Below are 57,375 nucleotides of genomic sequence, written 5' to 3'. Positions count from 1 at the left end.
TAAAGCTTAAACGGGTCGAGCTGAATCGATAGCTCTAGTAGTGCCAGCGGAAACCGATGTTGGAGCTCCAGCCGTACTCTTCGACTTGTCCGTTACGCTCCGGCGCGCCGTTCGGCGACTTGAGGAACACGCGGAAAGGCTCGTCCGTGACGTTTAGGACTTCCGTGTAGAAGGTCCAGTTTTCCGTCGCCCGATAGCGGAAGGTCAGGTCGATCTGGCTGAAATCGTCGACGTAAAGGTCTTCGTAGATGTCGCCACCGATCGCTTCGTCTTCACGCAAGCGCTCGCTGCGCCAGTTCATAGCCACGCGGCCGAAGAACTCGCCCTGCTCGTAGGTGAAAGCCAAGTTACCCACCGTGTCGGACTGGCCGACGAAGGGTACGTTTTCGTCCTCGCGAGTCGGATAGATCGCCTCGCTGTCCAAGAAGGTCACGTTCGCCATCAAGCCAAAGGCCTCGAAGGCATCCCCAAGGAAACCGAGCTGCTGCTGGTAGGCCAACTCAAGCCCCTTGATCTCGCCCGCGCTGCCGTTGCTGAACGTAGTTATTTCCTCGATACCGTCGAAGGCGGGATTGTCGCCCAAGATCGCGCTAAACATTTCCGGATTTTCGTCACGCTCGTAGCTTTGCTCGAAAGAGAAGTTTTCGATATCCTTGTAGAAAACCGCTGCGGAAACCATGCCGAGAGATGGCAGGTAGTACTCGACCGAAGCGTCCCAATTGGTGGACTCCAAGGTCTTCAGGTTCGGATTTCCAATCTCCATTTCATCCCCGTCGTCGTTGATGAAACTGCGGTATGCCGTATCCCCAAAGCTAGGACGAGCCAAGGAGTTCGACCAAGAAGCGCGGTAGACAATATTATCAGTGGCGTCGTAGCGATACTGGAAGCTGGGGAGGAAGTTGTCGTAGTCGTTGCTAGCCGTGATTTGGGAAACGGATTCCGAGTCCTCCAGGAACTCGTAGCCACGGGTCTTGAAATCGGTTTGCTCGAAACGCGCTCCCGCGATGAAGCTGGATTTGCCGACCGACCAGCCAGCCATGCCGTATACCGCCAGCACGTCTTCTTCGGAATTCCAGTCGTCCATGGTGCTGTCCTCGATTACTCGCTCGGAATCGAAGGAGGATTGGTTGCCGAAGAAAGCGTCGTTCACCTTGGCCGGATCGATACGAGGGGCCTTCAAGAAAGGATAGTCCGTTACGCTGCCGGCAAGATTGGCGAAGGTAAAGGAATCCGGTCCGCCGTCGAACTCGATCAGCTCCGCTTCGCTGCTCTTCTCCTTCGTACGCAAACGCACGCCGAACTTAAGGTAAGACTGAGCGTCGCCGGCAAAGTCGTAGCGAGCATTGAGAGCGAGGTCCAAGGAATCCTCCTCGCCCGACTCGTTCGTGAGCTCGATCTTGTCGAACTCGTCGTAGGTGGCCGCTTCCAAGATGCTCGGACCCGCGACCTGGGTAACGGTGAAGTCGTATGGATTGGTAAAGCTGTAGCCGAAGCTCACATCGCCTTCTCCGCGCTCGAACTGAGTAGAGGTTTCGTTGGGACGCGTTTCCTCGCCCTTCGAAAGTCCGGCGAAGCCGTCAACGGTCCAGCTGTCGATCAGCTTTTCGAAGCCGACGATGGCCCCAAAAACTTCTTGGTCCTTTTCGCGTTGGCGAAGGCGGCGCGAAAGCCCTTCTACGTTTTCAACGGTACCGGAACCTTCGGCCAGCGCCGTGAGTTCCCCGTCTTCGAAAGGAATAATGGTACGGTAGCGATTTTCAGTATCCTTGAAATTGCTGTAGCTGGTTCTTAGATACACCTTCGTTTCGTCGTTCGGACGCGACTCGATCGAAGCGGTCAGCCCCTTGCGCTCGCGCTTGATTTCGTATTCGCGAAACTGAACCTCAGCAGGCGTGTAGAAACCGGTGTCCTCGTCCACGTCCCACGCGTCCGCTACTTCGTAGTTGTGGGATCCATACTCGCGCGTCTGCAAAGAGGGAGCTACCAGGAAGCCCCACTTGCCGTCCTCGGAGATCCAAGAGCTCTCGCCATTGAACTTGTGGCTCCAGTCTCCCGTGATGTCGGAATAGGTCATCTGCAGTCCGACCTGAGCCCCAAAAACGTCGCCATCGAAAGCGCTCTTCGTCTTGATGTTCACCTTGCCGGCGATGCCCTCGGCATCCATGTCCGGAGTCGGAACCTTGGTCACTTCGATCGAAGAAAGCATGTCCGAGGAAACAACGTCCAAAGCAGTCGCCCTCTCGCCTAGGTCCGCCCCCGCAAAGGCCGCCCCATCGAGCTCGACCGAAGTGAACGTGTAGTTCAATCCGCGCAGAACCACATAGCGTCCCTCGCCTTGGTCGCGATAGAGGGCAACGCCTGGGATGCGCTGCATGGACTCCGCCGCGTTCTGGTCGGGAAAGTTGCCGATCTCGTCCGAAGCTACGATGTTGCTCAAGGAGTCGGCCGCTCTCTGGCGGTTCAAAGCGCGGGCCGAACCGACCAAGGTTCCTTGCACGCGAAACGAATCCATTTCGACCACGTCGCTAGCGAACTTTACGTCCGCCCGGATCGTTCCAGTCGTCGGAACCTCGACGTACTTCTCGCTCGCATCGTATCCGAGATACGAGACGCGCAGCATCTTCTTGCCGGCAGGGACGTTCGTAAGCACGAAGTTTCCCTGGTCGTCCGTATAAGCCTTCGCGTCGGTATTCAAAACCTGGACCAAGGCGCCGCCCAAAGCGAGATCGACGAACTCGTCGGTCACGCGGCCAACGATCTTCGCGCTCTGAGAGTAAGCGACGGTAGCGCCTATAAATAGGATCGCAAAGAGACGACAGGCGCCTCCCAGAAGTGACAATGATGATATTCTCATGTTTGTAGTAGTTTGAGCTAAGACAGGAAAACTCAGGAGCTGTGAGGCCGTCACATGGCTGTCAATCGAGCTCCCGCAGCGGCGCCGTTTCTTAACCTTTCCGCCTTCGCTCCGTCACATTCCTCCCCTGTCCGTCACAAAACCGCCCTCACGCTCGCCTTCCCCCGAGGCAGCCTTCCCCAAGCCTCCACCGCTCTTAGGCGCCCGGCCCAGCGCCCATGAGCGCTTTCCGCAGAATCGCCGCCGCGGCTCCCAGCGAAGGGGAGCCTTTCCCCGAGCCAGGGGTAGCACCGTCCCCCATTCCTCCCCTATGACACCTCGATTCACTCTTTTTTAAAAACGTGAGAACGCAGATTCCGTCCTGCAAATGTCGATACAAGGAAGACCGGCCCCTTCGAAGCAACGGATCCCTCCCAAAACGGATACGCCGAAGGCAAGCTCCGCGACAAGTAGTCGCTTCCAACCCAACGAACATCCAATGATAGTCGATCTACCGAAACCAGGAGGCTTTGCCTCCCTAACCTCATCCAGCCCTAAGCTGGACTCAGTGCCGCTCGGCCGAGTCTTGCGTGGACTCGCCGATCGACTCTCAATCGAAGCCCCGGAATCCCTCGATCGGACGCTGGAGCTTTTTCTGGACGAGCACGAACGCTACGCCAACGCTACCCGAATCGCCAGCCTCGACAGCGCCCAAGCTCTCAAGTCTTGGGCTGCCGAACGTTTGCCAGCCATCGGTCTCTCCTACGGCTTCTGCAACCGCATCGACCAGAGCAGCGCCAAGGCCAACCTCGACGAAACGGCGCCGCTCAAGCTGGTCGAGTTCGCAGACGACTTGAGCCTGATCGCCAGCTACTGCCGCAAGCTCGACGAGCTCAAGATCGACGCCGCTCCCCACTCGCATGGCTTGTGTTTCCGCTTCTTCTTCCGCGGAAGTTCTTCCGGCGAATCCCGGGCCAAAGTCGAAGAGGAAAGCATCGCCCGCCTCCTATGCCAAGGAAGCCGCGACAACTCCCTCAAGAAGCGCGTCTTCGCTACCGACACCCAGATCGAAGCGGAATGCGTCGTGCTGCGAAAGAAGGTGCGGCTCGGGTTCAGCCCCCTTTTCTAGCGAACCAAATACGGCCGCCTACGAATCTCCTACGGTCCCAGCTCCAAGCGGGACCGTTTTTCTTTTCGGTTCATCACCCCAAAAAAGCCCGAGGCGCATCGCCTCGGGCTTTTCCATAAATTCAATTCTCGCGCAACTAGTCCTTCGCGATCTCCTCGTAGGCCGCAGCGTCGAGCAACGCCTCGAGGGAAGCGGCATCCTTGACCTTGATCTTCATGATCCAGCCGTCTTCGTACGGGGACGAGTTCACGCTTTCCGGCGAATCTTCCAGAGCCTCGTTCACCTCCAAAACCTCCGCATCGACCGGCATGTACAGGTCCGAAGCCGCCTTCACGGACTCCACCACCCCAAAACTTTCGCCCGCATCGAAACTGTCTCCCACTTCCGGAACTTCCACGAAGGTGATATCGCCCAAGCTGTTCTGAGCGAAATCGGTGATGCCGATAATCGCCTCATCCCCGTCGAGGAGCTTTAGCCATTCATGGTCTTTAGTATACTTCAGGTCTGCAGGGATACTCATTTTCGGATCGAAGGTCTTGCTATATTGATTAGAGGAAAAAGGGATCGGATTCGCGAATCATCGACAGCGACTTGCCCGCCGACAAGTTCCAAATCCAAGAAATCAGGCTTGCGGATTCAAAGGCAGAAACGGCGGACGGGTCCGTTCGATCGGGTAAGCCTTGCCTCGTAGGTCGACCGCCAGCTCGTCCGACTTCGCCACCGCTGCCTTGACCAGAGCGGAACCGATCGCCTCGTTCAGAATGGGCGAAAAGGTGCCGGACACCACCGTACCCACTTTCTCTCCACCCGCCACGATATCCGTGCCGGGGCGCGCGATGCGACGCCCGCCCGTCTTGAAAAAGATAACTTTCCTGTCCGGCCCCGCCGCCTTCTTGGCCAATATCGCCGCCTTGCCGATGAAGTCGCCCTCCTTCTTCAGGCTAACCGTCCACATCAAATTCGCCTCGACCGGTCCTACGGCATCGTCGATCTCGTGCCCATAAAGTGAATACCCAGCCTCTAGGCGAAGACTGTCGCGAGCTCCCAAGCCCGCCAGCATGAGCCCCTTGGGAGTCCCCACCGCGAGCAAGGCTTCCGCCAACTCAGCCGTGCGATCCGCGGGCACGAAAAGCTCCACTCCCACTTCTCCGGTATAGCCGGTGCGGCTCACGAGGCAGGGCACGCCCGCGACTTCGCCTTCCACGAAACGATAGTAACCCAAGCCCGAAAGGTCCGCCGCGCTGAGCTCGGCCAGGATTTCGAAAGCCTTGGGGCCTTGCAGGGCGATCAACCCGAAGGAATCGGAAACGTCCTCCAAGTTCACATCGAAGGCCGCCGCCTCCTTGGCAAGCCAGGCCAGGTCCTTGTCCACATTGGACGCATTCAAGCAAAGCAAGTACGAGCCCGCCGCCTTGCGATAGACCAGCAAGTCGTCCACCACTCCTCCGTCCGGACGGCACATCAAGCTGTAGAGAGCCTTGCCGTCATCCATTCCGGATACGTCGTTCGTCAGCACGTAGTTCAGGAAGGCTTCCGCTCCAGCGCCCTCCACCGTAGCTTCGCCCATATGACTCACGTCGAAGAGGCCCGCTGCGGCGCGGGTCGCCTTGTGCTCGTCCACGATACTCGTGTACTGAACCGGCATTTCCCAACCGGCGAAGTCTACCATGCGCCCACCGTGAGCGACGTTAAAATCGTAGAGAGGAGTACGCTTTGCGTCTGACATGCGCGTATCTAGTTTGGCCCTCTTTTCCAAGGCAAGGACGAAGCGCCCGACCTGTGGCCGAGGACCTCCCCTCGCGACTCGCTGCAGCTTGCACCACGCCGCAGCGCCGAGATACTGCAAAAAGAAACACGCTCCGACCCCGCCCCGCCAGTCGCCGCTCTAGACTCCCCAGCGCCCGCCGAACGAAGAGCCCACAAAAAAGCGCGACTCCTCGAGCCGCGCTTGCATCAATACTATCGAGCTTCGAAAGCTTAGCTGAAGGACTTGCCGCAACCGCAAGTGCTTTCCGCATTCGGGTTCTGGATGTCGAAGCCCTTGCCTTGCAGGCCATCGTCGAAGTCGATCTTGCTGCCTTCCATGTAAGCAAGGCTGGCCTCGTCCGTGAGGAAACGCACCCCTTCGCTCTCCAGCACCTTGTCGTCCGCTTTCTGCTCGTCGAACGACATCCCGTACTGGAAGCCCGAACAGCCTCCCGACTCCACGAAGACGCGCAACAGCTTACCTTCGCCAGCGTCCTCCTGAAGCTCCTGAACCTTTGCCGCAGCTCTTGGTGTTAATGTGATCATGCTGCGATCCTCTAGCCACAACCAGCCCGCTGTCAACCACGCGAGACGCTGAGGAAGCCTTTCACGAGAGATTCTCTAGCATAAATCGTGCTCAACCAGCTCAAGCGGCTTGCATTTGCTAAAAAAAACTCTTTCACTCCCTTCCGTTCGAGACGTTCTGGCTAAGCGAGCCATCTCGAACGAATCCGATCTAACCCTTTCTTAAAAGCACCAATCCAACACATGGCCGCGCAAGGTTTCAACCAAGAGTTAAGACAGAAACAAACTCAATCCCTCGTACTCGCGCCCCAGCTTCGCCAGTCGCTCAAGATCCTGCAGGTCGCGCAGATGGATCTGCGCACCACCATCCTGGAGGAGCTCCAGACCAATCCCTCCCTCGAGGAGATGTCCATGGACACTCCGAGCTTGGACGAGCCTTCCTCCAACGACTCCGAATCCAACGATCCCAAGGACGAGCACTCCCAGAGCGAGGAGCTGGAGTTCGGCGAAAACTTCGAGATCCTCAACAAGCTCGACGAAGACTGGCGCGACTACATGTCCCAAGTCGGCGGCGCTCAAAACTACACCAGCGAGGACGCCGAAAAGCGGGAGCACTTCTTCAACTCCCTAGTATCCGAGACTTCACTACAGGAACACCTGCTCGACCAGGCCTCCCTCGCAGACCTCGAGCCAAACCAGCGCGAAGCCATCGAATACCTGGTCGGCAGCATCGACAACAGCGGCTTCCTCTCGACCTCCCTTTCCGACCTGGCCCTGCTCTCCGGGCTCTCCCTCGGCGAAATGCAGGAGGCCCACAACATCCTGAGAACCTTCGAGCCCACCGGCATCGGCGCCTTCGACGTGCAAGACTGCCTGCTCATGCAGCTCAAGGCCAAGTTCCGCGGACGCTCCATCGCCGCCGAAATCATTCGCGACCACTTCAAGCTGCTCTCGCGCCGCCGCATCCCCGACATCGCCCGCCGCATGGGCATCGACGTCGAGGAGGTGCAGGAAGCGATCGAGGAAATCGCCCAGCTCGACCCCGCTCCGGGGCGCCGCTTCGCCGACGACACCAACCGCTCCATCATGCCGGACGTCATCGTCGAATGGGACGAGGACAAGTGGAAGGTCACCCTCAATTCCGACTACATTCCCCGCCTGCGCATCAGTCCCACCTACAAGGAGATGATCGCCAAGGGCAGCGTCTCGAAGCAGGAAAAGGAATACATCCAGGAAAAAATCCGCTCCGGCAAGTTCCTCATGAGCTCCATCGAGCAGCGCCAGCAAACCATCGAGCGCATTGCCAACGAGATCATCAAGCTGCAGAAAGACTTTTTCGACGAAGGCGTCTCCAAGCTCCGCCCCTGCACCATGACCCAAGTGGCGGAAATCGTAGGAGTTCACGAAACCACCGTCTCGCGCGCCCTCGCCAACAAGTACATGCAAACGCCGCACGGCATCTTCGAAATGAAATTCTTCTTCACTCCGGGCTACAAAGGCTCCGACGGGGAATCCATTTCGAACACCAGCGTCAAGGACATGATCCAGCAGCTCATCGCTGCCGAGGACAGCTCCAAGCCTTTGAGCGACCAGGAAATCGTAACCCGACTCCAGGAAAAGGACCTCAAGATCGCCCGTCGTACCGTGGCTAAATACCGCGAGGAGCTCGGCATCCTGCCCAGCAACCTCCGCCGCCAGTACTAGAAAGCGATGCTTGCGGAGCTCCTAGCCGCCTCCCACCTCAGCCACAGCCTGACCTACTACCTAGGCCTCATCGGCGTAGCCGTGTTCGCCATCAGCGGCGCCCTCGCCGCCGATCGCAAGGGCTCCGACTGGATCGGCGTGCTGTGCCTCGCAGCCGCGACCGGGCTCGGAGGCGGCAGCATCCGAGACGTCCTCCTGCGCCGCGAATCCGTCTTTTGGATCGCCGATACCGCTTACCTTTGGGTCGTGGTCGGCGCCACGGCCTTCACCATCATCTACGTCCGCTTCCTCAAGCCGCCGACCAATGCCTTGCTCTACGCGGACGCGATCGGGCTCGCCATGTTTTCCATCCTCGGAGCCAAGATCGCGGAAAGCGCCGAAGTGGCCCCCTCCATCGTCGTGCTCATGGGAGTCATAACCGGCGTAGCAGGGGGAATCGTACGGGACGTGCTCGCCAACGAAATCCCCCTTATCTTCCGTTCCAGCGAGCCGATCTACTCCGTCTCAGCCGCAGCCGGCATCGCGTTCTACCTTGGCTTGAAACACTTCGGCATCCCTTCCCAAACCGCTACCCTCGCCGGCGTGGCAGCGATCGCCCTGACCCGCTTCGCCGCCATCATCTGGCGCATCCGGCTGCCGGAGTTCACGATTACCAAGCGCTAGCCGATCAGCTTCAAGGCCACCTGCTGGCTCTGGTTCGCCTGGCTCAACATCGACGCCCCCGCTTGCTGCAGGATGTTGAAACGGGCCAAGGCGGTCGACTCGGTCGCCACGTCGACATCCAAGATGCGACTGTTCGCCGCCGAAAGGTTCGCCCGGTTGACCTCCAGCTGTTCCTTGGCGTACTGGAGGCGACTTTGCTGGGCGCCGTTTTGCGAACGGTAAGTGGCCACGCTTTCGATGGCTCCTTTCACGTCGCTCAAGGTGAGGGAGTCCAGATTCGAGGCATTCGCTACGTCCGAAGCGTCGCCCGCCGGAGCCGTGCTGCGCACGCTCAAGTTGCTGACCTGCTGCAAGCCCGAAACCCCGCCGATCCCCTCCAAAGACAAAGGCCCATCCAAGGTCCCGACCCCGGAAATGGTCTGGCTCGGCGTCGAAGCACCATCGACGAATACGTCGATATTGTCGCCGTCGTACTCCATCCTGACATTCTTCGATCCCGTTTCGTTCACTCGGGAATAAAACTGAGTCCCCGCAATCGAGGCGCTGAACACCGCCCCCGTCACCCCGTTCTGATTGATGTCGAAGCTAATCTCCATTGGTCCGGAGAAGCTGGTCTTGGTCTCCGCCGCCACGATCGCGCCCGTCCCTCCGTCCAGAGAAATCGTTCCGCCCGATATCGAAACCCCGCCCCCGATTCCGCCTACCTTGCTCGTATTGAAGGCATCCCCGTTAAGCAATGGATCCGAAAAGTCCGGAAAGAGGGACGCCCCGATCCCCATCAGATCCACCGCCGCCAGCTCGACCGAAGCTCCTTCGCCGTCGATCGACGTCGAAACATCCAGCGACACCGTATTAAATAGCGACAGTCCATTGAACTTCTCGACCGACAAGGCCTGCAGCTGCTCCTGCAGGGCTTGGAACTCCGTCTCGTAGTTTTCCTTGTCGGTAGCGTTTTTCGTCACGTCCTCCGACAAGACCTTCAACTCGCCGATGCGAGAAAAGATTTCGTTCACGGCTCCCAAAGCCCCGTCCTGAGTCTGCAAATACGACATCGCATTCGAAATAGTCCCGCTCGCCGCCGCCTGACGCTTGATCGCCGCCCCCATCTGCATGGAAACAGCCAAGCCGCCCGCATCGTCCGCCGGAGCCATGATACGGCTTCCGCTCGAGAGCCGACCCAGGCTCTGCTGCAGATTCGAGCTGACTGTGGATAGGTGGTCCCTAGCCAAAGTCGCCGATTGGTTGGTTAACAGCGAAATAGACATTCTCAATCCTTGAACTTCACGCGACTTCCTTGCCGCGGCTAGAGGTTGCAGCTCAGCAACCCCTAGGCACTACTTCGGATATTAGCTGAATTACTTTACGCGAAACATGAGGATTTCTCCAAAACGTTTCTAAGGTCCATTCCTAGGCATCCCTACTTTTCCCTTTGCTTCGGTACTTTCGAATTCATTTCCTCCCCCACATGTCCTCCCACTCGAGCCGACTCGCCCAGCAAATGGCCTTCATCATCGAAGCCGACAAGCTCAAGAACATCTTCCGCCAGTCCTACATCAGCGACCGATCCCGCCGCGAAAACGACGCCGAACACTCCTGGCACCTTTCGCTCATGGCCATCACCCTCTACGAGCACGCCAACGATCCCAACTTGGACCTGCTCAAGATCCTACGCATGGTCATCCTGCACGACATCGTGGAAATCGACGCCGGCGACACCTACATCTACGACGAAGCCCACAAGCAGGACCAAGCGGAACGCGAGCAGAAAGCAGCCGACCGGCTCTTTGGCCTGCTGCCGCCCGACCAGGCCACCGAATTTCGCTCCGCCTGGGACGAATTCGAAGCCGGAGCCTCCCCGGAGGCGCGCTTCGCCAAAGCCGTCGACCGCCTCCACCCCATGCTGCTCAACTACCTCGCCGGCGGCATCACCTGGTCCAAGCACGGCGTAGTTGCCAGCCAAGTACGCGCCATCAACCATAAGATCGGAGACGGCAGCGATACCCTTTGGGAATACGCCCAAGGGCTCATCGAAAAAGCCATCGCCTCCGGAACCCTGCCCGACGCCTAGCCTCCTCAAAGCCCCCCTCTCAACTCGCTGCCCGCCCATGCAAATCGGTTCCCTTCGATTCTACGCGATCGGCTTCTACTGCCTGCTCCTCCTCAGCGCCGCGCTCGGGATCAAGCTGCTCACCCTTCCCTCCGCCCCATCCCCGCAAAACCTACCCCCAACCACAGACGCAGCGCCGCGCCCCTCGCCCTCTCCGATGCCCACCTCGACGCGACCCCAAACCGGCACCTCCTTCGCAACCGCCAACAGCGACAATCCGCCGCTCAGCCTCGAAGAGAAACTCGAAGTGCTCGTCGAGCTCGAAAAACACCCATCGGTCGACGTGAACATTCGCGTCATAAATTTCTTCGACGGCACCATCAAACAGGAAACCGCCGAACTCTTCGACATCGATCCAGCTCAGAAACGTCGACTCGATCAACTCTTCGCCGATACCAAGCAAGCCCTGCTCGAAGAACGCATAAAACACTCCGAGACTTCGAGTCGAGAAGACGGCAGCCTTCTCGTCCAACTCCACCCCTTCCTCGAAACAGGCGGGAGCATTCTCGACAACTTCTATTCGGAGATGGAAACCTTATTCGGCTCGGAAAAACTCAACGCTCTCGAGCGGATCGCCGGAGAACAAATCGACAACCATTTCCACCAGTTCGGCGCCGAAGTAGCCCAGTACAAGATCTGGGCCCAGCTAGATCCCCAAGGCCGCAAACGCATCATGTACGAACGCCGCGCCGATCGAGAAAACGGATACTCGACCAACTCCGGAACCCTTGCCAGCTCCTACCCAGCCCAGTACCAAACCACCGAAAACGAAATCCTCCCGCTGCTACCGCCCGAAATCGTTGCCCGACTCCACGAGCTCCGCATTCTCGAAGAGAAGCCCGAGGACTGAACAAGCAAAACTCCCTCATTGCTCTTCCCGCCCGACTCTGCTTTTATCCTTCGCAACAAAGACCCTTTTCGATCGCAAAAATGAAATCTCCCCTCGCAGGCCTCAGCAAATTCGACTTTATCGGCGTCCTCCTTCTCCGCATCGGAGTAGGCGCCTTGCTCGCCTTCCACGGTTACCCCATCCTCACCGGAGGCGGAACCGTATGGGCTGACGTCGGAGAAGGCGCCGCAATCGCCAGCCTGCCTGCCAACTTTTTTGAATACGCCGGGCTCGCTTCCGGAATCGTCCAGTTTCTCGGCGGCATCCTTCTCATCATCGGCATGTTCACCCGCGGTACCGCCCTGCTGCTAACTGTGATCGTCGGTTTCGCCCTCGCCAACCACATCGCCGCTTCCTCCTTCCAGCTCAGCTTCCTCGCCCACCTCCAGATGACCCTAGCCCTGCTCGGCCTCGTATTCATCGGACCAGGACGCCTCAGCCTCGACCGCAAGGGGATCTAGGCTAGCCTCCACTTCTACAGGCATCACCTTTTCCACCGTGGGCTGGCAAATCGAGCAACGCAACGGGCTCTACCTTCCCGAGCTCGACTGGCACCTCGACGCGCGCAAGCCCGTCGCCCGCTCCTTCGTTTCCCACGCCCATTTCGACCACATGGGCAAGCACCAGAGCATCCTCTGCAGCCCGCCCACCGCCAAGCTCATCCAGCAACGCCTCCCCGGCGAACGGAAATGGCTCATTCGCGAGTTCGGCGAAACCTTCGAGCTGGAACCGGGCGTCAAAGCCTGCCTCTACCCCGCAGGCCACATCATCGGATCGGCCATGCTCTGGCTGGAAAAAGACGGTCGCAGCTTCCTCTACACCGGCGACTTCAAGCTCACCCCCGGAATATCCGCAGAACCCTGCCAGCCCGTTCCAGCCGACACCCTCGTAATCGAAACCACGTATGGACTTCCTCGATACACCTTTCCCCCGGAAAACGAAGTCTACGCCGACATCGTACGCTTCTGCCGCGAAACCCTAGAAAACGGGCACAGCCCCGTACTCTTCGGCTATAGCCTCGGCAAAAGCCAGGCCATCCTCAAGTCGCTCACCGACCAAGGCTTCGAAGTCATGCTGCATCCCGCAGCCCACAAGCTCACCCGCTCCTGCCAGAAGCTCGGCTGGAAGTTCCCCAACTACCTCCCCTTCGACCACCGCAACCAGAGCGGCAAGGTCATAATCTCGCCGCCCCTCCCCAAGAAATCCGAATGGATCCAGAGTATCCATAATGCCAAGACAGCGATGATCTCAGGCTGGGCCATCGACCCGTCCTCGACCTACCGCTACCAGTGCGACAAAGCCTTCCCACTCTCCGACCACGCCGACTACCTCGACCTGCAGAACTTCGTCGCCAAGGTCCAACCCAAGGAAATATTCACCGTCCACGGCTTCGCCAAGGAATTCGCCGCCACCCTCCGGGAACAGGGTTACCAAGCTTGGGCCCTCGGCCGCGAAAACCAGCTCGGACTCGCCATCGACGCCGTCGCCCCCGCTCCCGACGCCCCAGCGAGCACGCCCAGCGCTCCAGCCACGCCACTCGCCGAAACCCTTCCCAGCGACTCCTTCCAGCGGCTCGCGGAAACCGCCGAAGCGCTCGCCCAAACCGACAGCCTGCAACGGAAGCTAGAAAACCTGGACGCCCTCCTGGCCCCGCTCGACAGCGACAACGTCGCCCACGCCCTCTCCTTGCTGGATAGGCCCAGCCCCACCGTCCTCAACGAACTGCCGCCCAAACTCGTCAAGCAAAGCCTCATCTTCGCAACCGGCTCCACTGAGGCCAAGTTCAAGAGCCTGTATCACGATTTTCGCGACAACCGAAAAGTGGCTCGCGTCCTTTTCAACCAAAACCCAGCCAACCCCAGCCGTACGCTTTCGCAGCTCGTCTCCTTCCTCAAAACGCTGAGCTCCGCCCCGAATCCCATCTTCAAGCAGTCCCTGCTCAGCGAACAGTTCCGCAAGCTTTCCCCCGTCGAAGGCTGCTACTTCTTCGACTACCTCTGCGGCAATTCCCCGTGCGGGCTCGACTCGACGCTCCTCTGCCAAGCCATCGCAAACCGCTACCAGCTCGACGCCGACACCGTGGAGGCCGCCTACCTGCGCAGCGCCTGCCTTGCCTCCGTCTCCCAAGCCGCCGCGCGAAACGAGCTGGCAAGCATCCGCATCCAGCCTTTCCAGCCGATCCTGCCGATGCCCGCACAAACGGAGCCTACCCCCGAAGCGGTCATCGAAAAGCAAGGGCTCTCGCTTTGGGCCGAGCAAGAGCACGACGGCATCCGCTGCCAGATCCACAAGGACCGCGAGCACGTCGACCTCTACGACCGCAAGGGCGAACGCGTCACCCACCTCTTTCCCGAGTTCGTGGACGAAGCCCGCAAGATTCCCCAACACTTCATTTGCGACGCCGTCGTCGTGCCGTGGGGCTACGAAAAGCCGCTGCCGCGAGCCGAGCTGGACAAACGCCTCAACCGCAAAGCGGAAGAACTCTTCCTCGGCGAGGAAGTTCCCGTGATGCTCTGGCTCTTCGACCTGCTTTCCCTCGCCGGAGAAGACCTGCTGGACCGCCCCCTCGAGCAACGGCGCCAGCTTCTCGACACCTTTTCCGTCACCCCGAAGATCCGCATTACCCCCGTCCTGCCGCTGCTCGGAGCCGACCAAGTCGAAGCCGCCCTCGCCCAAGCCGCCCGCGCCGGAAACGCCGGCCTCGTATTCAAGGACTCCCAAAGCCCCTACAACCCCTTGAGCAAATCACCGTCCTGGCTAAGGCTCCCCGCCAAGCCCTGCGACTAGGCTTGCAGAAAGCGTGGAACTCCCCCACACCGCAGGCATCAAAAATCCTCGGACAATCCGTCTCTCCAACAGCCGAACCATGTTCAAGAATTTCAGCCCGCTCCTCCTAGCCGCCAGCCTGCTCCTGCTCGCAGCTCCCCCAAACCTCCACGCCGGATTCGGCAACGACGCCTTCGAGGACGATCCCAAGCTTCGCCAGGAAGACAACCTAGACTGGCCCGAGGTCGAATTCCCCTCCGCAGAAGTCCGTGGACGCGGCTTCAAGGCCGGCGAATCCTTCGAGTACCGCGCCCAATGGGGTTGGTTTCGCAAAGCCGGACGCATCGCCTTCTCCACCGAGGAAAGCGACGATCCCGACCAGCCTGCCCTCATCGTAAAAACCGAAACCGCCTCCGCCGGCATGATTCGGAAATTCTACCCGATGACCCTGGTCGCCACCACCTTCCTCGACGCCGAAAATTGGCGCATGCTCCGCAACGAGACCAAAGGCAAGGTCCGCTCCGAAGAGAGCTCCACCGTCACCCTCTTCGACTTCGAACGCGACCTCATGAACTACGAGGACATCCTCGAGCCCGAGTACAGCCACATCCGCGAGCTGCCCTACGATTGCCCCGTCGACTACTCCTCCGCCTTCCTCCAGCTCCGCGGCATGGACCTCGCCGTCGGCGGGACCTATCCCATCTTCGTCAGCACCAAGGGGAAATTCTACTACGCCGTCCTGCAAGTCATGGAAATCGAGGAACTCGACACCGATATCGGCGAGGTCGAATGCTTCCGCCTCGAACCCATCAGCTCCTTTCCCGTCAGCAAAGTTTTCCGCGAAGGCGGAAAAATGGCCGTCTGGATCACCACCGACGAACGCCGCATCCCCGTGCGCTTCGACGTGAAAACCTCCGTCGGCAACGCCTCCATCCGCCTCGAGGAATACAAGCTCGCCGACGAATAAGCAACCGTCCGACGCCCTAGGCAAATCGCGCGCCTCCGCCCCGTCGCTGCTACCCTTTCGCACCTCGCAGGCGACGGCATCTCGATCGCTCGCCCGCTTCCCACGCAGCCGAAACAGCCTTCCCTTCGTCCAAGGAAAAGGGCCTGCAAGCACGCACTATTAAGAGAGAAGCAAGGCAATTAACTTGCCATCTAAGCCCTCGAACCTAGAACCGCGCGAATCATGAGTTCCGCAGACGCGACACCAAAGCTCGCCAAGAACGAGTACCTTAAAGAGGAGAGCAACAATCTCCGCGGCAACCTAATGGAAGAGTTGGCCGACAACAGCACCGCTGGCATTACCGACGATTCCGGGCAATTGACCAAGTTCCACGGCATGTACGTGCAGGACGACCGCGACATCCGCGGCGAGCGCCGGGCCAAGAAGCTCGAAAAAGCATTTTCCTTCATGCTTCGCGTACGCCTGCCGGGCGGAGTCTGCTCCCCCGAGCAGTACCTCATGATGGACCAGCTTTCCACCGACTACGGAAACCACACCATCCGCCTCACCACCCGTCAAACCTACCAGCTGCACGGCCTTCTCAAAGGCAACTTGCGAAACGTCATCCGCAACATGGACAAGGTCCTCATGGACTCCATCGGAGCTTGCGGCGACATCAACCGCAACGTCATGTGCCAGCCCGATTTCAAGAAGACCCACGCCCACGCCAAGGTCTACGAGATCGCCAAGAACATTTCCCTCCACCTGCTGCCCAAGGGCAAGGCCTACCGCGAAATCTTCATCGACGGCGAGAAGTACTCCGGCGAAGTCGAAGAGGAACCCATCTACGGCAAGACCTACTTGCCTCGCAAGTTCAAGATCGGCGTAGCCATCCCGCCCACCAACGACATCGACGTATTCTCCCAAGACCTCGGCTACATCGCCATCTTCGAAGGCGAAAAGCTGCTCGGCTTCAACGTCACCGTCGGCGGCGGACTCGGCACCACCCACGGCAACGAAGCCACCTACCCGCGCGTCGGCGACGTCATGGGCTTCTGCACCCCCGACCAAGTCAACCAAGTCGCCGAAGCCGTCGTGCTCGCCCAACGCGACCACGGCAACCGCGTCGACCGCAAAAACGCCCGCCTCAAGTACACCATCGACCGCATGGGACTCGCCGCCTTCAAGGCCGAGGTCGAGAAGCGCACCGGTTTCGCCCTCGGCGAAGCCAAGCCCTTCGAGTTCACCACCATCGAGGACGACTACGGCTGGAACCAAGACATCAACGGCAAGTGGTACTACGTGCAGTTCGTCGCCTCCGGCCGCATCGTCGACAAGGACGGCGTCAACCTGCGCACCGCCTTCCGCGAGATCGCCAAGATCCACAAGGGCGACATCCGCCTCACTCCCACCCAGAACCTGGCCTTCTGCGGGATCGACGAAGCGGATAAGGCTGCCATCCAGAAAATTCTCGACGACAACGGCGTCGCCGGCCCCGAGAAGCTCTCCGGCCTGCGCAAGAACGCCATGTCCTGCCCAGCCCTGCCGACCTGTGGCCTCGCCCTCTCCGAGTCCGAACGCTTCATCCCGGAGCTGCTCGACGAGTTCGAGAAGGTCCTCGACGAAGCGGGCCTCACCGACGACTCCATCAGCATCCGCATGACCGGTTGCCCGAACGGCTGCGCTCGCCCCTACCTCGCCGAAATCGGACTTATCGGCAAGGCTCCCGGCAAGTACAACCTCTACCTCGGCGCCGCCTACAACGGCATGCGACTCAACACCCTCTACAAGGAAAGCATCAAGGCCGAGGAAATCGTCCCCTCCGTGGAACCGCACCTCAAGGCCTACGCCAAGGAGCGCCAGGAAGGCGAAGGCTTCGGCGACTTCTGCGTACGCACCGGCGTCGTCACGCCTCCGAGCAAGTACACCGTCGGCCAAGACTAGCAGGAGCCACAGACGTCACGATTCCCATTTCCCCAGCGGACCGCCTCACAGCGGTCCGCTTTTTTTTTGCTTCATCCCCATTTTGCGGGGAGACGCTCTCGAGTGTAGGGCTGGCGCTCGCGCCACGCCGCAATGCAGGATATTAGAGCAGGGATCTGTGGCACGTCGCAAGCGACGGACCTACAGGTAAGCGGCTATCCGACTCCTTTTGGTGATGAACCTTTTTTTTGCTTCATCCCCTTCCCAAGCCGCCAAAGGCCGACGCTAAATCGCATCCAAGCCCCGCTTCGATTCGTAAACCCTTGCATGAAACCAGCCACTTTCCCCCTCGTTAAACTAGCCGGACTCCTGAGCCTAGCCGCCGCTTTCGCCGTCTCCTCGGCCCAAGCCCAGGAATCCAAGCTCCGTCTCGAAGACTGGGAATATCCATTCCCTGAATACACCTACCAATTCGAGAGCCAGCTCGAAAACCACGAGATGGTCTACATGGACCTCTTTCCCGAGAATGCGTCCAACGGCGAAACCGTCGTCCTCCTCCACGGCAAGAACTTCTCCGGATCCTACTTCCAGGAAACCGCTACCGCCTTGAGCGAACAAGGTTTCCGCGTCATCATGCCGGACCAGATCGGCTTCGGAAAGTCCACCAAGCCGGAACACTACCACTACACCTTCCAGCAGCTCGCCATCAACACCATGGGACTGCTCCAATCGCTCGAAATCGACAGCGCCCACATCCTCGGGCACTCCATGGGCGGCATGCTGGCCACCCGCTTCGCCCTCATGTACCCGGAGTTCACCGAAACGCTCACCCTGCTCAACCCCATCGGCCTCGAAGACTGGAAAGCCCTCGGCGTGCCCTACCGACCCGTCGAAGCCTGGTACCAGCAAGAGCTCGGCAAGACCGCCGAAAAGATCAAGGCCTACCAACTCAATTCCTACTACGACGGCAAATGGAAGCCCGCCTACGACCCCTGGGTCCAGCAGCTCGCCAGCTACCTCGACAGCCCCGACTACGCCCGCATGGCCTGGAACCAAGCCCTCACCTACGACATGATCTTCACACAGCCAGTCGTCTACGAATTTCCCAAACTGCAAATGCCCACCCTGCTCGTCATCGGCCAACGCGACCGTACCGCCCTCGGCAAGGACGCCGTTACCGCCCAAGAACGAGCCAAGCTCGGCGACTACTCCAAACTCGGCCAAACCACCCAAGACGCCATTCCCAACTCCCAACTCGTGGAACTTCCCGGCATCGGCCACCTTCCCCACATAGAAGCCTTCGACCGCTTCATCACTCCCTACCTGCAGTTCCTCGTCGCCCATTCCACCCCCCAGAGCAACTAAAGGCCTAACGAGAATCTCGCCGCCTCTGCCTGCCACAGGCAGAGCTCACCACCGCCGCCCTTGCGTTCAATAGCAAGGGCGCTTTTCCGCGAACTCCCACGTTGTCCCGGGCCAGCGAAACGCCTAGAACTCCCAGCATGCACCCAGCCCCACGCATCCTCGCCCTGCTCGTTCTGCTCTTCGCCCCAAGCATCTCTCCCGCCGAAACCGGCTTCCAGTGGCCCCATGGCGCCCAAGCCGCCGTCTGCCTCACCTACGACGACTCCCTGCCCTCCCAGCTCGACATCGCCTTTCCCCAGCTTCAAGCCGCCGGCCTCAAGGGCACCTTCTTCCTGCAGGCCAAAGCCGATACCATGGAAAACCGCTTGTCCGAATGGCGAGCCGTAGCCGCCGCCGGGCACGAGCTAGCCAGCCACTCCCTCGTCCACCCCTGCCGCCAAGGCCTCCCCGGACGCGATTGGGTAAGCGACGAACGCAACCTCGACCACTACACCATCGAACGCGTCCGCAGCGAGCTCCAGCTCACCAACACCCTGCTCAACGCCATCGACGGCAAAACCACCCGCACCTTCGCCTACCCCTGCGGCGACACCGCCGTCGCCAACGGCAGCCACTCCTTCCTACCCGTCACCCAAGAGCTCTACCTCGCCTCTCGCGGCGTATCGCCCCAGCTCCAATCCATGCGGGAACTGGACTTCAACAACACCCCCGCCTTCGACCTCTCCTCCCACGACTTCGCCCAGACGATCGCGTATTTGGAAGACTGCTACGAAAACGGCACCGTCGCCATCCTCCTGAACCACGGCGTCGGCGGCGACTACCTTGTAACCGACTCCCAACTACACCAAGAAATACTCGACTACCTCGCAGCCAACCAAGACCGCTTCTGGATCGACACCTTCCAAAACGTCATGACCCACACCCACGCCGAGTTCACCCGCCTCGGCTGGCCCGTGGAATAGGTAGGCTAACTAAGAGAGAACTGATCAACCGCCAGCTCACGGCTCTATTCGCTCTCATACGAATGCACAGGCCCCGACCACTTCCAACTAGGTGTAATGATTCGCCCCGAGTTACCGTTCAACTACAGCTGCCCACATACTGCAGATAAAGGCGGGTTAGGTAGAGATGAGATGGATTAGACCCTACGCTGCAAGATCCCATCACTATCGACTGGATCAGTATTTTTACCATTGTAGTACAAGGTCAGGTTCACCATTAATTCCACCAATAGAATCAAGGAGCAGCTCCAATCTGCGAACAAAAATACTCAGTCAACATGATGTCATTTGCTCCAATGCTGAGTATTCCCTGCCATCACAAGATAATTTGAAATCTGAATACAGTAAGTAGATGAAACTATCATCGGTCAGAATCCAGAACTTCCGCTCGTATAGCGACGAAACGATTCCCCTCGATAATTATACTTGTTTCGTTGGTCCAAACGGAGCGGGTAAATCAAATGTACTCTCAGCTCTAAACCTCTTTTTCCAGAATCCAACTTCTTCACTACCCAGCGTAAAGCAACTCGATTTGGAAGACTTCCACAATAAAAACGGAGAGAATCCGATTCGCATAACTGTTACCTTCAGGGATCTTTCGAAAGAAGAGAGCGAAGAGTTAAATCATTACGTCCGCCAGAACGAGTTAATCGTCTCTACCGAAGCTGTCTGGGATACGGATAAAAACGAAGCAAAAGTGAAGCAATGTGGCAGCCGACTAGGTATGCGTGCCTTTGCCGAAAGATATTTTTCAAAGTCTTCAAGCCCTGCAAAGGAACTCAAAGAGATCTTCAAACAGCTTAGAACTGAGTTCGATGGAATAGCTACCGCAACATCGAAGGTAGATATGGAGCAAGCCCTTCGAGATTACGAGGCTACTCACCGCGGGCAATGCGAGGAGCTTCAAAGTGAAGATGAATTTTATGGGGCTAATTCGGGAAAACTAAATCGATTTGTGCAATGGGTTTACGTTCCCGCCGTCAAAGAAGCGCAGGAGGAAGGAGAGGAATCAAAGAAGTCGGCGCTTGGTCAACTACTCGCCAGAACGGTACGGCAGAAGACCAATTTTGGAGAAAAACTAGAGGAACTGAAAACCGATACCCTGATCGCCTACAGAAAACTGCTGAATGAAAATCAATCGGCACTGGATGACGTAAGTCGCAATTTGCAGAATCGTCTCGCTGCTTGGTCACATCAAAACACCACATTAAACCTGGAATGGCTAACGGACTCTGCCAAATCAGTTCAAGTACAGGACCCCAGCGCAGGAGTTTACACAGGTGAGGGCAAATTCTCCGGCAAGCTATCGAGAATGGGGCATGGGCTTCAACGATCTTACCTACTCGCTCTTCTCATCGAGGTCGCAAACGTGGAGTCAGACAATCAGCCTACACTCATCTTCGCATGCGAAGAGCCTGAGCTCTACCAGCATCCTCCACAGATTCGACGACTATCCGAGGTGTTCACTAATTTGGTCGAAACAAATTCGCAGGTCCTAGTGACCACCCATAGTCCGCATTTCGTCAAAGGAAAAGATTTTGAAAATGTCCGGCTACTTCACAAGGATCTACGCACAGGACAATCCAAGCCTTCATATTCATCCAGCAACGATATAAGCAACTACTTAAACAAGCATCGTCAGCATAGAGAGATCTACAATCCATCAGGTCTCAGGGTAAAAATCAATCAGTCGCTGCTTCCCCATCTAAATGAAATGTTCTTCTGCCGGTTTCCCGTTTTCGTCGAGGGGCTGGAGGACGTCGCTTTCATAACAACGGCGCTGCATATCTTCGATCTCTGGGACGACTTTCACGCATCCGGTTGCCATTTGATTCCAACGAATGGCAAAAATCACCTCATACATCCCGTAGCCATAGCAAACAAACTAGGTATTCCTTTCTTCTTAATCTTTGACTGCGACTCAAATCAAATAGGTAAAAATCGAGAAAAACAAAAACTGGACAACCTCATCCTGTTCAGTCTCGTCGGCCATAGCACTGTAGACGCTTTTCCTACAGACGGTTACCTATCCGCCAACTGCAAAGCATGGCCAGTAAACATGGGAAAATCAGTGGAAGCTGACTTTTCGAGACAGGACCTTTGCAAACATATGCAGGAAGCCCGACGGAGATGCGGGGGAGCAGGACAAATAGCGAAAAACTCTATGTTCATCAGCGAATGGTTAACCATCGCATCTGAATCTGGCCATCGCTCGCCCACACTCGAAAATCTCTGCAAGTCAATTATCAGAGCAGCCACCCAAATTCAACTGCCTGCTTAAGATGCTCGAATCTCTTCTGAATTTCTACAAAACTAACACCGCTCTGGCGTCTATTCTATTCACGACTCTTTCGACCGTTTCGCTTGGCACGTCCGCCTACCTCTGGAAAGAAAAATACAACCGAAAGAGAACTCTCCGCAAAGTCCTTTGCCATCTCCTAAATCTCTATTGGTGTCAAAAGGAGCTCAGCGATTTCGATCGTACCTTACGCAGCAGAATATCTTCCCTGCTGAGAAGATTGACTACAAAACACTTCCCACAAGCGAACGATGAGGAGGTGAGTGAAGTCCTCAAACAGATCGAACCGATTATTTCGGAAATGTCAGGGCTCGCATCGATTCAGTTCAACTACCCCGTCGAATCGTATCACTCCGACTTAGAGGAACTCTCCAAAGACTTTCCTGTATTGGCATTTCAGCTACGCGGAATCGAAAACATAGCCAAGATTCATCAACAGCTTTTATCATTGGTTCGCAGTTCATTCACTGAACTAGATGATGGCACGACGGAACGGCTATTCAAAGGCACCGCCATGCAAAGCGACGATGCAAACAAGCTTCTCGAAGCACGAATAAAAACGACAGCCCGCAAAGTCAGCTATTTGATGTTCGCCAAAATCAGTTGTTTCACACTGAGGAGGATCAAAAAGGCCGATAAAGTCGGAGAATCTGAATTGCAAAAGCAAATGGACGCCTACGAAGCCAATTTGAACGAATTCATGCAGGAGTTAGTCTCGACTCAATCCACTTCCTTCGAATCAGCTCCAACCCCATCAATAGTTCCAACGACCTAAACCATGTACCGTATCGATTCCCATTCCAACAATATCGTACAGCTCGAAGAAAAGCGATTCGGCGAGCTGGGATTCACCGAACGCGGACACTTGCAGGAATGGATTTCCAAGTGCCCTTCATCCCTCGGAGAGGAACTGCTCATTATTCAGAAGGAGTTCGACGGCTTCGATGAAACCCGGGAGCGACTGGACCTTCTGGCCCTAGACAAGAACGGAAAGATAGTTGTAATCGAGAACAAACTTGATGACTCAGGCCGAGACGTCGTCTGGCAGGCCCTCAAATACGCTTCCTACTGCTCGTCCTTGAAGACCAGCCAAGTCATCGATATTTTCCAGAGCTACCTAAACAAGTATCAAGGTTTTGGAGACGCCAAAGAACTAATCTGCGAGTTTTTGGATACGGAAGACTTGTCTGACGTAACGCTCAACCCTGGCAGTGACCAACGCCTCATCCTTGTATCCGCAAAATTTCGACGCGAAGTGACGTCTACTGTTCTTTGGCTTCTGCAGAAGGGCGTAAGCGTACAGTGTTTTAAAGCTACACCTTACCAACACGGCGACCAGCTTTATCTCAAACTCGAACAAATCATACCTACCCCTGAATCAGCCGACTTCATGATCGGTATCTCGGAAAAGGAAAAAGAGCAGCAAACTACTGAAAGGGTGAAAGCGAACCGCCATATCCTCCGATTGGATTTCTGGAGGGTTATGCTCGATGAATTTGAAAAGCAGGGCATTCCTCGTTTTGGGAACGTGAACCCCACAAAGGACCACTGGCTAAACGTCGGTTCTGGAGTGGCCAACGTAACTTTGGGCGTGATTTTTTCAAAGACAGAAGCCCGGGTTCAAGTAAATCTAACTCGAGCTAGCCAGGAAGAGAACAAAGCCGTCTTTGATTTCCTATCAAGCAAACGCGAGTCGATCGAAGAGGATTTCGGAGCGTGCTTAGAGTGGCACCGAATGGACGAAGCAAAGTCCTCTCGAATAATCTACCGTAACCCGTTCGATGGATACAACCGCGATAGTTGGCCCGAGATGATCCTATGGATCAGTGAACACATCCAACTCTTGGGAAAGGCTATCACCCCTCACCTGCAAACAGCCAAGCAAAGACTACGGAGCTAAAACCTCACTAAATCGACAAACTTAAGAATCCAATTTGTACTATAATTCAGTACATCTGTACTTATTTTTCGTACATTCATGGCGACTCTACACTCATTTTTCCCCAAAGCCCGGGCGGAGATCTTTCGCCTTTTGCTCGTAGATCCTGACAAAAAACTCCACCTTCGGGACCTCGCTCGACAGAGCGGAATGGCTGTAGGAGCTCTGCAGAAAGAAGTGCAACGACTCGAAGAGCTGGAACTGATCACGTCCCGTCGCGACGGCAACCGACTTTACTTCCGAGCCAACGAATCCCATCCCATCTATCCAGAGCTACGTGGCATCGTCGAAAAGACCAGCGGACTCGCGGACCAACTCTCCGAAGCAATCAAAGAAATGGCAGGTATCGAACTCGCATTCGTGTTCGGTTCGACAGCCCGCGGTGAAGCCAAGGCGAACAGTGATATCGACTTTTTTGCGATTGGTAATGTCGGCCTTCGAAAACTCACACCGAAATTAAGGCCCGTATCCGAATCCTTAGGACGCGAAATCAATCCCTACACCATCTCCGCCAAGAGTTTTTCCGAGAAAGCGAGCAGTGGAGATGCGTTCATCGAGAGTGTGCTGAACGCTCCAAAACTCTGGGTCAAGGGCAGCGACGATGAGCTTGCAGCAATGGCATAAAAACGGGTGGCTCAAGCTCCACAACACGACGCCCTTGCAGATCAAGGAGCTGTGGGAAATCGCCGAGCGTGATTTAAAGGATGCCCAAACGGCCCGACTCTCAAGCGATTGGCAATTTGGCATCGCCTATAACGCAGCTCTCAAACTCTGTGCCATCTTACTCTACGCCGAAGGCTATCGAGCCGACAAAAACCTAGCCCACTACCGCACCCTGCAGTCCCTCCCTTACGTCCTAGGCAAGGAGCACCAAGAGGACGCCGACTACCTCGATACTTGCCGCGTCAAGCGCAACACAGCCGAGTACGACCTCGCACCTCCCATCTAGAAATTCACACGGACCGTATGCCTAAATAGTACGGGCCCGCCACAAACGGCGACCTATCGCCCCGCCCTCTCAAGCGCCTCACGTAGGCCCTTCAGGGCCGCTCCCATCTTCTCTTCGCTGAACGAGGAAAAACCGAACATCATCCCGTCACGCTCTAGCGGCGCCGGTCCGTAGCTCGAAATCGACATGAAAACATAACCTCGCCTCCGGCCTTCCTCGGCCAAGCGCCGCGCGTCGACGGGCTTCCGGTAAAAGCCGACGAAATGCATGCCGCCGTCCGTGACACCGAGCTCGAACCAATCGCCCAAGAGCTCCTCCACACGCCCAGCCAACCATCGGCTGCGCTTCTCGTAGAGCTTGCGCATCTTTCGCAGGTGACGCGCGTAGTGGCATTCGCGCATAAAATCCGCCAGCGTCGCCTGCAGAGAAACCGGCGGATTCATCGCGCCCGCTTTCCAAAGCGCTAGAAAATCAGGATACACCGCCTTCGGCACCACCAAGTACCCAATCCTAAGGTCCGGAAACATCGATCGCGTAAACGTACCCAAATACAAAATACGCTCGCTAGCCGATAGCCCCTGCATCGCCGGCAAGGGCTTCCCACGAAAGCGAAACTCGCTGTCGTAGTCGTCCTCCAAGATCCAGGCCCCAGTCTTTTCGGCCCACTCCAGCAAAGCCGCTTGACGCCCCACCGGCATCGCCACTCCCAGAGGGAACTGCCGTGCCGGGGTGGCCACCACCAAACGCGGACAATCCCGCAAAGCCTCAAGGGCGTCCACCCGCATCCCCAGCTCGTCCACCGGCAACGGACAGATCTGCGCCCCGTTTAGGCGAAAGGAACTCGTGATCCCGCCATAGCTCGGGTTCTCCAGGGCCACCGCATCGCCGGGCTTCACCAAAGCCCTCGCCACCAGCTCGATTCCCGGCTGGCTACCGCTCAAAATTAAAATCTGTCCCGCTTCGCAACGCACCCCACGCTGCGTGCTCAGGTGGGCGGCAATCGCTTCCCGCAAGCCCGCATATCCGCCTTCCCCATGTCCGTAGTTGTTGAGCGCATACGGCGAACCTCGCAACTGCTTCGCGTAGAGCTTTAGCCATAGCTCCATCGGAAAGGCCTGCAAATCCGCGCTCCCCGACAAGAACGGAGGCTGCTCCACGTACCGAGCGCCCGCGCCGCCTTCGCGTTTCCCTTCCTTGCCGCTAGCCTCTGCAACTCCTTGCGCCCGAAAAAAGCGCTCGGGCAACTCCGCCGCCACGAAGGTCCCCGCGCCGCGACGCGTTTCCAGATAACCCTCCGCGATCAATTGCTCGTAGGCCTGCGTCACCGTGATCCGCGCCACCCCATACCGCAAAGCCAACTCCCGGCTGGACGGCACCTGCTGCCCCGCCTTCAGCTTCCCGGAACGCACCGCGTCGCGGAACGCCACATAAACCCGCTGGTACGCGGGCAGCTTGCCGCGACCGAGTCGAGGCACGCTAGTGGACTTATTATTTTTCATAAAAGTGGATCTATTCCTAACGCCACTACTACGCTATCATCCAGCCCGAAATCAAAATTCGAACCGACAAACCCATCCCGATCTCCCATGACCTGTCCCTTCGCAAAAACCGAACGCTCCACGCCTAACCGCGCCCCCAAGCGGGTCACCTTCGAGCGCCAGCCGGTCTACGCCGTTATCGATGCCGCTCCCATCTGCCACGTGGGCTTCAGCCTGCCAAACGGCCAACCCTTCGTGATCCCAACCATCCACGCCCGCAGCGGCGATACCCTCTATTTCCATGGCTCCACCCAAAGCCGACTCCTGCAAGCCATCGCTTCGGGAAACCCGATCTGCTGCACCTTCACCTTCCTCGACGGCATCGTGGCCGCCCGCTCCGCCATGCACCACTCCATGAACTACCGCTCCGTCGTCGCCTTCGGCAGCGGACACCTGCTCAGCGACGAAGCGGAACGCTGGGAAGCCTTTCGCCTCACCGTGGAAAAGCTCATCCCCGGGCGCTGGGAAAATTGCCGCCAGCCCAACGAAGCCGAGTCAAAGGCCACCGCCATCGCTGCCCTGCGCATCGAGGAGGCCACGCTTAAAGTCCGCAGCGGTCCGCCCAACGACGTCGCCTCCGACCTCAACGGGCCTTACTGGGCCGGCGTCGTCCCTACTCAAAGCGGCTACTCGGCGCCCATTCCCGATGGCCAGATGCCACCTGATACCAGCACGCCGCCACATATCGAGCAGCTCCTCAAAAACGCTGCCACGTAGTCGACGCCGCTTTCGAGGTGCGCCCCTGGATCGCCCAGCTTCCTGTGAGGAAAGATCGATTAATCGATCACTCTGTCGCCGCGGCCACTCCAGCGAGGAGCGGCTTCACGGGCGCGCTCGCCTCGCTCCCAGAAACCTCCGCCAGAAAGTGCTCAGGTTTCAGAGTCTGGACGGCTCCCATTGCCATCTGGTGGCGGATCTTAGCGTCGAGCAAAGCGGCAAAGCCCACCGCTGAACCCTTGCCCGCTTGATACAGCTCCTCCCGGCCTTGGTAGATTGTTTCTTCCATCAAGGCCGCGTAGCGAGCTAGGGCCGCGACCAGCTCTTCGGAACGCTGGTACTCCACGAAAGGACTCGCCTCGACGCCAGCGATGTCGACCGACTCCAAGTAGGCGATGATCGCTGCAGCGTGCTTGTCGCTTTGCAAAAGTTTGAAGGCATCGCCCGCATGCGCGAGCGTGGTGAACGATATCAGGCATGAAACAATGGCGATTTTCAACATGCCCTTAACGTAGCATCGCCAGCGCCAAGCTGAGCGAAAAAATTCCGCCCCAAAGAATCTGATACATCCTTTACAGATGCCTTCCTCAGCCAACACTCGAAGCCCCCCACGCAATCCTCATACCATTAGCGCCGCTCACCCCTAGCCACCCAGCTTCGCAGCCCCAAACTACCCCCCCAACGATATAAAACAATGCGACTCCTCTGCCTCACCTTCGCCCTCCTTGCCGCCTCAATCTCCTGGGCCAGCCCAAAACCAAACATCATCTACATCCTCGCCGACGACCTCGGCTACGGCGACCTCGGCTCCTACGGGCAAAGCCATTTCCAAACGCCCCATCTGGACCAGCTCGCCGCCCAAGGCCTCCGCTTCACCCAGCACTACTCGGGCAGCACCGTCTGCGCCCCCTCCCGCTGCGCCCTCCTCACCGGCCAGCACGTCGGGCACGCCCCCGTCCGCGGAAACTTCGAAGTAAAGCCCGAAGGACAACTTCCCATGCCCGCCGACACCTACACCATCGGCCACCTGCTCCAGGATGCCGGCTACACCACCGGCGTATTCGGAAAGTGGGGACTAGGCGCTCCGGACACGGAAGGCGAACCGCTCAAGATGGGCTTCGACCGCTTCTACGGCTACAACTGCCAACGCCAAGCCCACCACTACTATCCCTACTTCCTTTGGAACGACGGCCAACGCGAAATCCTTTGGGACAACTTCGGCACCGAAACCGGAACCTACGCGCCGGACCTCATCCAAGAGCAAATCCTCGACTTCATCGAAACCAACCAAGACCGCCCCTTCTTCTGCTACTACGCCCTCATCCAGCCCCATGCGGAAATGCTGGCGCCCGAGGAGTACATGGAAAAACATCGCGGAAAGTACCTTCCCGAAAGCTCCTACCAAGGCACCGACAGCGGCCCTAGATTCCGCAAAGGCCCCTACGCTTCCCAACCCGAAGCCCACGCCGCCTTCGCCGCCATGGTCAACCACATGGACGACGACATCGGCGAACTCCTCGCCAAGCTCGACGAACTCGGCATCGCCGAAAACACCCTCGTCATCTTCAGCTCCGACAACGGCCCGCACCAAGAGGCCGGGCACGACCCCGACTACTTCGGCTCCAACGGCAGCCTGCGCGGCTACAAGCGCGACCTCTACGAAGGCGGCATCCGCGTGCCCATGATCGCCAGCTGGCCCGGCACCATCCCCGCCGGCGCCGTCTCAGACCACCTCTCCGCCTTCTGGGACGTCCTGCCCACCCTCGCCGACGTCACTGGACGACCCGTACCGGAAAGCACCGACGGCATTTCCTTCCTGCCCGAGCTGCTCGGCCAGGACCAGCAAGCAAAACATTCCTACCTCTACTGGGAGTTCCACGAGCGCAAAGGCCGCGTCGCCCTCCGCAAAGGAAACTGGAAAGCCGTCCGCTACGACGTTTCCGTCGATCCCCACTCGCCGCTGGAGCTCTACGACCTCGCGAACGACCCCGGCGAAACGCGCAACGTCGCCGACGCCCACCCCGAACTCGTCAAGGAGCTCGACCGTCTCATCCAGCAGGCCCGCACCCCCTCCCACATCGAAAAATTCAATTTCCCGAAATCCGGCAAGCCGCGGAAATAATTTAGATTGCCCCGCCTCGGCAAATGCCAAACCTCTGCCGCCCTATGAGCGCTTCAGAAATCGCATCCGCCACCCTCCAGTCCCACGTCGCCGGAAATCCCTACCCCGGTCGCGGCCTCGTCATCGGCAAGTCCGCCTCGGGCGATGCCTGGCAGCAAGTCTACTGGATCATGGGCCGCAGCCCCAACAGCCGCAACCGCCAGTTCTCGCTCGAAGGCGCCACGCTCAGCACCGAGCCCTTCGATCCCTCCAAGGTCGAGGATCCCAGCCTCATCATCTACGAAGCCATGCTCGAACTGCCCGGCCAGTTCCTCGTTTCCAACGGCGACCAAACCCGCACCCTCTGCGACGGCCTCGCCGCCGGCAAGACCGCCAAGGAAGCCCTCTCCACTCGCGACCGCGAACCCGACGCCCCTAACTACACGCCTCGCATCACCGGCCAACTCGACCTCACCGGCGATTCCCCCGAGATCGGCCTCTCCATCCTCAAGGCCAACAAGATCGACCCCAAGTATTCGGATCGCCACTACTACTACCCGCAAGAGCCAGCCAACGGCATCGGCTACGGACTCACCACCTACATGGGCGACGGCAACCCGCTCCCGACCTTCAACGTCGACCCGCTGCTCCTCCCCATCGCGGCCACTCCCGAAGAAACGCTCGAGCTCTACTGGAGCGCCCTCGACGAAGACAACCGCATCTCGCTCGCAGTTAAGGAAATCGCCCTCGACGGCTCCTCCTCCCGCGTCGTCCTGCGCAACAAATACACCAAGTAGCGCGGTGCTTCAGCCCGCGTCTCCAAAGACCACCAATTCTCCCCTAAACGCTAGCCACCTCGGCTAGCGTTTTTTCATGCACACTCTCCTTCGTCGCTCGGCGAACAACACGCGCAAAAAATCCCGCTACGGGCGCTGAAAATCCGCTACGGGGTAGTCCCCTAAGCCGAATTCTAGTAAACCTTCCGTCGCCTAAACGCTAAAGCGAACCATCCAACTTCCTACAACCGACCATGCCAAAATCCGATCTTACCAGCAAGCGACCTTGCTCCGCTTTCGCCCAGCGATTGCCGGTAAAGAAGGTCCCGTTCCCTGCGGGTGCCCTCCGATAGCCCGATCGTCCAACCGACGCCCGAGCGACCTTTCCCGATCCAATGCCTACCGCCACCAGTCCTGAGTCCGCCACTCAAACTCACCCAAAATCCAAATCGAGACCCAAATCCGCCAAAGCCTACTGGACCAAACAATTCTATATTTGGCACTGGGTGAGCAGCGCCATCTGCCTCGTGGCCATGATCCTCTTCGCAGTCACTGGTATCACCCTCAACCACGCGGGCCAGATCAAGGCGACCCCGACCGTATCCGAATTAACGGTCGACCTCCCTCCTGACTTGCTCGATCAAATTCGCTTCCAGGACGGCGAAGAAACCGAGCAGAAACAGCCCCTGCCACGCGAATTGCGGCTTTGGATCGACCAAGAGCTCGACATCGCCGTGGGCGGAAAAGCCTACGAATGGTCGGACGTCGACATCTATGTCGACCTGCCCCGACCGGGCGGTGACGCATGGATGAGCATCGACCGCGAAACCGGCGAGATCATCTACGAAAAGACCACCCGAGGCTTCATCGCCTACCTCAACGACCTTCACAAAGGCCGTAACACCGGAGCCGCTTGGGTCCTGTACATGGACATCTTCTCCGTCGCTTGCGTGGTCTTCTGCCTCACCGGCCTCGCCTTGCTGTGGGTGCACGCCAGACGTCGCCCGAGCACTTGGCCCATCGTAGCCGCCGGCTTCCTCATTCCCTTCCTCGTCATCGCCATCTTCGTCCATTGACGGAAGAGCCACTGCCTTGAACACATTCATGAACGACCGAAAACTGAAGACCCTCGCCACCTTGACCTTGCCAAGCCTCACCGGCCTCGCCGGGTTGCAGGCTGGAGAATTGAGCGCCTCCATCGAGATCCCTCGCCTCGACGTAGCCGAATACCATCGCCCCTACGTCGCCGCTTGGATCGAGTCCGAAGAGCGCCAGCTGATTACCCACCTCGCCGTATGGTACGACATCGAGATGAAGGATCGCGAAGGCGAAACCTGGCTCAAGGACCTCCGCCAATGGTGGCGCAAAGGCGGCCGCGCCACGGAGCTACCCATCGACGGCGTCACGGGCCCCACCAAACCGGTCGGCTCCCACGAGCTGAGCTTCGACCTCGGCCAGAGCGCTATGGTGGAGCAAGCCCCCGGAACCTACTACTTCGTCGTCGAAGCCTCTCGAGAAGTCGGCGGCCGAGAGCTCCTGCGCATCCCTTTTCAATGGAGCGAAACCCCAGCCGGCCAAGGAGAAGCCACCGGGGAGCGAGAGCTCGGCAAAGTCACCCTAGAAATTTCTCGTTAGCCCGCCCCAAGCGGCCTCCATCCAGCCAACGCCATTTCCTGATACCAACACCGCTTAATTCGTCATTATGAAACAACTCAAGCAAATTGCCCTCGTCACAACGATAGCCGCCCTGGCTTCCAGCGCCCTCGCGCACCGCCAGTGGATCCTGCCTTCGACCTCCGTTCTCTCCGGAGAAGACCAATGGATCTCCGTCGAAGCTGCCATCTCCAACAACCTCTATTTCCCCAACCACCACGCCATCGGCTTGGACAACATCACCGTGCTAAGCCCGACCGGCAAAGCCCTGCAAAAGCAAAGCGCCGCAGAGGGCAAAATCCGCAGCACCTTCGAACTCCAGCTCGAAGAGCCCGGTAGCTACCGCATTTTCAGCGGCCGCTCCGGCATGTTCGCCTCCTGGGAAGAAAACGGCGAGCGCAAGCGCCAGCGCGGCAGCGCCGCAGACTTTGCCGCCATGGATCTTGCCTCCCTGGAAAAGCTTCAACTTCGCGAAAACGCCAGCCGCGTCGAAACCATCGTTACCAGCGGAGCTCCAAGCGAGATCGCCGTATCGGGCGAAGGCCTCGAATTCGAATTCCTCACCCATCCGAACGATCTCTATACCGGCGAGTCGGCCTCCTTCCGCGTCTTGCTCAACGGCAACGCGACCGCGGGTGTCGAAGTGACAGTCGTGCAAGGAAACGACCGTTTCCGCAACGAAGCGGGAGACCAGACCTTCGTCAGCGACGAGAACGGCCTCATCGAAATTCCCTGGAAGCAGGCAGGCCGCTACTGGATCAACGCCAGCGCTCGCATCGATGGCGGCGACTTCCGTGGCTTTCCCCTCGCCCGCAGCGCCAGCTACACGCTCACCGTAGAGGTGCTGCCTGAATAAGGCTCGCCGTCTCCGCTCTCTCACAAAATTCTTCGATCGCTCTCCTGCCCGCCAGGAGAGCGATTTCGCATTCTCCCAATCGCCAAGCGCGCACCTCGACTCCACCGTGAGCCAAGCTACAGAAACCCTCGTATTCATACCGGAAGACATAAGCTCCGCCCGCAGCGGAGCCTTTCGCGCCGACTGGCAGATGCGCTCCCTCGCGGGCGAAACGATGGGGACCCACTGGTCCGCCAAGTTTTCGTCGCCCGAGCAGCTCGACCTTCAGGCCATCGAACTGTCAATCACCCAAAATCTGGATACAGTCATTTCCCAAATGAGCCCATGGGAAACGGATTCCGACCTTCGTCGCTACCAAAAGGCCGCCTCAGGCAGCTGGTGCGCTTTTCGTCCGGAAGCCTTTCACGTCCTCGAACGAGCCCTTTCCATCGCCCAGGAAACCGACGGCGCCTACGACCCGACTTTTGCCACCGCAGTCGACTTGCTCGGATTCGGTCCGTCACCGCATAGTGGATACAGCTACGCATCCCCCGAAGTCCAACAGGCCTTCGCCCAAGCTGGATACCAAAAGGCAGCGCTCTCTGCCGAAACGAACTCCCTCTTCCAACCGGGTAACCTCAGAGTCGACCTCTGCTCCATCGCCAAAGGATTCGCCGTCGATCTCGTCTGCCAACGCCTGCGCGAGCTCGGCCTGGAAAACTACCTCTTCGAAATCGGGGGCGAAGCCAAAGGCCTTGGCTGCAAGCCGGATGGGCTCCCTTGGCTCTACGAAATAGAGCCGCCCCCAAACGCAAAAGCCAGTCTGTCCAAAGCGCAGGTCGCGCTCTGCGGCCTGGCGGTCGCCACCTCTGGAAACTACCTTCGCTACGAGCAGCGCCACGGCCAAACCGTGGCTCACATCGTCTCCCCTCGCTGCCAAGACGGAGACGATAAACTCCTAAGCGTATCCATTTTTCACGACAGCTGCATGGAGGCCGACGCCTACGCCACCGCCCTCTTTCTTCTCGGCGCCGAAGCAGGCCTCGCCTTCGCCGACAAACGCAATCTCGCCGCCCTCTTCCAAACCGCAGACGACCTCCTCTTGAGCGGCCGCGCTCGAAAGTTGCTCGGCTAATCCACCGAAACCCCAAAAAAGGCCAACCCTCTCAGGCTGGCCTTTCTTAGTGTGGGGAAAGGGCGTTACACCCGTTCTGCAGCAGGCTAGAAGCTATAAGTAGCGGTCAACCAGAGCCTGCGAGGCTCCTGGCTGTTTGCATAGAGATTGGTATAGCTGATCGCGCCAGTCCCCGTGTTGCTCACATAAGGGCGGTAATCTACGAAGTTCTTGTCGAAGAGGTTATAGATGGTGGCATTGAGAGTGAGGGACTCGTTGATTTCCCAATCTCCCCCGAGGTGAAACAAGCTGTAGGCCCGATAGTTGCCCCAAGTATCCTTGGCCAAGGAGGTGGAACTGCGATCTGGCGAACGGTAGCGCTCGCTGCGGTATTCGCCGCTCAGCCAAAACGAATAATCTTCTCCAGCGTTCCACTTCAGACGGCTATTGAGCATATGCTTCGGCGTGGCGTAGAGAGGCTGTCCTGCGCTCTCGCCGCTTTTCTGCTCGCTCTCCGTATACGTGTAGTTGGCTTTCAATGACAAGCGGGAAGAGAAATCGATACGGGTCGTAGCCTCCATGCCGTAGGTTTCCGCCTCGTCAACATTGATCGACTGGGAAAACTCGTCCACGAGCGGCCAGTATCCGTAGTCGACGGAACCGGGGCGATTCGGGTCGGAGGCCCAAGTTGCATTGAGCAAGCCGGGACCGCGAGCGATCTTATCGTCAAACGAGTTGTGGAAAACCGTCACGCCAGCCCGAAAGCCCTCCAGGTTGTCGTACATCGCCACCAGTTCTGTGGTGACGCTGGTCTCGGGCTCGAGATCCGGCGAACCGATATTCGGGATCGTCCCCTGTCCAGTGAAGCCAATGATGCCCTCCGCGATCTGGTCGAGGCGCGGCACCTTGAAGCCCTTGCTAACGCCACCCTTGAACGACCAATTCGAAGTCGCGTTCCAAACAGCGTAAGCGCGCGGGCTCGTGTGCTGCCCAAACTGGCTGTGGTCGTCCAAACGAGCGCCAAGAGTCAAACGCAAGGACTCAGCGAGCTTCCATTCGTCTTCGACGAAGAGAGCCCATTGGGTTTGCTGGTAAGGCGCGGGAGCCACGCCGTCTACCATTTCCGCGTCCCACCACTGGGCGCCAATCACCAACGAATGCGATTCGTTTGTATTCACCAAAGCCTTCACGTCGAAAACGATGTTCTCGTTCGTCAGGTCGCGCGCGCTGCCGGGCTCCTTGCCTGGCGTACCCGAAGGAATAACCCGTCCAATGGTCTCGGTCTCGTTCTGCATCAGGCTGGACTCCAACTGCACGTCGCCCAGCCTCCAAGTGTGGGCCAAGGTCAATTGGCTACGGTTGAACTTAAGCTCTTCCGCATAACCTCGCACGCCTAGGGTACCGAGCTGAGCTTCAGAGTTATCGTAGGTCTGGCGATTGATGTCGGCATCGAACCAAAGGTCATGATCACGGCTGCCAAGCAGGTTCAAGCGAGCCCCTGCCGAGTAGACGTCGGCCCCGACCGGGCTGGGACCACGCTTGCTGACTTCAAGCTCCTCTCCGTTCTCGTCAAGGTAGCTAAGGTCGGAGGCCTGGCGATTGAAGAAGCTGCCGCGCAAGGTCAGCCCCAGCTTGTCCACAAACAAGGGGCCTGTTGCATAAAAATTGGTCTCGGCGGTGTTTCCGAAATCGGAGTCGCCCTGCAAGGTTCCACCCGCCGTCACGCTCCCGCTCCAAGCGCTCTCGCCGCGGCGAGTAATGATATTAACGACGCCCCCCATCGCGTCCGACCCGTAAAGCGTCGACATCGGCCCTCGAATAACCTCGACCCTGTCGATCGCCGAAGCGGGCGGCAGGAAGCTGCTCGAAGTTTCGCCAAATCCATTGGGAGTGATATTGCCTGCCGCGTTCTGGCGACGTCCATCTACCAGTATCAAAGTGTAGTCGCTGGGCATTCCACGCATGCTGATGTTAAGCCCCCCTGTCTTGCCCGCAGAGGCGCCCACGTCGATTCCTTCAACCGTCGACAAAACATCCGCAAGGCTGTTGATCCGTGTCGCGCCTAGGTCTGCAGAGGTCAGCACCGATATGCTGGCCGGAGCTTGGGCGATGCTCTGCTCGAAGCCCGCAGCCGTCACCACCACGGCATCCAGCTCCACCGCCTCGCCTTCCAAGCTCGGCTGGTCGACTTGAGCCCAGCTGGTCGAAACCATCCCCACTAGCGTAGTCGCGAACGTGATACAGCAGGCTTTTAAACAGCGCTTCCGTTTATAGTTGTGATAAGTCAGCATTTTCATTTCGGCCACAAGATGCCAGAAAACTCAATTCGGCCGCTACCCCAAGAGGGACGAATCCAGCCCCGAGCGGGATAAAGGGCGCTCGCTGAAGTTCAATTCCGCTCGCAACTTCGCTCTTCCCTCTGCCCCTGTATTCCTTAGAACTCTACCCGTGAATCGCGAGAACGCCCTCTCTACCCTCCGTTCCCAAAACGAGCCTTTCGATATCCTAATCGTAGGAGGCGGAGCCACCGGCCTCGGCACCGCCGTCGACGCCGCCACCCGCGGCCACACGGTCGCCCTCATCGAGCAGGCCGACTTCGCCAAGGGCACCTCCTCCCGCTCCACCAAGCTGGTACACGGCGGCGTGCGCTACCTCCGCCAAGGCAACGTCTCCCTCGTGCTCGAAGCCCTGCGCGAACGCGGCTACCTCTACCGCAACGCTCCCCACCTCGTGCACGACCAGGCCTTCGTCATTCCCAACTACCATTGGTGGGAAGGTCCCTTCTACGGCGTCGGCATGAAAGTCTACGATGCCCTCGCCGGAAAGCTCGGACTGGCCTCTTCCAAAACCCTTTCGCTCGCCCAAACCATCGAACGCATCCCCACCATCGAGACCCAAGGCCTCACCGGCGGAGTCGTCTACCACGACGGACAGTTCGACGATTCCCGCCTCGCCATCAATCTCGCCCAAAGCGCCGCCAAGCACGGCGCCGTCGTCGCCAACTACACCCAGTGTATCCAGTTGCTCAAGACAAAGGACAATCTCGTTCGCGGAGCCCTCGTCGAAGATCAAGAAACGGGAGAACGCTTCGAGATTCTCGCCAACGCAGTCGTCAACGCCACCGGCGTATTCGCGGACACACTACGCCAACAGGACGACCCCAACGCCGCCCCCATCATTTCCGCCTCCCAAGGCATCCACATCGTGCTTCCGAAGAAATTCCTCCCCAACGATGCCGCCATCATGGTGCCCAAGACCGAGGATGGCCGCGTCCTCTTCGCCGTCCCCTGGCACGACCGCGTCGTGGTCGGCACCACCGACACGCCTCGCGACGGAAACTCCCTCGAACCGCGAGCCCTGCAATCCGAGCGCGACTTCATCATGGAGCACGCCGCCAAGTACCTCGCCCACGATCCGCAGCCCGAAGACGTGCTCTCCATCTACGCCGGCCTACGCCCGCTCGTGAAGTCGGGCGACTCCTCCAACACCGCCGCCCTCTCCCGCGACCATACCATTCTCATATCCGACTCCGGTCTGCTCACCGTTACGGGCGGCAAATGGACCACCTACCGCAAAATGGCCGAAGACGTCGTCGACCACCTCGAGATCCTCTCCGGCATCGAAGAATTGCCCTGCTCCACCAAGCAGCTACCCATCTACGGCGCCACCCAAGATGCCATCGCCGAGGCCAACCTCGCTCCCTACGGCTCCGCTTCCCAAGCCATCCGTAAACTCATCCGCGAACAGCCGAACTCCTCCGCCCTGCTTCATCCCAAGCTTCCCTACCAGGAAGCGGAAGTCCTCTACCACGCCCGCACGGAAATGGCCCGCAGCGTGGAAGACGTGCTGTCCCGCCGTACCCGAGCCCTCCTGCTCGACGCTCGGGCCGCCATCGAAGCCGCCCCACGCGTAGCCGCGTTGCTGGCTACCGAACTGGGACGCGAGGCGACCTGGGCAGCCCAACAGGTCGAAAGCTTTACCCGACTCGCCCAAGGCTACGACTTCCTGCATCCGGACTCGGTAGGCCAAAGCTGACCACAAGGCCAGCTCAGCGCTCCTCCACGGACTTGCGAACAACCAGCTCCGTCGGGAAAACCACAGACTGCTGCGTCCCCTCGCCCTCGACATCCTCGCCGTCGATGCGCTTGAGCAACATCGAAACAGCCTCCATGCCCATCTCGCGCAGCGGCTGCCGCACCGTCGTCAAGGGCGGCATCGAGACGCGGGCAATCAAAGTATCGTCGAATCCGGAAACCGAAACATCCTCCGGCACGCGAAGGCCCGCCGCGGAAAGCGCTTCCACGCATCCCAAAGCCATCTGGTCGTTCGCGCAAAAGATCGCGTCCGGCAACGCTTCACGGGGATTATCCTGTAACCATTCCGTCATTACAGCCCGCGCTTCCACATCGCTGTAGGCCATGGACTTCAGCAGGGATTCCTCGAACGCGATCCCCGCCTCCGACAAGGCCTGCTTGTAGCCAGCGATACGCCGTTCGGCTCCCACGAGTCCTCGCGGCCCCGCCAAGTGCAGGATGCGGCGGTGCCCCTTCTCGATCAGGAAGCGCACCATTTCGTAGGCGCCCTTCTCCTCGTCCGACTCGAGGTTTACGATGCCTTGTATATCCACGTTGGAGTGCAGGGAAACGCAAGGCATGTCCGCGTTCATCCCTTTGGCGAATTCCTCGCCCACGATCGGGGCGATGAGGATCATCCCGTCGATGCGTCCGTCGAAGGCCCGTTCCAGCTGTTCCTTGGCGTCCGACCAGGTATCCAAAGTAAAGACCGTCACGTTTTGCTTGTGCTTGGACGCGCCCGCGATGATCCCGTTGAAGACCTCCAAGAAGTAGTGGTTCAACTCCAAGCCCTCCACCACGATAAAGGTGCCGATCGTATTCATGCGACGGTTCACGAGGGCCCGGGCCGCGATATTCGGTCGATACCGCAGATCGGCGGCCGCCTTGCGAATCCTCCGTTGCGTTTCCTCGGAAATGCGAACGGAAGAGTTTGAGCCATTGAGAACGGCTGATACTGCCATTGCTGATACGCCAGCCTCTCGGCCAACATCAGCAAGCGTGGGGGGGCGCTTGCCCTTTTTTCTAGCGGGTTGTGGCATTGGTTAAAGCTATGAACGGAAATCCGTCCCACGCTTGCAACCTGTTTCTCCCTAGCGCCTTGGAAATCCCCGCCCCGCCGCAGCCGCTATCGGCAACCGCATCGCTACGCTCTGGGATGGGCCTGGTCGAAGGCTTCCTTGAGCCGACCGATGTTCACGTGCGTGTAGATCTGGGTCGTGGACAGCTTCGCATGCCCGAGCAGCTCCTGCACCAGCCGCAGGTCCGCCCCATTGTCCAAAAGATGCGTCGCGTAGGAGTGGCGGATCTTGTGCGGGCTCAGGTCCATGGGAAGCTCCGCCAAGGCCAGGTATTTCTTCAACAGCAGCTGCACCGCCCGCGGATTCCACTTCTTCCCCGAATTGCTCAGCACCACGGGATCCAGAAACGCCGTCCCCACCGCGAACTCCCGTCTCCACTTATCCAATACAGCCAGCGCCACCCGACCGAGCGGACAAATGCGAGACTTGCCTCCCTTGCCCACGATCCGGGCCACTCCCTCGTCGAAGCTCACTTGCCCGTAGGTCAAGTCGCACAGCTCGCTCACGCGAAAGCCAGCCCCGTACAGCAGCTCCAGCACCAGCCGGTCCCGCCACGCCTGGTAGGGAGGGATCGCCTCGTTCTCCAGCAGGCGCATGGGGCCGTCGATCAAAAGCTTCACCTGCTTCACCGTCATGAAGGCCGGCAGCTTCTTGGGCAGCTTGGGCAATACGATCCCCTGCAAAGGATTCGTCTCCAGCTTCCCCTGGCGGATCCAATACTTGAAGAAGGTCCGCAAGCCCGAGACGTAGTTGTGCACCGTACGCCGCGACACCCGATTCTGCTGCTCGATCACGAAGTCGCGAGCCGTGCGCAGGTCGACCTTCTCCAAGTCGCCGCTCCAAGAAGTCTCCGCATCGAGGAAACGAAAAAACGCCTCCAGCGCCGTCTGGTAGTTGCGGGCCGTGTAGGCCGAAAGCCGACGCTCGCCCGACAGGTGCCGCACAAACGGCTCCATCCAGCGCTTCCGCCAAGCTTCCTCCTCGCTCATGCCACCTTTGGATTCCGGCCCGACGCCGGGACTCAACTTGCGTCCGCTTCCAAGGGCGCCACCAAGGCGTCGCTCTCCGCCATCACGCGACGGGCAAACTTGCGCGCCGCGCTCTCCGGATCGATCCCCTTCAGGCGGCAAGCCGCCGCGATTTCGAACAGGATGTGTCCAGCCGCCTCCTCGTCCAATTCCTCGGCCATGGCCTCGATCGCCTCCATGTCCACGCAGTCGCCCACCGGCAACGCCTTCTTCTCGATCTGCTTGAAAACGTCGTAGGCGAAGAGCAGGGCGGGAAGCGCCGGCGGCAGGTCCTTGAACTGGGAAGCGCTCGCTGGCTTGTTCGCCTTTTCCGTGGCCTTGATCTCGTCCCATTGCTTGAGCACCGCATCGGAATTGTTCAGGTCCACGTCGCCAAACACGTGCGGATGGCGGCGAATCAGCTTCTCGTTGATCTCCTCTGCCACCGCCTCGAAGTCGAAATGCCCCGCTTCCTTGGCCAGCTGGGCATGGAAAACCACCTGCAGCAGCACGTCCCCTAGCTCCTCGCGCATGTGGTCCATGTCGAGCTTGTCGATCGTCTCCAACAATTCGCTACACTCGTCGACCAAGCACTGGGCGATCGACTGGTGATCCTGTTCCATGTCCCACGGACAACCGCCAGGTCCCCGTAGACGAGCCATCGTTTCTACCAATTCTTCAATTGCACTCACGCCCGCCATCAAGCCGAGCCGCTCCCGCCAAGGCAATTCCCGAATGGAAGCAGCTCCGGCCAAAACCGCGCCCCGCTAACGCACAGAGGGAAAATCCGTACCGGGAAAATCCGCCGGCACCGGGCGAGTCACCGCCCCCGTGGCCGCCCACTCCAGACCGCGGAAAAGCGTTTCCAGGAAGCCCACGCATTTCATGGCTGGCGGCGTCTCGGTATCGTCGGCTCCCACATGGCCCAAGGTCGTATGGAAAATCCGCCCCTTGCCATACTCGATGGCCATCAGCATCGGCTCGTTCTCGCCCGTGCCCTTGTCGATCTCCGGCCCCGCGATGGCCGTCGCCAGCACCGTCAGGTTCTGGGCCGGTCCGCGCAACTGGCTGTACTGCTCGTCGATCGCGTGCAACCAAGCCTCGGGCAGCCCCTGCATCACCGGATGCTCGGGCGAGCGGGTCTCTACCAAATACTCGAACGGCTCCGGATGCATGGCTTCGCCGGGACCGGGGTCCAAGACCATGGAGCCTTTGCGCCAGCGCACCTTGGGCCCCGAGCTTTCGTCGCGACCGCCCCAGCCGCCGACGCCGATCATCTCGTTGAACTCCGGCCAATCGGGGAAGGCGTTGTCGGAAGCGTGAAAGGAAACCAATCCACCGCCTTCCTCCATATAGCGAACGAAAGCGGCGCGGCATTCCTCCGGCCAGCGATCGCCCTCGTAGTCGAGCAAGACCACGTCGTAGTCGCTCCACGCCGGAGCGAAGCCGGAAAAGTCGCCGCCTGCGGCAGGGGATACCAACGTATCCACTTCGAACATACCGTCGCCGCCGACAGCGGCTTGCAGCGCCTGGCTGCTCACCTTCCAGTTATGCCACTGGTTGGATTGGCCGGTAAGCAGGAGAACCTTGATTTTCTGGGAATCGGATTTTTGCATAAGCGTTCGGGGGTTCGATCCGCACCCTAGGAAATCGGCAGCCACAATCCAGCCTATAGTCTGCTACAACACGAGAACGAAGGCCTGCTTTTTCCCTTGCCCGTGGCGAGCGCAGATTGCTTATTCGAGCCCACTTAATCGCAAAGCCATGTCAGAAAAAACACCTCTCGTCGGAATCATTATGGGCAGCAACTCCGACTGGCCCACCCTTTCCCAAGCCGCGGACGTGCTCGACTCGTTCGCCGTCCCCTACGAAGCAGAGGTCGTTTCCGCCCACCGCACGCCGGAAAAGATGTACGACTACGCCAAGACCGCCAAGGCCCGCGGCCTCAAGTGCATCATCGCAGGTGCCGGCGGAGCCGCCCACCTGCCCGGCATGGTTTCCGCACTCACCACCCTGCCCGTCCTCGGGGTCCCCGTCGAATCGAAGGCCCTCAAGGGACTCGACTCCCTCCTTTCCATCGTGCAAATGCCAGGCGGCGTGCCCACCGCGACCTTCGCGATCGGAGCCGCCGGCGCCAAGAACGCCGCCCTCTACGCCGTATCGATCCTCGCCCTCGGCGACGATTCGCTCAGCCACAAGCTCGACACCTTCCGCGACGAGCAAAAGGCCAAGGTCGAAGCAATGGAGCTCAAATGATTACTCCCGGATCCACCCTAGGCATTCTCGGCGGCGGACAACTCGGCCGCATGACAGGACAGGCAGCCCGCTCGCTCGGTTACGGCTTCGTCGTCTTCGAGCCCCAGGACCGCTGCCCCGCCGGCCACGTGGCCGACCTCGAGATCAACGCCAAGTACTCCGACAAGTCCGCCCTCGAGCTCCTCGCCGAGTCCTCGGACGTGGTCACCTACGAATTCGAGAACGTTCCCGTAGAAGCGACCCGCGAACTCGAACAGAAGGTCACCCTCCACCCGCGCCCGGAAATCCTGCACATCTGCCAAAACCGGGAACGCGAGAAGAACTTCCTGCGCGACTCCGGCATTCCCTGCGCCCCTTTCGCCATCGTCGACTCCCTCGAGGACCTCGACAAGGCCATCGCCGAAATCGGCACCCCATCCGTCCTCAAGACCGCCGCCTTCGGCTACGACGGCAAGGGCCAGCTCAAGATCAGTAGCGAAAATCCGGATACCGCCGCGATCTGGAAGGAATTCGGCGAACACCGCGCCGTGCTGGAAGGCTGGATGGACTTCACCATGGAAATCTCCGTCCTCGTCGCCGCCAACGAGCAAGGCGAGATCTCGACTTTCCCCGTCGCCGAAAACATCCACACCAACCACATCCTGGACTACTCCATCGTCCCGGCCCGCATCTCGCCCGAGCTCCGCGCCGAGGCCGAAAAGCTGGCCAAGGAAATCGCCCGCAAGCTGGGCTTGGTCGGACTGCTCGGCGTCGAGCTCTTCGTCCTGCGCGACGGCAGCATCGCCGTTAACGAGCTCGCTCCCCGGCCCCACAATTCCGGCCACTACACCATCGACGCCTGCGTCACCTCCCAATTCGAGCAATTCGTGCGGGCCGTCTGCGGCCTGCCGCTCGGATCCACGGAGCTGCTCAGCCCCGTCACTATGGTCAACATCCTTGGCGACGCCTGGATCGGCCGCGAGCCGGACTTCGCCGAGCTGCTCAAGCACCCTTCCGCCAAGCTCCACCTCTACGGCAAGGCCCAAGCCCGAGCCGGCCGCAAGATGGGACACTTCTGCGTCCTCGCCGACTCCGCCGAAGCCTCCTACGAGCTAGCGAAAGAGCTGAAGCAGAAGCTGTAAGCCCGTAGCGCCGAGCTTCAGCCCGCGGCCGCGTTGCAGGAGCTATCCTCCACAACGCGAGCATCCTCGCTTACAGCGCCTTGGCAGCTTCCAAAAAGGCCATCGGGTCCCAGGCCTTCTTGACCGAGCGCATCACAATCTTGCGGTCGCGTCCCACCAGCACCGTCGCCAAGCTGTGCACGATGTCCTCGCCCGTATCGATATGGGTCAAGGCCATGCTCTTGATCAGCTGGCGCACCGCCGCCCGCTCCCCCGTCACGAAACGGAAGTTCTCCCCGTCGATCCCGTACGCGTCCGCAAAAGTGCGCAGCACGCTGGGGGTGTCGTACTTCGGATCCAAGGTCACCGAGATGAACTCCAGATCCTCCAGCCCGGCCTCCTTCGCGAGGCGCTGCATGGTCGCCATCTTCGAGGTCGAGAGCGGGCACATTTCCGCATCCGTGCAGCGGGTGAAAATGTAGTTGAGCATGAAGGGCTTCCCTTCGTAGCGGGTCGGCGTAACCGTTTCCCCATACTGGTCGACCAAAGCGAATTCGGGAAACGCATCCCCCTCCGCCAAGTAGTAGCCGGATCCCAAGTCGTCCACCGTCTTCGCCAAGCGCTTGTTGACCCGACGCATGGTTGCCGCCGCCTCGTCGTCGATTTTCCAGATCTTGATCAAGCGAAAGCCGCCGTCCTCGTCGCGCACCATGCGGGCCTTGATCTGGTCGCCTTCCTTGAACGTCTTCACGTCGCCGGCGCTCACGCGAAAGACCATTGTCATCGCCTGCATGAATCCGGGGATCTCCTCGTGGGCCACCGTCATCTCGACCTTCTCGCTGTCGACAGCCTGAACCACTCCTAGAAGCGCATAGCCTTCCTCATTTTCATCTTCTTGACTTTCGTTTTTTTGGGCGCATCCCAGAAGCCCTGCCGAAGCCGACGCGACTAGCAGCATTCGAAAAAGGAAGCTTTTCGTAAGCGAATTGAACCTGAAAAGAGAGTGATTTGTGAGTCCCGAGTTCATAGTGCCAAGGTAGACAAACGATCCGCCAAGAAGATGCCAGCAAAAGCACCAGACCAAAACGAAAACCGATACTTGCCAGCCTTGTTCTGGACCAGCCTCGGCGCCCTCGTATGGATCACCTTTCTGCTCTATGCGGGCGGGTTCACCACCACGATCCGCGCCGGCATGGCCTTCCTCGACTGGCCGCTTTCCAACGGATCCATCAATCCGGAAGGCTGGCTGCAGGACAAGGACATGGCCGCCGAGCACTCCCACCGGCTCCTCGGCATGGTCATGGGGCTGCTTTCCATCGCCCTCTGCGTGCTGGCCCACGCCTGCAAAGCGTCCCGTGCCGCCCGCAAGATGGGCAACTGGCTGGTGGTCCTCGTCATCGTCCAAGGCCTCCTGGGCGGACTGCGCGTCAAGCTCGACGCCCTCAACCTGCAGATCGACCACAACCTCTACGCCCAAAGCTTCGCCGTGGCCCACGCCACCCTGGCCCAGATCTTCCTTTGCTTGCTGGTGGCTTTCGTCATCCGCAACAGCCGCTCCTGGATCGACCGAAACGCCGGCTTCCCCTTCGCCCCCAGCGCCTCCGTCACCACCTTGGGCTACGTCGCCTGCGGCGCCATCGTCCTGCAGCTGATCGTAGGAGCCATCATGAGGCACGCCCACGCCGGCTTGGCCATCCCCACCTTTCCCCTCACTCCGCACGACACCTTGATCCCTCCCGTCTTCAACTTCGCGATCGGCATCCACTTCGCCCACCGCGTCGGCGCCGTCATCGTCACCGTCGCCATCCTTGCCTTCTGCGTGCAAGTCTGGAGAGACGCCGCCAGCCGCAAGGCCATGGGCAAATCGGCCGCGGGCCTGCTAGCGCTTCTATTAATACAAGTCGCCCTCGGCGCCCTCGTAATCTGGAAAGTTCGCAACGAGCACGTCACGACCTTGCATATGCTAAACGGGGCGTTCACCTTAGCCCTTTGCTGGTCAATGACGTACAGAAGCCTCAAGTCCAAATTCAACGCCAACTCCGCCGCCGCGCCTCGCCGCGACGCGCTTGAGGACGATTCCTCCCGCATCGGCCAAACCGCAAAAGCGTGAGCCTAGAACCTTCAAAACGAGTCGATCTGACTCCCGCTGCTCCCTTGTCCGATCGTACCGAAAACAAAGCGATTGCCTGGTCCGCCTACTACGAGCTGACCAAGCCCCGCCTCAGCCTGCTTTCCGTCATCACCGCCCTTGTGGGCTACCTGGCGGCCCTCCCTTCCCGCGACGTCGCCACCCTCGTCTTCTTCCTGGGCGGCACCGCCATCTGCGCCGCTGGAGCTGCCACCCTCAACCAATTCATCGAGCGCGACACCGACGCCCTCATGAAGCGGACCCGCGAGCGTCCGCTCCCCGCCGGACAAGTTTCCCCCGGCGTAGCCCTCTGGCTTGGCATCGCCCTCTCCATCGTAGGGGTCGCCTCCCTTTGGCTCGGAGCCAACCCCTTAGCGGGCGTGCTCGGCCTCGCCACCATCCTCACCTACATCGCGATCTACACGCCGCTCAAGCTCAAGACCCGCTGGGCCACCGAAGTTGGCGCCCTCCCTGGAGCCTTGCCGCCTCTCATCGGCTGGGCCGCCGCCGAGGGCAGCATTTCCCCGCTGGGCTGGATCCTCTTCGGCATCCTCGCCTTCTGGCAAATGCCGCACTTCATGGCCATCGCCTGGACCTTCCGCAAGGACTACGGCTCCGCCGGATTCCCGATGCTCACCGTGGTCGACCCCTCAGGCAAGAAAGCCGGCATCTGGGCAACCGTCAACGCGGTCGCCTTGCTCGTGGTAAGCCTGCTGCCCATCTTCTTCGGCCTCTGCGGCTGGCTCTACACCATCGTGGCAGCTGTGTTCGGCGTCTGGTACCTGATTCGCTCCATCGCCTTCGCCACCGCCACCAACCGCGACGGCGTAGCCCGCAAACTTTTCTTCAATTCGATCCTCTACCTGCCAGCCGTTCTCTTCACGCTCGTAATCGATCGTTGGATACTGTTTTAGACCATCCATGGAAATCAGCGACATCCCAGCCCTCAACGCTTCCCTGAACGCACTGGCAACCGTACTCATCATCGCGGGAGTCGTCTCGATCAAACTGAAGAAAGAGGGAGCCCACCGCTTCTTGATGGGCGCCTCCATCATCGTTTCGGCCATTTTCCTTATCGGATACGTGTACCACAAGTACGCGGTACAAGGCGTGCACACCCCCTTCAACGGAGAGGGATTCATCCGCTACGTCTACTACACGATGCTCATTTCCCACATCCTGCTAGCGGCCGCCATTCCGGTACTGGTCATCCGCACCGCCTACCTCGGCATCAAGGATCGTCGCGAGCTCCACAAGAAATGGGCTCGCATCACCTACCCGATTTGGCTCTACGTTTCCGTCACCGGCGTGCTTGTATACTACTTTCTCTACGTCTGGTTCCAGCCAGCCGCAGCTTGACCCGCTTCGCTCCGCGAAGTAAAACCAACTCTTCCAGCCGCTCCTCCGCCCTGCTATGACCTGGGATATCGCATTCGTATTCGTTCTGCTCGTACTAACGCTCATCAGCTTCGTATGGGAAAAACTGCCTGCCGACGTTACTGCGCTATCCGTTTTCGCGATCCTCATCGCCACCGGGACGCTCAGCTCGCAGCAAGCCTTCTCCGTCTTCTCCAATCCGGCCCCCATCACCGTCGGGGCCATGTTCATGCTCAGCGCCGCCCTGGAGAAAACCGGCCTGATCGCCCTGCTTAGCCAAAAGCTGCAAGGCCTGGGAAGCCTAAGCTACCGGCCCTTCCTGCTCGTCATCATGGTCCTGGTCGGAGTCCTCTCAGGCTTCATCAACAACACCCCCGTGGTCGTGGTCATGCTGCCCATCGTCCTGACCCTTTCCAGCAAGATCGGCGTCGCCGGATCGAAGGTCCTCATCCCGCTCTCCTACGCATCCATTCTCGGCGGCACCTGCACCCTCCTGGGAACCAGCACCAACATCATCGTCTCCGGCGTGGCGGAAGGCGTCGGCGGAGAGCCGCTCGGCATGTTCGAGTTCGCTTTCATCGGGGTACCCGTCTTCGTCGCCGGAGTCATTTACCTGCTCCTCTTCGGCAACAAGCTGCTCCCCTGGCGCGAAACCCTCACGTCCATCCTTTCCGAAGAAGAGCGCCGCGAATACATCGCCGAAGCCTTCGTCAACACCAACTCCTCCGCCATCGGCAAGACCCTCAAGGAAGCGGGCTTCAAGAGCACCAGCGGCATGCGAGTCATCGACCTCGTGCGCTCCGGCGTCTCCCTGCAAGGCCGCATGCACGACGTCAAGCTGCTCGAAGGCGACCGCCTCTTCCTCGCCTGCCGGGCCTCCGGACTAGCAAAGGCCCGCTCCATCGAAGGCATCGACCTCGCCGCCGAACGCGAGCTGGGCCTCGAGCACATCAACGCCCACGAGGGCCTGATCGTGGAAGGCATCCTGGGCCCCAACTCCGAAATCCTCGGCAAAACGCTCGAAGAAGTAAACTTCCGCCAACGCTACCGCCTAGTAGTTCTAGCCATCCACCGCAACGGCCGCAACCTCCGCGACCAGCTCGGCACCCTTCGCCTCGAATTCGGCGACACCCTCCTCTTGCTGGGTACCGACGAAGCCATCCAGAACATGAGCGGAAGCGAGGACATCATCCTCATGGAAAACCGGGCCGTCCCGTCCAAGACGGAAAAGCGCAAGAGCTTCATCGTGCTGGCCGCCATCGCCGGCGTCGTAGCCTGCGCCTCCTCCGGATTCGCCGGCATCGAAGTCGCCGCCGTCGTGGCCTGCGCCCTCCTCTTCGTAACCAACTGCCTGCGCCCCAAAGATGGATACGCCGCCGTGCAGTGGAACATCCTCTTCATCATCTTCGGCATGCTCAGCCTCGGCATGGCTATGTCCGAAACCGGAGCCTCCAAATGGCTGGCCGATCAACTCATTTCCGGCGTCACCCTCTTCACCACCGAAGAGATGCGCCCCTACGTCATGCTGGCCTGTCTCTACTTGCTGACCAACCTGCTTACCGAAATCCTTTCCAACAATGCCGCCGCCGTCCTAATGGCCACCCTCGCGGTCGGCATTTCCCAAACTCTCGGCGTAGACATGAAGCCTTTCCTCATGACCGTGGCCATCGCCGCCTCGGCCAGCTTCTCGACCCCTATCGGCTACCAGACCAACACCTACGTCTACGGGGCCGGCGGCTACCGATTCTCCGACTTCATCAAAGTCGGAGCGCCTCTCAACCTCATCTGCTTCATCATAGCCGTCACCCTCATCCCCATGATCTGGAGCTTCTAAGCGCCGGCTCGGACTAAAACGCTACCATCGGAACTTGGTCTCTTTCCCGATCGTCTTCTCGATCGAGTCGCACAACGCGCCGCTGCCCGCGATGTGCGCGAACCCGCTCGCCTTCGAAGAGAAGGTCTTCATTGGAAACACTTCCGTATCGAAAAAACGGGTACTGCCGCCAACCGCGGCCAACAAAGGCATACCGCCCGCGATATCCCATGCCTTGACGCGATGGGCGATCACCCCGTCCAGCCAGCCCAGAGCCGTATACGCCATATGGATAGCGCTGCTCCCGAAGGCCCGCAACTTGAACTCCATCCGCAAGGCGTCGTCGTCCTGAATCGCCTCCTCCGTTGCAAGCGTTTGTGTAGCGATCAAGCTCTGGCTGTTGAGCTCAGCTTCCTTGCGCTCGACGCGCTGGTCGTCGACCCATAGTCCTTGCTCCATGCCACCATGGATCAGCTTCTGCGTTCCATGGTCGTAAATGTATCCATAAACCGGATTTCCGTCCTTCAACAGGGCGAGCGAAATCGAGCAATTCGGAATCGAGCGGGCAAAGTTATTCGTCCCGTCAATCGGATCCAACAACCAGGAAAAACCGGGCTTTACCTCGATCGGGTTCGGGCCGTGCTCCAACTCTTCGCTAAAGAACTGATCCTCCGGAAAGGCCTCCGCTAGCTGCTCGGTGATGATCTGGGACAAGTGCAAATCCGCCTCCGTCACCCGGGATCCGTCGAACTTCCACTGGCTCGCTACATCGCCAAACTGAGTGGTGAAGTACGCGACCTGCTCCCTCACCACCTGCTTTCCATAGGCTATTCTCGCTTCGAGCGTATTTTCCATGCCGAAGGATGAAACATGACAGCCGAACTCCCACAAGCATGAACTGGAACGACACCAGAGTGTCGCGCCCGCAGCCCTCGCCCTCGCTTCATCGAGAGCTGACGCCCCCGTTAAAGACGCAACAAAAAGCCCGCTCGCTTTCGCGAACGGGCTTTGTCGTAAAGCAACTAAGCGATCAGGGCCGAGAAACGCGCCTTCACTGCGGACGTCACCGCTCCCTCCCGCGGAGTGAACCTCCGCGGCGAAAAGGACGGGGCGACGAGCTCTCGCGCTTCCGCCAGATTTGCGGCAACGCCGTCGGCAATCATCTGGGCCATCACATTGCCGACTGCCGTCGCCTCCGCAGCGCCCACTACGACCGGCAAGCCCAAGGCATCCGCCGCCAATTGGTTGACCAAATCGTTGCGGCTCCCGCCTCCCAATATGAACAGGCCTTCCAGGCTCTTGCCGGTTACCTTCTCCAAAACGGAGAACACGTAATCGTACTTCAAAGCCAAGCTGTCGAAGATGCAGCGGGCCATTTGGGCATTGGTTTGCGGCTCAGGTTCGCCTCGCTCCCGGCAGAAGGCACGGATCTTCTCCGGCATGTCGCCCGCCGTGGCAAACGCGTCGTAATCCGGATCGATAAGGGAACGCATCGGCTCGCACTTGGCGGCTTCTTCGACGATCGTCGCATAGGACGCTTCCTCGCCATTAGCCAACCAAGTTCGGCGACACTCCTCGAGCAACCACAGCCCGCAGATGTTCTTGAGGAAACGAATCGTCCCACCATAGCCGACTTCATTGGAAAAGCCCGCCTCCGCAGCCGCTTGGCTGGTATTCGGCTCTTCCAGCTCGAATCCTAGGATCGACCACGTACCCGAACTTAGGATACCGTAGTTCGGCTGCACCTCCGGCAAGGCCATAAAGGCGCTCCCCGTATCGTGACCCGCCACCGTAGTGACCGAAAGTTCAGCCGCTCCAATAGCGCTGGCGACCTCCTTCGTCACTGGCCCCAACTTCGTTCCCGGCTCGACGATTTCGCCGAGAAAATCGGGTTCGACGCCCAGGTGCTGCAGGATCGGAACCGACCAATCCCCCGTATGCGGATTGAGCATCTGGGTCGTGCTGGCAATGGAACGCTCTGTTCCCTGCACGCCGGAAAGCCAGTAGTTGACCAGGTCCGGCAGAAACAGGATACGCTTCGCGCTGCGGAAAGCCGTGCGGTTCTCCGCGACTTCCGCCCCCATCTGGTAAAGCGTATTGAAGAACATGAACTGGATTCCCGTCTCGGAATAGATCAGGTCCTTGCCGAGCTCCTTGGCCAAGTACTCGAACGGCTTCGCAGTGCGGGAGTCGCGATAGCAAACTGGATTTGCCAACAGCTCTCCCTTTTCGTCCAGCAGTCCGTAGTCGACGCCCCAGGTGTCCACGCCGATCGAAACGGCAGCGGCCCCATAGGAATCCACCACCGACTTGATCCCGTAGAGGATTTCTGAATACAAGGATAGGAAATCCCAATACCAACGCCCTCTCAAAAGAACCGAAGGAGTTTCGAAGCGGTGCTTTTCCACCAGCTCCAATTTTCCATCGCTCCACACGCCCGCGATAACCCGGCCGCTCGTCGCACCGAGGTCCACGGCAATATAGACCTTTCGGTTGTTGTCTGTCATAAGTATACGAGCCTTTGGAGTTTAGGCGTAGGAGCTCTCTTGCGAGATTCCCAACTCCGCGCGGCGACGCGAACGGTCAGCCTCGATCTGCTCGAGGTAGCCGCTCTTGCGGTAAGCTTCCATCGGATTCGCGTCGAGCCCCTTCTCCTCACGCCATTGCGCGAGCAAGGGAGCGACGTCCGTGTTGTAAGCCGTCTTCAAAAGGTTTTCCGCATCCACGATATTACCGTCGCGCTGCGCCACGGCCAGGGCCTCGCGATCCACTAAGGCCGCCTTAGCCCATAGCTCCTGGGCAGTCGTCACCGTTTGGATCATGGCCTCGATCTTTGGCTTCAAGTTGTGCGACTGGTCGATCATGTAAGCGATATCCGGATACGCGCCCACCTCCGCAGCGTAGCCGTGGATCTCGTTGAAGATGCGGAAGATCTGGTAGGGATCGATCGAACCGAGCGTCAAGTCGTCGTCGGCGTAGCGGCGATCGTTGAAATGGAAGCCGCCGAGCATCTCCTCGTCCAGCAGCCAAGCCACGATCTGCTCGATGTTCTGCGAAGTATAGTGGTGCCCCGTGTCCACCAGCACCTTGGCCTGCTCGCCGAGCTTCTTGCAGAGCGCGTAGGACATGCCCCAGTCCGCCACATCGGTCTGGTAGAAGGCTGGCTCGAAAGGCTTGTACTCGATCAGCATGACCTGATCCTTGCCCAGTTCATCGTAGCAAGACTTCAAGCAGCTCTCGAAACGACGCTTGCGAGCGCGGATGCTGTCCTGCCCGGGGTAGTTCGTGCCGTCCGCAAACCAGTAGCTGATGAGGTTGCTTCCGACCGCTTCGCCAATCCGAGCGCAATCGATGCCATGGCTTACCGCCTGAGCGCGAACTTCCGCATCCGGGTTTCCGAAGCTGCCGAACTTGTACGCCTGGTCCTGGAAAAGGTTGGGATTGATCGAACCGACGCTAACGCCGTTCTTGGCCGCGATTTCCGCAGTCGCCTTCGGATCTTCCCCAGCCACGAAGTCCCAGAGCACGTGCACCGCGACCGTCGGGCAGCAGCCCGTCACCTTGTTCACCATGCCGGCGTCGGCGAACTTGTCCGCCGTGTCGATGGCCGAACCCTTTTGGAAAAACTTTCCGAAGCGGGTGCCGGTGTCCGCGAACCCCCAGGAGGGGAGTTCGATCTTCAATTGATCGAGTGATCTGAGCGCTTTTTCAGGAGTCATAATGTTTCTAAATTATCCAGGGAGTTTCAAAACCCCAATCATAGCGCCCGCTGCTTCAGTTTGCCATAGACAGGCTGATTCTTTACATACAACTTTTGACACTTATGAGTGGCGACTTCGCAATCTACCTTCCCCAACCCGAGGAATCCAATCCCTGGGGCGTCGAAATCACGGGAGCCGGCTCCGCCACCATCTCCCCGAGGCAGAGCTACCCGCCGGAACACCACCCCAGCGACCACTACTTCGACTGGAAGCTTGGCCGAACCCTCGAAACCTACCAGCTCATCCTCATCACCAACGGAGCAGGCACCTTCGAAACGCAGAGCATGCCGCCGATTACTCTGCACGCGCCTTTCCTCTTTCTGGTCTTTCCCGGAATCTGGCACCGCTACCGACCCGAGAACGACACCGGCTGGCAAGAAAGCTGGGTAGGCTTCCACGGCCCCTTCGCCGAGCAACTCCAGCAATCGGGCGCCCTCTCGCCCCAGAATCCCATTCTCAAAACCGGCAACAGCGAAATGCTGCTCGCCCAATTCCAACTGATCCAAGACGAGGTGAAATCCGAAGCCTTCGGATTTCGCTCCATCGCCGCCAGCGCCATCATGCAAATACTGGCACTTTGCACCCACCTGCCTGAACGGAAAGAGGAAGAAAACCATCCCATGCGAAAGACCATCCGGCGAGCCTGCTTCCTCATGCGCCAGCGCTCCGACGCCCCCCTCTGCCCCGAGGAACTCGCCGCCGAACTCAAAACCGGCTACACTTACTTCCGTCGCATGTTTCGCAAGTACACCGGCATCAGCCCCAAGCGCTACCACAGCCAACTTCGGCTCCAACGCGTGAAGCGACAGCTGCGCGACAGCTCCAGCAGCGTATCCGAAATCGCCGACAAATTTGGCTTCGCCTCTCCCTTCCACCTTTCGAACTGGTTCAAGAAAGAAACCGGACTGTCACCCCGAAACTGGAGACAAAGCACTTGAACCCGCCGCCGATGCGTCATCTCTTCGAACCTGACAACACATATTGCCCATGCTTTTTCCCCCTAAAAACGCCACGCGCTTCGCAAGCGCTCTCGCCCTAGCGTGCCTTCCTGCCAGCTCGGCATTCTCACAGGCAGGAGACCGCAAGGACCGCGAAGGACAAACCCAAGAAGAAATCTGGAAAGAGATCGACGTTCCGCCAGCCCCCATCCTCACCCCGGACGAAGCCATGCGAAGCTTCTCCATCGAGCCGGGATACAAGCTCGAGCTGGTCGCCGCGGAGCCTCTGGTCAACGACCCGGTCGCAATCGCTTGGGACGAACAGGGACGCCTCTGGGCCGCCGAAATGTGGGCCTACATGCCCGACGCCGACGGCAAGGGCGAACACGAGCCGGTGAGCCGAATCGTCATCCTCGAAGACGATGACGGCGACGGACAGATGGACCGATCCACCGTCTACCTGGACAAGCTCGTCCTCCCGCGCGCCATCTCCTTCGTGGAAGGCGGCGCCCTCATCGCCGACCCACCCCACCTCTACTATACCCAGGACACCGACGGTGACCTGGTCGCCGACCAAAAGAGCATCGTCGCCACCTACGGCGCCGAAGGAAACGTCGAACACGCCGAAAACGGCCTTCTGCGCGCCTTGGACAACTGGCTCTACAATGCCAAATCCAGCCGCCGCTTCCAGTTCAAAGACGGACGTATCCACGAAGAGGAGACAAACTTCAGGGGTCAATGGGGCATCGCCCAAGACGACTACGGAAGACTCTACTACAACAACAACAGCTTCTACCTCTACGGCGACATGGTTCCCTGGGAAGCCCTCGACGGTCACCCCGGCCATCCTCCCGCCGCCGGTATCGAACACCCCGTCGCCCCCGACCGCAACGTCTACACCGCTCGCGTCAACACCGGCGTCAATCGCGGCTACCTAGAAAGCACGCTCAGGCCCGACTACCGCCTCCGAACCGTTACCGCCGTCAGCGCCCCCACCATTGCCCGCGGCCACCGCTACCCTGAATCAGCCCAAGGCGGCACCTTTATTCCGGAACCGTCCGGCAACGTCGTAGCCAGATTCGAACTACACGACAAAGGCCTCGAAGTATCCGCGCAAAAGAAGCTGCACGAGCACCCAACCTGGGGGCCAATCGAATTCCTAGCCTCCACCGACGAACGCTTCCGCCCCGTGGCCACCGCAGTCGGCCCCGACGGCTTCGTCTACGTGGTCGACATGTACCGCGGCATCCTCCAGCACAAGACCTACCTCACCACCTTCCTGCGCAAGCAAATCATCGAGCGCGGCTTGGACCAGCCTGTCGGACTCGGCCGCATCTACCGCATCGTCCACGAGAGCGACGACGCCACGCGAACGGGACCCAAGCTCGGGGGACTTACGCCCGAGCAACTCGTCCCTTACCTTGCCGATCCTAACGGTTGGGTGCGCGACACCGCCCAACGCTTGATCGTCGACGCTGGAACCGCCTCCCCCGAGGCGCTGCGAGCCCTGAAGGATATGACCCAGCTCGGCAGCGAGCTCGCCCGTATCCACGCCCTCTGGACGCTAGAAGGACTCGGTCAGGAGGATCTCGGCACCCTCGCATCCGCCTACCAGAAAGGGAACGATTGGGTCCGCGTCCACGCCCTTAGAATCGCGGCCCCGCACCTCGCTTCCGCTCGCCAATCCCAGCACGCGCTCTGGAAGGCCTACCAGGGAGCCCTGAGCAGCGACTCCCGACGCGTTCGACTGCAAGCCGTCACCCTGCTCCCCAACTTCCAAGACAACGCCTTTGCTCTCCAAACAATCGGTGCGCTCAGCAAATCCGACCTTGCCGACCCCTACTTCATCGACGCGGCCGTATCCACTTTGTACGGACAGGAATCGAAACTGCTTGAGCAAGCCATCGCCAGCAATTCCCCCGCCAGCTACTCGCGCCTCCTCGCCACCCTCGCCCACGCCCTCTTCGAAGCGGGCGACGCCGACGCTGCGAGTGAATACGTCGAGGCAAGCTCGAACGACGCCACGCCAGGCGCTATCGCTTCCGCCATCAACGAAGGCTGGACAGTCGCCTTGCAGAAAAAGAACGTTCGCCCCCTCAAGCTTGCAGCGGCGCCCTCGCCCAGCCCCGAAGCAGGAAGCCCCGCCTACCAAGCCTTCGCTTGGCCCGGCAAGATCGACCCCGACGCCATCGTAGACTACGAATACAGCGAAGCGGACATCGCTTCCATCAACCGCGGCAAACCGCTCTACCAAAACAATTGCGCCATCTGCCACAACCAGAACGGACAAGGCACCCCCTCCCTCGCGCCTCCGCTCGCCGGATCGGATTGGGTCAAAGGCTCCAAGGAACGACTCGCCCTCGTCGTAGGACAAGGCCTCATGGGTCCAATCGAAGTGAACGGAGAACTGTGGAACCAAGCCATGCCTCCGCACGCCCAGCACCCCGCCCTCACCGGCGAGGCCTTCAACGATCTCCTCAACTACCTGCGAGCCTCCTGGGGCAACAACGCCGAGCCCTACCAGCCCGGCGAAGCGCGCGGCTACCTCCAGAAGCACGCCGGTCGCAGCCAACCTTGGCTCGCGAAAGAGCTTGAGGAACTCGACCTCGAGTAAGGTCGCGTTTCGACGGCCCTGTTGCCAACGAGAGGAGACCTCCCTGCGGACGTTCTTCGCCGTAGGGAGATTCCAGATACAAAAAAGAAGGCTCGGCCGTCCAGGCTACTAAATCTGAACCACCGAGCCTTCTAAGCTACCCAAAACAAATCCTAAAGGCGCGGCAGCGTAAGCCCGCCGTCCACCATAACGACCTGCCCCGTCGAGTACGGGAAGTCGCCGCGGGCCAAGCTGGAAACAGCCTTGCCGATGTCGTCGGCGAAGCCCCAACGCTTCGTCACGCATAGGCCTTCCGCGATCAGCTTGTCGTACTTCTCCGTAACGCCAGCCGTCATGTCGGTCTTGATGACCCCGGGACGCACCTCGTACACCGGGATGTCGAACTCGCCCAAGCGAGCCGCAAAGAGCGAAGTCACCATGCTCAAGCCAGCCTTCGCGATGCAGTACTCGCCGCGATTGACCGAGATCACAGTCGCGGAAATGGAGGATACGTTAACGATCGCCCCAGAAAAGCTCTCGTCTTCCTTCTTCGCCGCAACCATATCGTTGGCTACCGCCTGAGTCAGGAAAAACGCGCCCTTCAGGTTCGTATCGATCACGTAGTCGTAGCTCTCCTCCGTTGTCTCCAAAATGTCGAGACGCTGCTTCGGAGCCACGCCCGCATTGTTGACCAAAAGGTTCAAGGCTCCGCCCGCAGCCTTGCGAGCTACTTCCAAAATCCCGTTGCGACCTTCTACGCTGCCAATATCGCCACGAGCGTAGGCCACTTCCACGCCCTCGGCGCGAAGCGACTCCAAGGGCTCCGCAACGCCTTCTTCCGGCCGCATCCCGTTGATCACGAGGTTCCAGCCTTCCTTCGCCAGCGCCAAAGCGATGCCGTATCCAATTCCCCGAGACCCACCTGTTACCAAAGCTGTCTTCTTCATATCAAAAAATTCCTTTCCTGTAAGCTAGGCAGGCGCGGCTCGCTACTGCTCCCCGCGCCTGCCATGACTCTTCATTATCGCAAATTCTAGACGAGATCTTCTACGTCTACCCAGCGGCGCTCGGCCCAAGACTTGAGGGCCAGTTCCGCGAGCTGCACGCCGCGAGCGCCTTCGAGCAAGTCCCACTTGAACGGCTCGTCGAGTACCACGTGGCGGAGGAACTTCTCCCACTGCACCTTGAAGGCGTTGTCGAAGTTTTCCTGCTCCGGCATCTTCTGCCAGTGCTCGTAGAAATTGATCGGCTGCTCGATGTCCGGATTCCAGACAGGCTTTGGAGTGCCGCTGTAAGGCTGGAACCAGCAATCGCGCAGGCTTACTACCGCGGACCCCTTGGTGCCGTCGACCTGCATCATGAAGAGGTCGTCGCGACGAGGACGGGTACACCAGTTCGAATTGATGTGGGCAACGATTCCGCCTTCAATTTGGAAAGTCGTGTACGCAGCATCGTCAGCTGTTGCCTTGTAGGTCTTACCGTACTCATCGACACGCTCAGGAATGTGCGTGGCGCCGAGGCAGGATACGGATTCGATCTTGCCGAAGAGGTTCGCCAAAACGTAACGCCAGTGGCAAACCATGTCGATGATCATGCCGCCGTCATCTTCCTTACGGTAGTTCCAAGAAGGACGCTGCGCTGGAATGCTGTGACCTTCGAAAACCCAGTATCCGAAATCGCCAGTTACGCTGAAGATACGGCCGAAGAAACCGGTGTCGATCAGGCGCTGCAG

Annotated in this window: 50 protein-coding genes (1 of these 50 cut by a window edge); 32 read left to right on the top strand and 18 right to left on the bottom strand. The window is 59.2% G+C overall.

Features of this window, described 5'->3' with window-relative positions; all coding sequences use genetic code 11:
* Window positions 1-34: 34 nt before the first annotated feature.
* On the bottom strand, window positions 35-2,854 hold the full coding sequence (locus QEH57_RS03345) for a TonB-dependent receptor (protein WP_309005261.1): 2,820 nt from the start codon (window positions 2,852-2,854) through the stop codon (window positions 35-37).
* Between the two features lie 478 nt (window positions 2,855-3,332).
* On the opposite strand from QEH57_RS03345, the gene QEH57_RS03340 reads away from it, so the two are divergent.
* On the top strand, window positions 3,333-3,962 hold the full coding sequence (locus QEH57_RS03340; protein ID WP_309005260.1) for a hypothetical protein: 630 nt from the start codon (window positions 3,333-3,335) through the stop codon (window positions 3,960-3,962).
* 136 nt (window positions 3,963-4,098) lie between these two features.
* On the opposite strand, the gene gcvH is transcribed toward QEH57_RS03340, so the two are convergent.
* The 3 genes from gcvH to erpA all read right to left on the bottom strand — a co-directional run bounded on the left by gcvH (window position 4,099) and on the right by erpA (window position 6,254).
* Complete coding sequence (gene gcvH / locus QEH57_RS03335) at window positions 4,099-4,482, bottom strand: glycine cleavage system protein GcvH (RefSeq protein WP_309005259.1); 384 nt, start codon at window positions 4,480-4,482, stop codon at window positions 4,099-4,101.
* Between the two features lie 102 nt (window positions 4,483-4,584).
* On the bottom strand, window positions 4,585-5,688 hold the full coding sequence (gcvT, locus tag QEH57_RS03330; protein WP_309005258.1) for a glycine cleavage system aminomethyltransferase GcvT: 1,104 nt from the start codon (window positions 5,686-5,688) through the stop codon (window positions 4,585-4,587).
* A gap of 251 nt (window positions 5,689-5,939) precedes the next feature.
* On the bottom strand, window positions 5,940-6,254 hold the full coding sequence (gene erpA, locus QEH57_RS03325; RefSeq protein ID WP_309005257.1) for an iron-sulfur cluster insertion protein ErpA: 315 nt from the start codon (window positions 6,252-6,254) through the stop codon (window positions 5,940-5,942).
* Window positions 6,255-6,476: 222 nt separating this feature from the next.
* On the opposite strand from erpA, the gene rpoN reads away from it, so the two are divergent.
* Window positions 6,477-7,937, top strand: coding sequence for an RNA polymerase factor sigma-54 (rpoN, locus tag QEH57_RS03320; RefSeq protein ID WP_309005256.1), 1,461 nt, complete (start codon window positions 6,477-6,479; stop codon window positions 7,935-7,937).
* Window positions 7,938-7,943: 6 nt separating this feature from the next.
* Window positions 7,944-8,600 carry a trimeric intracellular cation channel family protein gene (locus tag QEH57_RS03315; RefSeq protein ID WP_309005255.1) on the top strand — a complete coding sequence of 219 codons (657 nt, stop codon included), beginning with the start codon at window positions 7,944-7,946 and terminating at the stop codon, window positions 8,598-8,600.
* Here the strand turns inward: QEH57_RS03315 and QEH57_RS03310 are convergent.
* Window positions 8,597-9,865 carry a flagellin gene (locus QEH57_RS03310; RefSeq protein WP_309005254.1) on the bottom strand — a complete coding sequence of 423 codons (1,269 nt, stop codon included), beginning with the start codon at window positions 9,863-9,865 and terminating at the stop codon, window positions 8,597-8,599. The two genes, QEH57_RS03315 and QEH57_RS03310, sit on opposite strands and share 4 nt — an antisense overlap.
* A gap of 200 nt (window positions 9,866-10,065) precedes the next feature.
* On the opposite strand from QEH57_RS03310, the gene QEH57_RS03305 reads away from it, so the two are divergent.
* The 13 genes from QEH57_RS03305 to QEH57_RS03245 all read left to right on the top strand — a co-directional run bounded on the left by QEH57_RS03305 (window position 10,066) and on the right by QEH57_RS03245 (window position 24,784).
* The gene (locus tag QEH57_RS03305; protein ID WP_309005253.1) at window positions 10,066-10,668 is read left to right on the top strand and encodes an HD domain-containing protein; all 603 of its coding nucleotides are present in this window, start codon (window positions 10,066-10,068) and stop codon (window positions 10,666-10,668) included.
* Between the two features lie 37 nt (window positions 10,669-10,705).
* On the top strand, window positions 10,706-11,557 hold the full coding sequence (locus tag QEH57_RS03300) for a hypothetical protein (RefSeq protein WP_309005252.1): 852 nt from the start codon (window positions 10,706-10,708) through the stop codon (window positions 11,555-11,557).
* Window positions 11,558-11,637: 80 nt separating this feature from the next.
* On the top strand, window positions 11,638-12,057 hold the full coding sequence (locus tag QEH57_RS03295) for a DoxX family protein (RefSeq protein ID WP_309005251.1): 420 nt from the start codon (window positions 11,638-11,640) through the stop codon (window positions 12,055-12,057).
* 37 nt (window positions 12,058-12,094) lie between these two features.
* Entirely contained in the window at window positions 12,095-14,383 is a 2,289-nt protein-coding gene (locus tag QEH57_RS03290) for an MBL fold metallo-hydrolase RNA specificity domain-containing protein (protein ID WP_309005250.1), read from the top strand.
* Between the two features lie 79 nt (window positions 14,384-14,462).
* Entirely contained in the window at window positions 14,463-15,329 is an 867-nt protein-coding gene (locus QEH57_RS03285) for a DUF3108 domain-containing protein (RefSeq protein ID WP_309005249.1), read from the top strand.
* A gap of 222 nt (window positions 15,330-15,551) precedes the next feature.
* Window positions 15,552-17,252: an NADPH-dependent assimilatory sulfite reductase hemoprotein subunit gene (locus QEH57_RS03280; protein ID WP_309005248.1), complete on the top strand. Its 1,701-nt coding sequence runs from the start codon at window positions 15,552-15,554 to the stop codon at window positions 17,250-17,252.
* 306 nt (window positions 17,253-17,558) lie between these two features.
* Window positions 17,559-18,596 carry an alpha/beta hydrolase gene (locus tag QEH57_RS03275; protein ID WP_309005247.1) on the top strand — a complete coding sequence of 346 codons (1,038 nt, stop codon included), beginning with the start codon at window positions 17,559-17,561 and terminating at the stop codon, window positions 18,594-18,596.
* Window positions 18,597-18,733: 137 nt separating this feature from the next.
* Window positions 18,734-19,558: a polysaccharide deacetylase family protein gene (locus tag QEH57_RS03270; RefSeq protein ID WP_309005246.1), complete on the top strand. Its 825-nt coding sequence runs from the start codon at window positions 18,734-18,736 to the stop codon at window positions 19,556-19,558.
* 391 nt (window positions 19,559-19,949) lie between these two features.
* The gene (locus QEH57_RS03265; RefSeq protein WP_309005245.1) at window positions 19,950-21,878 is read left to right on the top strand and encodes an ATP-dependent endonuclease; all 1,929 of its coding nucleotides are present in this window, start codon (window positions 19,950-19,952) and stop codon (window positions 21,876-21,878) included.
* Between the two features lie 238 nt (window positions 21,879-22,116).
* A complete protein-coding gene (locus QEH57_RS03260) occupies window positions 22,117-22,671 on the top strand; it encodes a hypothetical protein (protein ID WP_309005244.1) in 555 nt (184 codons plus the stop codon).
* A gap of 3 nt (window positions 22,672-22,674) precedes the next feature.
* Window positions 22,675-23,796, top strand: coding sequence for a DUF4268 domain-containing protein (locus QEH57_RS03255; RefSeq protein WP_309005243.1), 1,122 nt, complete (start codon window positions 22,675-22,677; stop codon window positions 23,794-23,796).
* 189 nt (window positions 23,797-23,985) lie between these two features.
* Complete coding sequence (locus QEH57_RS03250; RefSeq protein WP_309005242.1) at window positions 23,986-24,459, top strand: nucleotidyltransferase domain-containing protein; 474 nt, start codon at window positions 23,986-23,988, stop codon at window positions 24,457-24,459.
* The gene (locus QEH57_RS03245; protein WP_309005241.1) at window positions 24,437-24,784 is read left to right on the top strand and encodes a hypothetical protein; all 348 of its coding nucleotides are present in this window, start codon (window positions 24,437-24,439) and stop codon (window positions 24,782-24,784) included. The genes QEH57_RS03250 and QEH57_RS03245 overlap by 23 nt, the downstream gene beginning before the upstream one ends.
* A gap of 53 nt (window positions 24,785-24,837) precedes the next feature.
* On the opposite strand, the gene QEH57_RS03240 is transcribed toward QEH57_RS03245, so the two are convergent.
* A complete protein-coding gene (locus tag QEH57_RS03240) occupies window positions 24,838-26,283 on the bottom strand; it encodes a PLP-dependent aminotransferase family protein (RefSeq protein WP_309005240.1) in 1,446 nt (481 codons plus the stop codon).
* 87 nt (window positions 26,284-26,370) lie between these two features.
* On the opposite strand from QEH57_RS03240, the gene QEH57_RS03235 reads away from it, so the two are divergent.
* A complete protein-coding gene (locus tag QEH57_RS03235) occupies window positions 26,371-27,039 on the top strand; it encodes a pyridoxamine 5'-phosphate oxidase family protein (RefSeq protein WP_309005239.1) in 669 nt (222 codons plus the stop codon).
* A gap of 67 nt (window positions 27,040-27,106) precedes the next feature.
* On the opposite strand, the gene QEH57_RS03230 is transcribed toward QEH57_RS03235, so the two are convergent.
* The gene (locus QEH57_RS03230) at window positions 27,107-27,541 is read right to left on the bottom strand and encodes a hypothetical protein (protein ID WP_309005238.1); all 435 of its coding nucleotides are present in this window, start codon (window positions 27,539-27,541) and stop codon (window positions 27,107-27,109) included.
* A 192-nt stretch (window positions 27,542-27,733) separates the two neighbouring features.
* Here QEH57_RS03230 and QEH57_RS03225 point away from each other — a divergent pair, with 192 nt between their 5' ends.
* From QEH57_RS03225 to QEH57_RS03200, 6 genes are all read left to right on the top strand, one after another.
* On the top strand, window positions 27,734-29,161 hold the full coding sequence (locus QEH57_RS03225; RefSeq protein ID WP_309005237.1) for an arylsulfatase: 1,428 nt from the start codon (window positions 27,734-27,736) through the stop codon (window positions 29,159-29,161).
* Between the two features lie 44 nt (window positions 29,162-29,205).
* Window positions 29,206-29,937: an IMP cyclohydrolase gene (locus QEH57_RS03220; protein ID WP_309005236.1), complete on the top strand. Its 732-nt coding sequence runs from the start codon at window positions 29,206-29,208 to the stop codon at window positions 29,935-29,937.
* A gap of 374 nt (window positions 29,938-30,311) precedes the next feature.
* Entirely contained in the window at window positions 30,312-30,992 is a 681-nt protein-coding gene (locus QEH57_RS03215; RefSeq protein WP_309005235.1) for a PepSY-associated TM helix domain-containing protein, read from the top strand.
* A 28-nt stretch (window positions 30,993-31,020) separates the two neighbouring features.
* Entirely contained in the window at window positions 31,021-31,551 is a 531-nt protein-coding gene (locus tag QEH57_RS03210) for a DUF2271 domain-containing protein (protein ID WP_309005234.1), read from the top strand.
* Between the two features lie 67 nt (window positions 31,552-31,618).
* Window positions 31,619-32,425 (top strand): DUF4198 domain-containing protein, encoded by an 807-nt coding sequence (locus QEH57_RS03205; RefSeq protein WP_309005233.1) that lies wholly within the window; start codon window positions 31,619-31,621, stop codon window positions 32,423-32,425.
* 106 nt (window positions 32,426-32,531) lie between these two features.
* Window positions 32,532-33,539 carry an FAD:protein FMN transferase gene (locus QEH57_RS03200; RefSeq protein ID WP_309005232.1) on the top strand — a complete coding sequence of 336 codons (1,008 nt, stop codon included), beginning with the start codon at window positions 32,532-32,534 and terminating at the stop codon, window positions 33,537-33,539.
* An 86-nt stretch (window positions 33,540-33,625) separates the two neighbouring features.
* Here QEH57_RS03200 and QEH57_RS03195 read toward each other — a convergent pair whose 3' ends face one another.
* Complete coding sequence (locus QEH57_RS03195) at window positions 33,626-35,731, bottom strand: TonB-dependent receptor (RefSeq protein ID WP_309005231.1); 2,106 nt, start codon at window positions 35,729-35,731, stop codon at window positions 33,626-33,628.
* A gap of 235 nt (window positions 35,732-35,966) precedes the next feature.
* On the opposite strand from QEH57_RS03195, the gene QEH57_RS03190 reads away from it, so the two are divergent.
* On the top strand, window positions 35,967-37,553 hold the full coding sequence (locus QEH57_RS03190; RefSeq protein WP_309005230.1) for a glycerol-3-phosphate dehydrogenase/oxidase: 1,587 nt from the start codon (window positions 35,967-35,969) through the stop codon (window positions 37,551-37,553).
* A 13-nt stretch (window positions 37,554-37,566) separates the two neighbouring features.
* Here the strand turns inward: QEH57_RS03190 and QEH57_RS03185 are convergent, their stop codons facing one another.
* The 4 genes from QEH57_RS03185 to QEH57_RS03170 all read right to left on the bottom strand — a co-directional run bounded on the left by QEH57_RS03185 (window position 37,567) and on the right by QEH57_RS03170 (window position 41,293).
* Window positions 37,567-38,631: a LacI family DNA-binding transcriptional regulator gene (locus QEH57_RS03185; protein WP_309005229.1), complete on the bottom strand. Its 1,065-nt coding sequence runs from the start codon at window positions 38,629-38,631 to the stop codon at window positions 37,567-37,569.
* A 104-nt stretch (window positions 38,632-38,735) separates the two neighbouring features.
* Window positions 38,736-39,659, bottom strand: a complete 924-nt coding sequence (locus QEH57_RS03180; protein ID WP_309005228.1) for a tyrosine recombinase XerC — start codon at window positions 39,657-39,659, stop codon at window positions 38,736-38,738.
* A gap of 32 nt (window positions 39,660-39,691) precedes the next feature.
* Window positions 39,692-40,339, bottom strand: coding sequence for a MazG family protein (locus QEH57_RS03175; RefSeq protein WP_309005227.1), 648 nt, complete (start codon window positions 40,337-40,339; stop codon window positions 39,692-39,694).
* Between the two features lie 105 nt (window positions 40,340-40,444).
* Window positions 40,445-41,293: a ThuA domain-containing protein gene (locus QEH57_RS03170; RefSeq protein WP_309005226.1), complete on the bottom strand. Its 849-nt coding sequence runs from the start codon at window positions 41,291-41,293 to the stop codon at window positions 40,445-40,447.
* Between the two features lie 148 nt (window positions 41,294-41,441).
* On the opposite strand from QEH57_RS03170, the gene purE reads away from it, so the two are divergent.
* Window positions 41,442-41,933, top strand: coding sequence for a 5-(carboxyamino)imidazole ribonucleotide mutase (gene purE, locus QEH57_RS03165; protein WP_309005225.1), 492 nt, complete (start codon window positions 41,442-41,444; stop codon window positions 41,931-41,933).
* Complete coding sequence (locus tag QEH57_RS03160) at window positions 41,930-43,054, top strand: 5-(carboxyamino)imidazole ribonucleotide synthase (RefSeq protein WP_309005224.1); 1,125 nt, start codon at window positions 41,930-41,932, stop codon at window positions 43,052-43,054. Before purE ends, QEH57_RS03160 begins: the two co-directional genes overlap by 4 nt.
* A 70-nt stretch (window positions 43,055-43,124) precedes the next feature.
* Here the strand turns inward: QEH57_RS03160 and QEH57_RS03155 are convergent, their stop codons facing one another.
* Window positions 43,125-43,892 carry an SCO family protein gene (locus QEH57_RS03155; protein WP_309005223.1) on the bottom strand — a complete coding sequence of 256 codons (768 nt, stop codon included), beginning with the start codon at window positions 43,890-43,892 and terminating at the stop codon, window positions 43,125-43,127.
* 201 nt (window positions 43,893-44,093) lie between these two features.
* On the opposite strand from QEH57_RS03155, the gene QEH57_RS03150 reads away from it, so the two are divergent.
* Genes QEH57_RS03150 through QEH57_RS03135 form a run of 4 tightly spaced genes read left to right on the top strand, consistent with a single transcriptional unit; the run spans window position 44,094 to window position 48,372 of the window.
* Complete coding sequence (locus tag QEH57_RS03150; protein WP_309005222.1) at window positions 44,094-45,143, top strand: COX15/CtaA family protein; 1,050 nt, start codon at window positions 44,094-44,096, stop codon at window positions 45,141-45,143.
* Window positions 45,140-46,075, top strand: a complete 936-nt coding sequence (cyoE, locus tag QEH57_RS03145; protein ID WP_309005221.1) for a heme o synthase — start codon at window positions 45,140-45,142, stop codon at window positions 46,073-46,075. The genes QEH57_RS03150 and cyoE overlap by 4 nt, the downstream gene beginning before the upstream one ends.
* A 7-nt stretch (window positions 46,076-46,082) precedes the next feature.
* A complete protein-coding gene (locus QEH57_RS03140) occupies window positions 46,083-46,520 on the top strand; it encodes a DUF420 domain-containing protein (RefSeq protein ID WP_309005220.1) in 438 nt (145 codons plus the stop codon).
* Window positions 46,521-46,575: 55 nt separating this feature from the next.
* Window positions 46,576-48,372, top strand: coding sequence for an SLC13 family permease (locus tag QEH57_RS03135; RefSeq protein WP_309005219.1), 1,797 nt, complete (start codon window positions 46,576-46,578; stop codon window positions 48,370-48,372).
* A 21-nt stretch (window positions 48,373-48,393) separates the two neighbouring features.
* On the opposite strand, the gene QEH57_RS03130 is transcribed toward QEH57_RS03135, so the two are convergent.
* The 3 genes from QEH57_RS03130 to QEH57_RS03120 form a co-directional block, all read right to left on the bottom strand.
* Entirely contained in the window at window positions 48,394-49,206 is an 813-nt protein-coding gene (locus QEH57_RS03130; protein WP_309005218.1) for an inositol monophosphatase, read from the bottom strand.
* 167 nt (window positions 49,207-49,373) lie between these two features.
* Entirely contained in the window at window positions 49,374-50,858 is a 1,485-nt protein-coding gene (locus QEH57_RS03125; RefSeq protein WP_309005217.1) for a rhamnulokinase family protein, read from the bottom strand.
* 21 nt (window positions 50,859-50,879) lie between these two features.
* On the bottom strand, window positions 50,880-52,070 hold the full coding sequence (locus tag QEH57_RS03120) for an L-rhamnose isomerase (RefSeq protein ID WP_309005216.1): 1,191 nt from the start codon (window positions 52,068-52,070) through the stop codon (window positions 50,880-50,882).
* Between the two features lie 104 nt (window positions 52,071-52,174).
* Here QEH57_RS03120 and QEH57_RS03115 point away from each other — a divergent pair, with 104 nt between their 5' ends.
* Together QEH57_RS03115 and QEH57_RS03110 are read left to right on the top strand one after the other, a co-directional pair.
* Window positions 52,175-53,050, top strand: a complete 876-nt coding sequence (locus tag QEH57_RS03115; RefSeq protein WP_309005215.1) for an AraC family transcriptional regulator — start codon at window positions 52,175-52,177, stop codon at window positions 53,048-53,050.
* Between the two features lie 49 nt (window positions 53,051-53,099).
* Window positions 53,100-55,664, top strand: coding sequence for a c-type cytochrome (locus QEH57_RS03110; protein ID WP_309005214.1), 2,565 nt, complete (start codon window positions 53,100-53,102; stop codon window positions 55,662-55,664).
* A gap of 152 nt (window positions 55,665-55,816) precedes the next feature.
* On the opposite strand, the gene QEH57_RS03105 is transcribed toward QEH57_RS03110, so the two are convergent.
* Window positions 55,817-56,590, bottom strand: coding sequence for a 3-ketoacyl-ACP reductase (locus QEH57_RS03105; protein WP_309005213.1), 774 nt, complete (start codon window positions 56,588-56,590; stop codon window positions 55,817-55,819).
* Between the two features lie 86 nt (window positions 56,591-56,676).
* Window positions 56,677-57,375, bottom strand: the 3' portion of a protein-coding gene (locus tag QEH57_RS03100) for a Gfo/Idh/MocA family oxidoreductase (protein ID WP_309005212.1). 450 nt of this gene lie beyond the right edge of the window; only the last 699 of its 1,149 coding nucleotides appear in the window; its start codon lies beyond the right edge, outside the window; it ends in the stop codon at window positions 56,677-56,679.

It is taken from the genome of Pelagicoccus sp. SDUM812005, assembly GCF_031127875.1.
In the GTDB taxonomy this organism is placed as follows: Bacteria; Verrucomicrobiota; Verrucomicrobiia; order Opitutales; family Opitutaceae; genus Pelagicoccus.
This window is presented reverse-complemented; position numbering and strand designations above follow the sequence as displayed.

Bases quoted from the DNA above. Each gene is read 5' to 3' on its own strand.
- QEH57_RS03240 (WP_309005240.1), bottom strand. From the start codon at position 26,283: ATGAAAAATAATAAGTCCACTAGCGTGCCTCGACTCGGTCGCGGCAAG.
- QEH57_RS03205 (WP_309005233.1), top strand. From the start codon at position 31,619: ATGAAACAACTCAAGCAAATTGCCCTCGTCACAACGATAGCCGCCCTG.
- QEH57_RS03275 (WP_309005247.1), top strand. From the start codon at position 17,559: ATGAAACCAGCCACTTTCCCCCTCGTTAAACTAGCCGGACTCCTGAGC.
- QEH57_RS03220 (WP_309005236.1), top strand. From the start codon at position 29,206: ATGAGCGCTTCAGAAATCGCATCCGCCACCCTCCAGTCCCACGTCGCC.
- QEH57_RS03120 (WP_309005216.1), bottom strand. From the start codon at position 52,070: ATGACTCCTGAAAAAGCGCTCAGATCACTCGATCAATTGAAGATCGAA.
- QEH57_RS03175 (WP_309005227.1), bottom strand. From the start codon at position 40,339: ATGGCTCGTCTACGGGGACCTGGCGGTTGTCCGTGGGACATGGAACAG.
- QEH57_RS03245 (WP_309005241.1), top strand. From the start codon at position 24,437: ATGAGCTTGCAGCAATGGCATAAAAACGGGTGGCTCAAGCTCCACAAC.
- QEH57_RS03300 (WP_309005252.1), top strand. From the start codon at position 10,706: ATGCAAATCGGTTCCCTTCGATTCTACGCGATCGGCTTCTACTGCCTG.
- QEH57_RS03125 (WP_309005217.1), bottom strand. From the start codon at position 50,858: ATGACAGACAACAACCGAAAGGTCTATATTGCCGTGGACCTCGGTGCG.
- QEH57_RS03110 (WP_309005214.1), top strand. From the start codon at position 53,100: ATGCTTTTTCCCCCTAAAAACGCCACGCGCTTCGCAAGCGCTCTCGCC.
- QEH57_RS03270 (WP_309005246.1), top strand. From the start codon at position 18,734: ATGCACCCAGCCCCACGCATCCTCGCCCTGCTCGTTCTGCTCTTCGCC.
- gcvT (WP_309005258.1), bottom strand. From the start codon at position 5,688: ATGTCAGACGCAAAGCGTACTCCTCTCTACGATTTTAACGTCGCTCAC.
- QEH57_RS03130 (WP_309005218.1), bottom strand. From the start codon at position 49,206: ATGGAAAATACGCTCGAAGCGAGAATAGCCTATGGAAAGCAGGTGGTG.
- QEH57_RS03180 (WP_309005228.1), bottom strand. From the start codon at position 39,659: ATGAGCGAGGAGGAAGCTTGGCGGAAGCGCTGGATGGAGCCGTTTGTG.
- gcvH (WP_309005259.1), bottom strand. From the start codon at position 4,482: ATGAGTATCCCTGCAGACCTGAAGTATACTAAAGACCATGAATGGCTA.
- QEH57_RS03305 (WP_309005253.1), top strand. From the start codon at position 10,066: ATGTCCTCCCACTCGAGCCGACTCGCCCAGCAAATGGCCTTCATCATC.
- QEH57_RS03265 (WP_309005245.1), top strand. From the start codon at position 19,950: ATGAAACTATCATCGGTCAGAATCCAGAACTTCCGCTCGTATAGCGAC.
- QEH57_RS03140 (WP_309005220.1), top strand. From the start codon at position 46,083: ATGGAAATCAGCGACATCCCAGCCCTCAACGCTTCCCTGAACGCACTG.
- QEH57_RS03295 (WP_309005251.1), top strand. From the start codon at position 11,638: ATGAAATCTCCCCTCGCAGGCCTCAGCAAATTCGACTTTATCGGCGTC.
- QEH57_RS03160 (WP_309005224.1), top strand. From the start codon at position 41,930: ATGATTACTCCCGGATCCACCCTAGGCATTCTCGGCGGCGGACAACTC.
- QEH57_RS03255 (WP_309005243.1), top strand. From the start codon at position 22,675: ATGTACCGTATCGATTCCCATTCCAACAATATCGTACAGCTCGAAGAA.
- QEH57_RS03345 (WP_309005261.1), bottom strand. From the start codon at position 2,854: ATGAGAATATCATCATTGTCACTTCTGGGAGGCGCCTGTCGTCTCTTT.
- QEH57_RS03285 (WP_309005249.1), top strand. From the start codon at position 14,463: ATGTTCAAGAATTTCAGCCCGCTCCTCCTAGCCGCCAGCCTGCTCCTG.
- QEH57_RS03235 (WP_309005239.1), top strand. From the start codon at position 26,371: ATGACCTGTCCCTTCGCAAAAACCGAACGCTCCACGCCTAACCGCGCC.
- QEH57_RS03185 (WP_309005229.1), bottom strand. From the start codon at position 38,631: ATGCCACAACCCGCTAGAAAAAAGGGCAAGCGCCCCCCCACGCTTGCT.
- QEH57_RS03135 (WP_309005219.1), top strand. From the start codon at position 46,576: ATGACCTGGGATATCGCATTCGTATTCGTTCTGCTCGTACTAACGCTC.
- erpA (WP_309005257.1), bottom strand. From the start codon at position 6,254: ATGATCACATTAACACCAAGAGCTGCGGCAAAGGTTCAGGAGCTTCAG.
- QEH57_RS03340 (WP_309005260.1), top strand. From the start codon at position 3,333: ATGATAGTCGATCTACCGAAACCAGGAGGCTTTGCCTCCCTAACCTCA.
- QEH57_RS03250 (WP_309005242.1), top strand. From the start codon at position 23,986: ATGGCTGTAGGAGCTCTGCAGAAAGAAGTGCAACGACTCGAAGAGCTG.
- QEH57_RS03225 (WP_309005237.1), top strand. From the start codon at position 27,734: ATGCGACTCCTCTGCCTCACCTTCGCCCTCCTTGCCGCCTCAATCTCC.
- rpoN (WP_309005256.1), top strand. From the start codon at position 6,477: ATGGCCGCGCAAGGTTTCAACCAAGAGTTAAGACAGAAACAAACTCAA.
- QEH57_RS03195 (WP_309005231.1), bottom strand. From the start codon at position 35,731: ATGGTTTCGACCAGCTGGGCTCAAGTCGACCAGCCGAGCTTGGAAGGC.
- QEH57_RS03150 (WP_309005222.1), top strand. From the start codon at position 44,094: ATGCCAGCAAAAGCACCAGACCAAAACGAAAACCGATACTTGCCAGCC.
- QEH57_RS03310 (WP_309005254.1), bottom strand. From the start codon at position 9,865: ATGTCTATTTCGCTGTTAACCAACCAATCGGCGACTTTGGCTAGGGAC.
- QEH57_RS03215 (WP_309005235.1), top strand. From the start codon at position 30,312: ATGCCTACCGCCACCAGTCCTGAGTCCGCCACTCAAACTCACCCAAAA.
- QEH57_RS03115 (WP_309005215.1), top strand. From the start codon at position 52,175: ATGAGTGGCGACTTCGCAATCTACCTTCCCCAACCCGAGGAATCCAAT.
- purE (WP_309005225.1), top strand. From the start codon at position 41,442: ATGTCAGAAAAAACACCTCTCGTCGGAATCATTATGGGCAGCAACTCC.
- QEH57_RS03315 (WP_309005255.1), top strand. From the start codon at position 7,944: ATGCTTGCGGAGCTCCTAGCCGCCTCCCACCTCAGCCACAGCCTGACC.
- QEH57_RS03230 (WP_309005238.1), bottom strand. From the start codon at position 27,541: ATGTTGAAAATCGCCATTGTTTCATGCCTGATATCGTTCACCACGCTC.
- QEH57_RS03210 (WP_309005234.1), top strand. From the start codon at position 31,021: ATGAACGACCGAAAACTGAAGACCCTCGCCACCTTGACCTTGCCAAGC.
- QEH57_RS03105 (WP_309005213.1), bottom strand. From the start codon at position 56,590: ATGAAGAAGACAGCTTTGGTAACAGGTGGGTCTCGGGGAATTGGATAC.
- QEH57_RS03280 (WP_309005248.1), top strand. From the start codon at position 15,552: ATGAGTTCCGCAGACGCGACACCAAAGCTCGCCAAGAACGAGTACCTT.
- QEH57_RS03170 (WP_309005226.1), bottom strand. From the start codon at position 41,293: ATGCAAAAATCCGATTCCCAGAAAATCAAGGTTCTCCTGCTTACCGGC.